The sequence below is a fragment of the Pseudomonas sp. MWU12-3088 genome, from assembly GCF_023242405.1.
Classification (GTDB): Bacteria; Pseudomonadota; Gammaproteobacteria; order Pseudomonadales; family Pseudomonadaceae; genus Aquipseudomonas; species Aquipseudomonas kribbensis.
This window is the reverse complement of the sequence record NZ_JALJEA010000005.1, coordinates 1-56045: the sequence shown is the minus strand read 5'-3', so window position 1 is coordinate 56045 and position 56045 is coordinate 1. Positions and strand designations below refer to the sequence as shown.

Sequence of the window (56045 nt, the reverse complement as noted above, 5' to 3'; positions counted from 1 at the left end):
TCAGCGGTGTCACGACAATTCTGCAACCGCTGATCACCAATCTGGTCAGCCCATTGCTCGACCCGCTGCTGAATAACTTGCTCAACGGGTTGGGAATCAATTTGATGGACGTGGACGTCGGCGCCAACATGACCTGTGGCCAGACCGGCAAGGCGTATCTCGTCATCTAGTCATCGGGGGCGATCGGCAGTTCGATGCAGAACCGTGCGCCTTCCGCCGAATTGCGCACACTCAGATGGCCGCCCATGTTCTCGATGATTCCGTAACTTACCGACAACCCCAGACCGGTGCCGACGCCCACCGGTTTGGTGGTGAAGAACGGTTCGAAAATCCGCTCCAGCAGACGCGGATCAATGCCGCCGCCGTTGTCCTCGACCCACAGCCGCACCTTTTCTTCATCCCGTTCGGCGTAAATCGAAATCCACGGTTTGAAGCCTGACTCGGACTCGCGCTTGCCCAGCAACGCATCCCGGGCATTGACCATCAGGTTGATCAGCACCTGCTCCAGTTGATCGACGTAACCGCGCACCTGGACGACAAAAGCCGTCTCGCTGATGCGCAAGTCGACGCCTTTGCCGCGCATGCCTTCAGCCAGCAACGACAGCGTGCCTTCGATGGCGCTCGCCGGGTTGAACAGTTGCTGTTCGATTTCCGAACGGCGGCCGAACACCCGCATGTGATCCACCACTTTCGCGGCGCGCTGGACCTGGGCGTCGATGCGGTTGAGTTTGTCGGTCAGGTAGTCGATCTGCACATCGCCGTTGCTCAGGCGCTTCTGCACGTTGACGATGGCCATGCGCATGACGTTCAGCGGCTGGTTGATTTCATGGGCCAGGCCTGTGGCCATTTCGCCGAGGGTGGCCATTTTCGCGCTCTGGGTAAGCTGCTGCTGGGAGCGGCGCACTTCGGTGTTGTCGCGGCCAACGGCTTGCACTTCGATCAGTGTCCCGCGCTCATCGAACACGCCGCGATCCGACCACACCCACCACGCATGCTCACGACCCGGCAATTGCAGATTGATTTCGGCGGTGCTGACGGGGGACTCCGGGGTCAACAACGCCAGACGCTCGACGAAGTCTGCGCGTTGTACGTCCGACATCCAGCTGCCCAGATTGACCCCGGGTAAATCTTCGGGCGCGCATTCCAGATACTTCGCCAGCGGCTGGTTGCCGAAGGTCAGGATCAGGTCCGGGCGATAACGGCAGATCATCGCCGGCGAGTCTTCCACCAGAATCCGGTAGCGCTCTTCACTCTGTCTGACCTGTTCGGCGGCCAGCGTCGCTTCAGTGACATCCAGCCACAAGCCGACGGCCTCCACCGGCAGCCCGAGGTCGTTGCGCAGGAGCCGGGCTTCGTCGAGCAGCCAGTGGTAATCGCCGCGACTGTCGCGCAGGCGATAGCGGGCGCGTACCGAACCTTCGCGCAACAACTGCCGGGTGCGTTCGAAATACAGCGCCCGGTCATCCGGGTGGATCCGCTCCACCAACGCACCGGCATCGCAGTCTTCCAGGCTCCAGCCCAGCAACGGCTGCAGACTGGCGCTGAAAAACGCCGGCAGCAATGCGCCTTCGACGTAGTGCTGGACATAGATGACCGCCGGCGAGCTGGCGATCAGGTTGTCCAGTCGCGCATGGGCCGCAGCGGCCAGTTGCTGCTGGTTCTTGATGTCGCTGATGTCCAGCATGAAGCCCGCCAGCCGACGGTGATCGCCGGTGCCGCTGACCTGCCCCTGAAGGCGATACCACGCCGGCGACTGACTGGCGTCGCGAGGATGCAGGCGTACGCACAGATCGAGGATTTCGCCATGCATCTGCAAGGCTTGCAGGCGGCTGCGCACTTCTTCGCGGTCAGCGGGGTGGATCAGGTTCAGCCAGTGTTCCAGGGTCAGCGTCGAGCTGTCCTGTTGCAGGGTGACGGCCAGCGTCGGCGCCAGCTGAATGTGTTCGCCACTGCTGCCGATTTCCCACCAGCCGGTGCCCAGCAATGTCTGCAACGACTCGAGGCGCTCCAGTTGCAGCTGATGCTGCTGCTCACGCAAACGCCCGAGCAACGGCCCCGCCAGTGCGCCGGCCAGCATCAGCCAGTCACGGTCGGTCAGATAGGGCGCGGTCTTGTCGACGGCGTAAAAGCCGCAGAGCAACCACGCCATGACGCCTCGATCGTCGCTGTAGGGCACGGCGAAACCCTCGGCGTTGCCGAACAGCCCCTGCACCCGTGAATGTTCATACTGGCCGTAATGCGCGCCGAGGCGTTGCGGACCGGTGCCATTGAGGCTGTCCAGCGGCGTGCCGAGGCGTTGGCCGTCGTGCCACAGCGCGGGTGCGTCGTGGGCGTGGAACTGGCAGTGAACCTGCCACACCTGTTCCTGCTCATTGAGCAAGGCGAGCGCCACACAGGGGATCTGCCAGCGTTGGGCGATGATCTGCAGTTGATCGCTGACGACCATCGGCAGTCGTCCCAGGCTGCAACTGCGCAACTGCTTGCTGATCTGCCCGGCAATCCCTTGGCACGCCTCGCGCTGATGGGCTTGCTGGCGTTCGGACAAGAGGTCGGCAATGTCGATCAGTTGCAGCAGCCAGCCGTTGCCCAGAGGCTGGGCCCAGCCGCGCAGGTGCAGGGTCTGTTCGCCCAGGCCGGGGAAATCCAGGTCCAGCAGCAGCCCCTGCCATTCCTGTGGCCGGCCTTCGATCGCCAGGGTGCTGTGGGGTAGCAGTAAATCTTGCAGCGGCAACGGTTTGTCATGGGGCATCTGCTGTGCCAGCAACAGACGCAAGGGGCCGGCCATCTGCAACACGGCGCCGTCGCCATCGAGGTACAGGTGCAGGCCCGTCGCGGGGGAACCGAGCACGTCCGGCAGGTCGCCGGCCAGCGGCGCGCGCTTGAGCAGGCGGCCGAACAGATTGTCCCCGGACGTCAAAATTTCAGGCTCGAGCTGGCGGTCAGGTTGGTGGGCAGGCTGGGGACGGCGCCGACGCCCGGCAACACCAGAAACGGAATGACCTGATTGAGTTTGCTGACGGGGTAATTGACGCTGACGGTGAGCGTACCTTGCGTCGTGTCATAGATCGCTGAAGTGTCCACGCCGACCACCACGTTCAGGGCGCTGGGCAGGCCTGAAAACTGCTGGGTCAGGGCGGCGTTGGCGGTGTTGACGACAACTGTCGAGTAGTTGGGTGTCGTGGGATCGACCGCCACGCTGCGACGAACCGCTTCAGCGGTGGCCTGATTGAACGTCTGCATCAGCACGAACGGCAGGGCATAGCTGACCAGGCCGTAAAACACCGCGAAAAAGATCACGAACACCAGGGCGAATTCGATCGCCACCGCGCCTTTTTGCGCCTTCCGAGAGCCGGTTTTCATCCGTGCGTCTACCCTGACAGTCACTGCGTAGTATCAGCATAGAATCATTCAGCCAAAACGGACGGTTTTTACCGGATGCAAAGCCTTGTTCTTCTGATCTGGTTGACCTTGTGTGCGGCCCAGGATGCCCGGCAACGAAGGATCGCCAACGTCATGACGTTGGGCGTTGGCGCCCTGGCACTGGTTTATCTGCTGTATTTCGGAACGACCTGGACGGGGGCTGCAGCGGAGCAGGGCGGCTGGGCCTGTCTGGTGGCGCTGGCGTTCACCCTGCCGGGGTATTTCATGGGACGAATGGGGGCCGGCGATGTGAAATTAATGACAGCCCTCGGTCTTGCGACGGACGGTCTGTCGTTGCTCGGGATTTTTATCGGCGCCGGCGTCGCAAGCGTCGTCTGGATCCTGCTGGCGCCAAGAGTCTGGCTGCATATGAGTCAAAGGCTTAGACATCGTCTTCGATATATGGCGCCATCCATGTCAAAAAAGCTGCCATTTGCGCCGTTCGTGCTGATCGGTTTCCTGCTTGTACTACCTTGGATCCATTAGTCGCCAAACGCCACTAGTCTTATGTACATAGTCGGAAAGTGCGTCTACTTTCAAAGGTACTGGTTATACGGCCAACGGCTGACAGTACAGGAATGGTCAGTTTTGGCCCGGGCATGGAGTGGCACGTGAACAAGCTTACATCTGCGGTAAAAGTCCTCGTTGTCGATGATCAGGCGCTGATCGTCGAGGAACTCTGTGAGTTCCTCGAGAGCAACGGCTATCGCTGTGTCCCCTGCGGGTCCGGCAAAGAGGCCGTCGAGCGTTTTGCCGAGGATCCGGCGATCGGTCTGGTGCTGTGCGATCTGCACATGCCGGACCTCGACGGCATTCAGTTGGTGCAGGAACTGCAGCGACAGGCCGGCAAGGCGCGGGTGTTCGAAGCGATCATGCTCACCGGCCGCGCCGACAAGCAGGATGTGATCAAGGCGTTGCGCGCCGGGATTGCCGACTACTACCAGAAACCGGTCAACCTCGACGAACTGCTCGAAGGCCTGCAGCGTCAGGAGACGGTGCTCCAGGAGCGGCAGAAAACCCTGCAACTGGGGCACTTGAATCAGAAGCTGCAGGACCTGTCGTCGTCCATCGATGATCTGTATCAGGATCTGGACAAGGTGCGCCGCGGGCCGGCTCCCGTCAGTGAGCAGGCATCCGGTGACACCGACGCGCTGGAGATCCCGGCCATCTTCAATCAGTTGTCACCGCGGCAACTGGACGTGGCGCGTCTGGTGGGCAAGGGGCAGACCAATTACCAGATCGCCTGCGAGTTGGGCATCACTGAAAACACCGTCAAGCTTTACGTCTCGCAGGTGCTGCGCCTGACCCACATGCACAACCGCACTCAACTCGCGCTGGCGCTTTCGCCAAGTGCTGCGGCGTTGCGGCAGCGGGTGACCGCGCACTAGTCCGTTGTGCCTGGCCGCCATCGCGCGGCCAGGGACGTCAGTTCTTCCTCTCGATCTTGCCCCCGGCATCGGGGTCATAGAAATCGGGGATGTCATATTTGTATTTCTTCAGCCAGCGCTGCATGGCCAGTTCACGCTCGGTGGCCGTGGCCGCCTGCGGATCGGGAGAGGCGGCCTTGTTGCGGCTTTGCAGCAACAGCCAGCCTTCGGTTTCCTGCTGCTGGGCCGAGGCGGGGCCGGCGTCGATGGCCTGCGCACTCAAGGGCAGGCTCAACAGACCCAGACAGCACAATTTCTTGAAGCGGTTCATGGCGCCTCCTTGAAGGTCACTTGATCGTCGCCGGTTGCGGGTCAGTCGCCACCGCGACCTGATTGCCGGTGGCAGGTTTTGCCTTGATCGGGGACTTGAGTTTTTCCGCCCGCTCCTGAGCGTCGGTGAACTGTTCCGGGGTCAGGTGCGCGCGACTGACGATTTCGGCGGCCTGCTGCCAGTTGTTCTGGTAGATCAGCAAGGTGATCAGGTTCAGCGTCGCCAATTGATTGTTCTGCTTGAGCTCGATGGCCGTGAGGAACTCGAAGCGCGCGTCTTCGAGCCGCAACTGGTTGAGGTACACCACGCCCAGATCGTTGTGGATGTTTTCATTGGTCGGCGCCAGTCGAACGGCCCGTTGCAGATGAGCCTGGGCCTGACCGTTATCGCCACGGGCGGCGTACAGCTGACCCAGACCGTGTTCGGCGTCGGCGCTCAGGCAAGTGCCGAGCAGGCCGCGATACAGGGGTTCGGCTTCGCTGCGCCCCAGCAGACGATAGACCTTGGCCTTGCGCAGACGTACCTCCACGAGGTTGTCGGGCAGGCCCTGCAGGTTGGCCAGGCTGGCGTGCAGCTTGCCGTCATTGGCCAGATCGTCCACCAGATTCAGCGACAGCTCCTGCTCGGCGCTCAGCTTGCTGCAACTGGTGGGCGCCAGCATGGCGGTCCACGGCGCCTGACCATCGGTTGCGCAACCGCCCAGCAGCAACAGGCTTGCCACCACCATCAGTGCTTTCATCAAACGCTCTCCATGTCAGGACGCAAACGCCCGGGTGATTGCGGTAAATCCGGGGCCTGCCAGTACGATCAGCAAGGCCGGAAACAGGAACAGCATCATGACCACCGACATCTTCGCCGACATCTTCGAGATGTATTCCTGCAAGCGCGTCAGGCGTCGGTCATCCAGCAGCTGTTTGAGCGCCAGCAGCGATTTCATCGCGCCGCCGCCCTGTTGAATCAGTTGTTGCAGGATCACGCAGGTGTCGGTGAACTCATCCACCGCCAGCATCACTGCCGCCTTGTTCAGTTCCTGCCCGAGCTCCAGCCCCGAGTCGACGCGGGCGAGGATCAGGCGCAATTCGCTGGTCAGTTCCGGCAGCAGTTTCTGCCCCTCGATGCTCAACACGCGCAGTGCCTGTTCGACCGCCATGCCGGACTCGAACAGGATGCGCAGCAGAGGAATGAACGTCGAAACTTCCACCGAAATGATTTTTTGCCGCCGGGCGGCGGCATACGCCAACAAGCGCTTGGGCAGCAGGTAACCGGTGCCGGTGGCGAACATCGGCACCAGCCAGCCCTTGGGCGCCTGGGGAAAGAACACTTCCTGCAGAAACAAACCGATGCCCAGTGCCAGTAACGGCGTGCCGATCTGGCACGCGGCGAACAGCGAGCGCTCACTGGCGCGGCGCCAGCCGAGACGGTTGAGCAGGGTCTGGGTTTCGCTGTCCATGCTCACCGAACGCTGGCCGAACCGGCTGTTGCCCAGCGCTCGCAACAAAGTGCGCAATTGGTTCTCGCGCACCAGATGGCCCTGCAGGCGCTGGTTGACCTGACGCACCCGGCGACGCTCGGTCAGCAAATGGTTGCCGACCAGCAACAGTGCCCCGAGCAGCATGAGACTGGCCAGGATCACCATCTCAGACACTCCTCAACATGCGCCACAGCGCCAGGCTGCCGATGACCTGCAACACCACCGCGATGATCAGCATGGTCTGGCCGCCGGGGTCTTTCCACATGCCGAGCATGTAACCGGGATTGGTCAGCATGAAGTAGCTGACGATGATCACCGGCAGCGATCCCAGCACCCACGCGGTCAGACGGGTTTCGCCGGTCAGGGCGCGCAGCTGGCGGGCGCCCTGATCGCGTTCGCGGATCAGCTTGATCAGGTTTTCCAGCAGCTCGCTGGCATTGCCGCCGTAGCGGTGATTGACCTTCAGGCCCAGGGCGAACATGCGCAGTTCGTCCTGTTCGTAGAGCTCGGCGAAGTCGCTCACCGCATCTGGCAGGTTCACCCCCAGTTGCACGTTGCGCTGCACGCGGCCCATCGCGGTCTTCAGCGGATCCTCGCTGGAGTCGATGCCACCCAGCACGGCATCGTTCAGGGTGCGCCCGGATTTGAGGCTGCGCACTGTGTGGTCCAGCAACTGCGGCAGTTGCTCGATCATGCGGTTGAGCCGGCGGCGATACAGCCACGCGATGTACAGGCGCAACACCAGGGGTGGCGCCAGCATCATGATCAGCAGGCCGATCCACTCGGCGGTCAGGTAACCCAGCATCATCGCGATGGCCCATAACGCCAGCCACAGTCCCAGACGCTCGCCGGGACGGCCCAGGCCGGCCCGCAGGAACATGCGTTCAAGCCCCGTCCACGTAGTTTTGCCGGGCGCTGTCTGCGGTTGCCCGGCAGCCAGTCGCGTGAGCACCCGTTCGTTGGCGGTCTTGCGCACGCCATGCAGGAACAGGCGAATCGACAGCCCCAGCAGCATCAGGCAAATGACGATGAGAATCACCGGCCCGATCATGACGAAAGCTCCATGCGCTCAGCCCAGGCTCGACTCGTGCCGCAACTTGTCGCCGGCCGGATTGACCGCTTCGCGCAGGAAGCCGAACCCGGTGCGTCGATCGAGGCGGAACAAAGTGTTGGTGACGTAGATGTCTTCGCGCACGCCGACCACTTCCACCACCTCGCTCACGCAGCGGCGGCCGTCGGGCATGCGGGTCAACTGGATGATCATGTCGAGTGCGGCACAGATCATTTGCCGCAACGTGCGCTCGGCCACCGTGCGACCGGTCAGGCCGACCAGGGTTTCCAGACGCAGCAACGCATCCTGGGCATTGTTGGCGTGGACCGTGCTCATCGAACCGTCGTGGCCGGTGTTCATCGCCGTGAGCACGTCGAGCACTTCGACGCCACGGATCTCGCCGAGGATGATCCGGTCCGGGCGCATCCGCAGGGCGTTGCGGATCAGATCGCTGGCCTTGACCTCGCCATGGCCCTCGGCGTTCGGCGGCCGGGTTTCCAGGCGCACCACGTGCGGGTGGCCGAGTTGCAGTTCGGCGACGTCCTCGATGGTCACCAGCCGTTCATGGGGGTTGATCAACTGACTGAGAATGTTCAGCAACGTAGTCTTGCCGGTACCGGTGCCGCCGCTGATCAGGATGTTGCAGCGTTTGCCCACGGCCTCCTGGAAGCAATCGAAGATCGCCAGGTCGATGGTCTGCATGGCGATCAGGTCGCTGCTCTTGAGCATGTCCTTGCGGAATTTCCGGATCGACAGACACGGCCCGTCGAGGGCAATCGGCGGGATGATTGCGTTGACCCGGCTGCCGTCGGGCAGGCGCGCATCGACCATCGGCGAAGACTCGTCGAGCCTTCGCCCGAGCGGCGCGAGAATGCGCTGCATGACCCGTTCGACGTGATGGGCATCGATGAAGCGCAGGTCGCTCTGGTGCAGCACGCCGTCACGCTCGATGAACACCCGGTGCGGGCCGTTGACCAGGATCTCGGTCACGGCGCTGTCGCGCAGCAACACTTCCAGGGGGCCGAAACCGGTCAGCTCATCGACGATTTCTTCCGCCAGCCGCTCCATCTCGTAACGGGAAATCGCCAGGTGCAGACGGGCGATGTATTCGGCGACCTTGTCGGTGACGAATTGCGCCAGCAACTGCCGCGAACCTTCCAGCAGGTTTTTCCCCGACTCTTCGATGGCATCGATGATGTAGCGATGCAGGACCAGTTTCAGGCCTTCGTGGTCGGTGTTGCCCGACTGACCGCGAGCCGGGGCGCCGAAGAGTTTTTCCGGGCTCATGAGCTGCCCCGCAACCGGTCGAACCAGGTGACCTTGGGTTTGGCCAGGCCTTCGGAGCGTTTGGCCAGTCGTTCGCCAAGCGCCCGCAGGCTCTGGGTGAGTTTTTCCCGGGGGGCCAGTTCGAACAGGCTGACGCCCTGGTTCTTGGCATTCAGGCGCAGCTCCGGGCTCAGTGCCAGCACGGCGATCACTTCCAGATTGAAGGTCTTGCCGAGGGTGTCCGCATCCGGCGCGACGTTGCTCAGATAGCGGTCGACCAACAGCCGTCCGTGATCGAGCTTCATGCCTTTTTCCCGCCACAGGTTGAACATTGCCAGATTGCGCCGGCAATTGAGGACGTTCTGGTCGGTGTACCAGATCAGCTTGTCGCAATGGCTGACAAAGGTGCGCAGGGCTTCGCTGTCAGGCTGGCCGGTGAGGTTCACGACAATGTGCTGGAAGTGCTGGCGCAAGGCACTGAGCAACATGTACAGCTCGGCAGCGCTGGTGCTTTCCAGCGGCTCGTCATTGTCGGCGTACGCGAGAATCCGCAGCCCGGATTCGGCGCTGGTGAAGGCGCTGTCGATCAACGTCGCATCGAGCCTGCGCAAGTGGCGCAAGGCATCGCCGAAGTGGAACGAGCTCTCCAGCCCCAGCAGCGCCAGACTGTCGCCACGGGGCAGGCCAAGGTCCAGCAGCAGCGTCTGTTGCCCGCTCTTTTGCACCACCAGCGCCATATGGTTGGACAACAGCGCGCCGTCGGAACTGCTCTGCACGCCGTACAGGACCGTCAGGCCACCCAGTTGCGTGTTGTGGGTCACCGGCGGCATGCGTTTGCTCAGGCGGCGCACCAGCCCCGCGACTTCGCTGGAGCGCGAACCGTAGGCGACAAAATCCCGTGCCCCGGCGCGCATGGCGTTGAGTACCAACTGATTGTCCATGCCGTCGCCGAGGGCGACGATTGCCAGCATCGGCTTGGCCTCCAGCGCGCCTTCGATCAGCGCGCTCTGGGCTACTACGTGTTCTCGGTCGAGGCCGACGAACACCAGGCTGGCGAAGGTGACATCCACCAGCGCGAGCAATTCATCGAGGCTGCCGGTACCGGCGCTGACCACTTGCCCCAGCGGCGCGAGCGCGCTTTGCAGCCACTCCAGATCGGTGCTGTTGCGGGTGATGGCGAGAAAGGTCTGGCTCAGGCTCTGGCTCATTGGGACAACCCGCTGCGCTTGTCGAAGTTGCCGTTTTCCATAAAGAACATGCGATAGAAGTTCGGGTCGTAGTTGCGCAGTTTTTCTCCCGGCAGCGACGGCAGTTGCGCTTCCGCCGACAGTGGACGCACCAGATGCGGGGTGACGATCATCAACAGTTCACGCTCTTCGCGCTTGATCTGCGAGCTTTTGAAAAACGCCCCGAGCACCGGGATATCGCCCAGCCCCGGAAACTTGTCGACCTGGGAGCTGTTGGTGGTGCTGATCAAGCCGCTGATGACAAAGCTCTCGCCATCGGCCAGGGAGATGCTGGTGTCGGTGCGGCGGATGGTCAGGGCCGGCACCGTGGTGCCGGCGATCTGCACCGCATTGCTGAAGTCCAGCTCGCTGACTTCCGGCGCGACCTTCAGGGCGATGCGGTCGTGGCTGATGATGGTCGGCGTCAGGGTCAGGCGGATGCCGAACTCCTTGTATTCGATGGACACGCTGTCGCTGCCGGAGCTGGGGACCGGAATCGGGATCTGGCCACCGGCAAGGAAACTTGCGCTCTGCCCGTTCAGCGCCACCAGGCTGGGCCGCGCCAGGGTGTAGGCGAAGCCGCTGCCTTCAAGGGCGTTGATGATCGCCATGGTGTTGCCGCCGATCCACGAGAAGTTGAACAGCGAGTTGTCCACCGGCAGTCGCGGCTGCGGCACGCCATCGATGGGCGGCAGCGTCCCGGGGGAGCCGAACAGGAAGTTGCCGCGGGTGCCGATCAGCTTGGCCGAGGCCTGCTTGAGTTTGGTGCGGCTGACTTCAACGAAACGAATGTCGGTCTGTACCTGCGAAGGCAGCTGCGCGTCATCTGAAGGCAACGGGCCGGCGCCGGTGAGAGCGTTCGTGGCAGCACCCTGGACAAATACCATGCTCTGGCGCGGCTCGCTGGAGCAGCCGGTCCAGACCATCAGACTGGTGGCGCCGGGGGCTACGCCCGTGAGCAGGAACGACGAGTTGCCGGTGGCGTGCACGTCGGCGATTTTCGGATCGCCGATAGCCAGACGGGTGATTGCCACCGGCGATTGCAGATCCTTTTGCCAGCCTTCATTGACTTCGATTACCGGCGGCAAACGGCTCAGGGCCGAGCAGTTGCCGGTGGCCGCCTGGGCGGCATTGATCGACAGTCCCGTCAACAGCAAGGCCCGGAGCAGGGGATTGAAGGTCGGCCAGAAACGACTCTGCATGCACTTGGATCCTTGCTCTGTCATGGGTTCTGTTGGGTGATCTGATTGCCGCGAATCACTTCCACCGCCGGACGCGTTGCACCGCTGTGCTCGCCGCTGGACGGGACTTTCGGCGCAGCGCCCAGCGCAAGCTGGGTGAACTGGAAGAGTTGGCTGTTGGCGGCCACCAGTTTGTCCGGTGCCTGGTTTTCGCCGGCCCAGTATTTGGCCAGGCGCTGTTCCTCACTGCTGCGCACGGCCAGGCGCAAGGTGCCGACCTGGGTGGCGAGCATCATCCGGCTCAGCAGTTGTTCCGGCACCGCCAGCACCACGGTGCGCGCGGTGATCCGGCGTTGATCCTGTTTGAGCTTGTCGTCGGCGCTCAGCGCAGGCGTGGCCGGCTGACCGTCGTTGGTCAGACCGTATTGTTCGCCGACGCCGAGTACGCGCATCGCCGGCACCACAATCTGCGCCGACTGTTGCGGGTTGCTGGCGTCCTGGCGCAGGTAGAGCAACACATCGACGTAATCGCCGGGCATCAGTTGCCCGGCGGCACCGATGACTTCATCCACCGACACCGCCAGTGCGCGCTCGTCGCTGTGGATCATGCGCGCCAGCGCGCCGCCGGCTTCGAAGCTTTCAGCGTTGAGCCAGGTGCCGGCACTCAGGTGACGCCACGGTGTGCGGCCCACGGCCTGGTCAATTTCACTCAGGCTGCCGGCGGGGGCGCTGCGCAGTTTTTCGATGGCCAGGTCGGCGGCGGTGAGGGGGGTGAATGGCGGGGCATCATGCACCAGCACCACCACAGGCTGGCGGGTCTGGTCTTCGGCGGCGGCGACGGTCTTTTCCACTGTGACCACTGCCGGCGCGGGTGCCTCGGCAACCGGCGCCGGTTGCCGGCTGAGCACCAGGCCCCAGTAGCCGACAACGATGGCCCCCAGCAGAAGCACGGCGGCAAGACCCATGGTGACACGACTGTTCATGACGGCTCTCCCTTTCCTGCTGCACTACCAGCCCGCACTTCCAACCAAGGGAACATCGCAATCAGGCAGCTATGAACATCCAACTATTTCGCTATTTCCACGCTAGCTGAAACAAGCCAAAACGCCATTACTGGCCGGCAAATAACCTACGAAAGTATGAGTGTTGGCCAATTAGCAGTCGAAATCCGGGGAACGACGAAGCGGTTAATCCTTTGTGATTAATCCGTTCTTACAGTTGTTGACGGGGGCTTTGTTGACAATGCTCAGATAGCACGGTGGAAGCTTTGCCGCTGTCGCGACATCGGCGCCATGGGCGCAAAGGAGTGGACGTATGATTCTCGATTATCTGTTGGCCAGGGCCCGTTTGTTTTTCAAGAGTGAGGAAGGGGCTTCGGCTATCGAGTACGCGATCGTGGTGGCGATGGTGGCGGTGGTGGTCGTGGTGTTCGTGACGCCAATGGGCACCAAGGTCTTCAATATTTTCAGCGCGATCCTGACCTCGCTCGGCGGCACTGCCCCGACCAAGCCCGGCATTCCTTGACCGGACGCTCTCTCCCTCTGTCGATGCCTGTCTGCTTCCGAGCAGGAGCGTTCAGGCATTGCCCCGATCATTGGCTTTCCGGTGCCCGGAAAATCCCGGGCATGAAGGAGAATGTCCATGCTCTTCGAATACCTGATGATGCGTGCCCGGTCGCTCCTGGCAAGCACTGAAGCCGCGTCGGCCATCGAGTACGCAATTGTGGTGGCAATGGTTGCCATTGTGGTTGTGGTGTTCGTGACGCCGGTAGGCGCCAAGGTGCTGGCGATCTTCAACAACATCCTCGTGGCCCTTGGCGGTACGGCACAGACTGCGCCGACGCAGTTGCCCTGACTCGATGGGTGGCAAATCTCGCACTACACTCGGTTCCACCTTCAGCTTCTCAGGGATTGACCAATGACTGCTTCTTCACTGCCCCGCCAACAGTTGCTTCTGGTTGACGATGAAGAGGACGCATTGCTGGAGTTGGCGGAGTTGCTGGAGGGCGAGGGCTTCGTCTGTCATACCGCGACCTCGGTGAAGCTCGCCCTGCATCATCTGACCCGCCATCCCGACATCGCCCTGGTGATCACCGACCTGCGCATGCCCGAAGAGAGCGGCATGTCGCTGATCAAACGCCTGCGCGAACACACCTCGCGCCAGCACCTGCCGGTGATCGTGACGTCGGGGCATGCGGACATGGAAGACGTCAGCGACATGCTGCGCCTGCAGGTGCTCGACCTGTTCCGCAAGCCGATCTATCACGTGCGGCTGCTGGAAACCCTGGACAATCTTTTCCCCAAGCCGAAGGCCAACGTTTCCTGAGCGTTGTCCTGGCTCGTTCCAGTGCCAGACTTATGACGCCGTTCATTTGACATTTTGATGGTGTCTAAATGATGGCTCGTGTACATTCGCCGCGCCCAGACCAGACGCCCTGGTGGGTTCGGTAGGGATGCCTGAATGAATGTATGAACCCTGCTGAAACTGTTTTTCATGTTTTGGAAGGGAATCTCGTTTGAATACTGCTCGCTTGCGCCACTCGCTCCTGGCGCTTTCCATCACTACAGCCACGCTGCACACCTCCGTTGTTACCGCCGCCGGCGCCAGTCTGAACTACGACCTGAGCGGCGGGCCGTTGAACAGCAACCTGCAGAACTACGGGCTGGTCGATTTGAACGGCAACGGGACCATCGCCCCCGGTTCGCCGTCGACCTTGACCTATGGTGCACAGTTCACGGGACTGGCGGCCGACCAGTTGCGCAATAACGGCACTATCCGCATAGACGGGGCCAATCATGGCATGGGCATCTCGCTGTCCACTGCCGGGGCAGTGCCGAGCAAAATCAAGTACAGCCTGATCAACCAGGGTTCGATCATCGTCAACGGGCTACCGGGGTCAGGGAGCTCCGTCGGTATTTCCGATATTGGCAGTACGCTGGGTGAAAGCCTGGTCAACTCCGGCAGTATCGACGTTTCCGGCGCGAGTGCCAGTGGCGTGATGATGGTGCACACCGCCATGGGCGGACTGAGCAACAGTGGCACAATCAGTGCCAGTGGCACTGATGCCTTGGGGATTCTGCTGGACGGGGCGAGTCTGAGTGGCTCCGTCAGCAACACCGGCACCATTCGCGCCAGTGGTTCCGATGCCGAAGCACTGGTGTTCGAAGGGGCGACCTCCAGCGGTCCTGCCGGCAGCTTCAATCTGGTGAACTACGGCACGATCGTCGGTGAGTCCACGGGTGTTCACATCAGCGGTCAGGCTGTCGGCGTTCCATTGACGATCTATCAGGGGAACGGGTTGATTGAAGGGGGCCGCGCGGCGATTCAGGTCGACGACGGAGTCACGTACTTCAAGTTCTATGGCGGTGCAGTCAAAGGTGACTTGCTGGGACTGGCGGGTGTCAGCATCGACGGTGATGCAACCTTCGACGGCTCGACCATCAAGTCCGGCTACGTCACCATCGAGGAAGGCACGCTGACCCTGATGAAGCCGCACACCACGATCATCGGCGACTTCGACATGGAAGAACCCAACTCGGTGCTGGAGATGTATCTGGGCAACGACACCAACCCGGCGTTGCCGGTGCTGAAAGTCACCGGTACCACCGATATCGCACCAGGCGCGACATTGCGTCTGCTGGCGCGCTCCAGTGATTTCCGCGTGACCCCGGGCGGCACGAAATACACCCTGATCAGCTCGGGCAATCTGATCGGCGGCAACAACCTGACCGTGACCTCCACCTCCGCGTTGCTGGACGTGAAAAGTTTCGGCGTCGTGGGCAACGACATCACGTCGGTGGTGACGAACAAGTCCGAAGAGGTGTTGGCGCAAAACACCCTCGTGGCAGGCGGCAGTCGCAACGCGGCCACGGCAGTGGGCCGGGTGTCGGGTCTGCTGTCCCGGCTCGACGAGCAGGATCCGGTGTTCCAGGCATTCGCCAACGCCAGTAGCGACGCACAACTGGCGCGGCTGTCCGAAACCCTCAGTCCCGATGTCAGCCGTGGGGTGATTCATGCCGCCACCAACAGCCAGACGCTGGTTTCAGGTGTGATCAACGAGCGCTCCAGTCGCGCCCGCGATACGGCAGCTTCGATGGAAAAAGGCGTCTGGCTGCAAGCGTTGAACAGCGACGCCAGCCAGGATCAGCGTCGCGGTGTCAGCGGTTATGACGCCGACAGCCATGGTATCGCCGTCGGCGCCGATGGCCAGTTGAATGCCGACATGGCGGTCGGTCTGGCGTACAGCTACCTCGACACCGACGTGAAATCCGATCGCGGCAACAAGACCAGGGTCACCGGGCATGCCCTGACCCTGTACGGCAACTGGACCCACGACAACTGGTTCGCCGATACGTCGCTGATGTACGGCTGGAATGACAACGAATCAAAGCGCTACATCGCCGGTACCCGGGCCAAGGGTGACTACGACAGCAATGTGTTCGGTGTCGGCGCGCTGGCCGGTTACACCGTGCGCCTGATGCCGGACGTGGTGCTTGAGCCGCAGGTCGGCGCGCGTTACGCCAATGTGAGCATGGACAGCTATCGCGAGAAGGGCAGTTCGGCCTCGCTGAATGTCGGCAGCCAACGCTACGAAGTGGGTGAAGTCGGTGCCGGCGCGCGCCTGGCCGCAGCGTTCGCCATGGGCTCGGGCAGCCTCGAACCGGAAGCGAAACTCATGGCCTGGCATGACGTCATTGGTGACAGGACCGCGACCACTTCCTCGTTCGTGCTGGGCGGTGATTCCTTCACCAGCCGGGGCACGACACCGGTTCGCGACAGCTATGAGCTGGGTCTGGGCGCCAACTATCGCATGGGCCCGTGGAGTGTCGGCGGGTCGTACAACTACGTGACCGCCAGCGGGTTCAACGCTGACGGTTTCACCGCAAAAGTGCGTTACGCCTTCTGACCGCACAGCCGGCCGGGCTACAGCTGATAGCTGAAACTGATGCTGTAGCGCGGCCGGCGGTTGTAGGTATCCAGCGCTTCATCCGACATGGGTTTGGCCGCTTCCAGGGCGATGTTGTAGTACTTGGCGTCGCCAAATCTGAGGCCCACGGCTGCCGATGACAGGCTGTTGGCCTGCACCGGCAACTGGTTGAACCAGCTGCGGGAGCGGTCGAGCACAACGTAGGGTTGCAGGATGCGCACCCAGTTGCCGTCACGATTGAAGCTGTAGTTGACCTCGTAAGCCACGCCCCAGCCCTTGTCGCCGGACGCCTGATCGTCCGGGTAGCCACGGCCGAAGTTCTGCCCGCCGAACACCGCGCGTTCGCTGTCGGGCAGGGTGTCGTCGGTCCAGTACAGCGCGCCGGACAGCACGCCTTGCCAGTTATCGAAGAACTTGTCGCTCTGCACCCCGGAAAGACGCAGGCGCAGGAAGTTCAGATCGATGGCGCTGTTGTTGGTGTGCGCCCCCATGCTGTCCAGCCCTTGATAGATGCCGCCGCTGAGAATCCGCAACTGGCGGGCGTCGGCCTTGCGCCAGTCGCTTTCGAAGGCGAGGGCGCGGATGTCGGTACGCTCCTCGACACTCAACGGATAGCCGATCACGTTATAGCGGGTCTTGTCGTTGACCGCGTACAGGCGCGCTCCGGCAGTCAGCAGTTCGTTCGAGGCGGCAATCAGCGGCAGGCTGAAGCCGACCGAGTACCGGTCGTTCTCGCGGTGGGGCTTGAGTTCCAGGCCATTGTCCAGCGCGACGTTGGTGCCGGGGTCGGCACGGTAGCGCGAGGCGGACAGATTCAGTTGCGTGCCTTCGGCGTCGAGGAACTGGCTGTAGTCCAGACGGTAGTAATGCTCGTGATCCTTTCCCGGTGGAAACAGCCCGCTGAGCGTCAGCTGTTCGCCCATCGACGTCTGTGAGTTGCTGCTCACACCGAGCAGGGCCTGAGTACCCTTGCGGTTGTCTTCGGTGGTACTCAGGGAACTGGTGAAGGGTTTGCGGCTGGCCTGGGCGACCAGCGTGGTCGCGCCATCGGTGGTCCCCGGCGGCGGCACCTGGGCCTGGATCGTGACGCCGGGAATGCGCGTCATCAGTGTGGTGTAGCGTTCGAAGGTCTTGCGGGTCAGAGGACGTTCAGCCTGGATTTTCGCCGCCAGTCTGTCGAGCAGTCCCTTGACCCGGCCCACATCGCCCTGCACCTGCACATCCCGCACATAGCCTTCCACCAGCACCACGCGCGCCACACCGTTATCGAAATTCTGTTTCGGCAGGAAGGCGTAGGACAGCAGATAGCCGTCATTCTGGTAGCGTCGGGTGATATTGCGGGTGGCTTCGATCAGGTCGGCCAGGCTGGACTCATGGCCGATCAGCGGTTTGTAGATCTCTGCCAGCTCGTTCAGCGGGTAGATCGTGCCGCCTTCGATCTGCACGGTTTTCAGGTTGATCTTCGTGCCCATCATCAACGGCTCGGCAGCCGCGGCACCTGGCTCCGGGACCTGCAGCGGCGCCGCGCTCGGCCGGTAGGCGTCGGCAGGCAGGTTCGGCACCGGCAGGTTGCGGATGGTTTCGTTACTGTTGAGAAAGCTGGGAAGGGTGTCGGCGAGGGCGGTGGAACTGAGACTGAGCAACAGCAGGGATGCCATTACGCGCATAGGACACTCCATGTTCAAACCGCAGCACCGGGCAGGGTTTTCCTGAGAAAAAAAGCGGAAGACTCACGGGAATCTTCCGCCTTCAACCAAGCGTAGGCGCTGTAGGTGCGGCCGTCGAATCGGCCAGGTGCAATTCAGCGTTTGTTGCCGCCCAGCGCGCCGGTCAGGCCACCGAGCACACCGCCCAGACCGCCACCGACGCCAGTGCCGGTACCCCCGGTGGATGCGCCACCGTTGACCAGCCCGCCGACCGCCGCCACGGTACCGCCCACGTTGCTGACCAGGCCACCGACGGCGGTGGTGACCGGGTTGTTGGTGGCGGCGATCGCGCCACCGAGATTACCCACCGCACCGCCGACCTGGCTGGTGATGCCGGCGACCGGAGCACCGAGACCGGTGGCGCTGCCGACGTTCTGGGTCAGGTTGGTGACGGCGCCGGTGACTGGCGCGAGGGCGCCACCGACGCCGCTGCCCAGACTGGCCAGCGGTGCGGTAGGACTGGTGATCGGCGAGCCAGAGCCGCCGAGCACGGTGTTGAGCGAAGCCACGGTGTTGCCGGCCGAGGCCAGCACGCCGCCCGGTGCGCCGAGGGTGCCATTGCCGGCACTCAGGCCGGAACCGACGTTGACTACGGCGCCGCCGACGGTTTGCAGCAGGCCATTGTTGCCAAGGCCGCCACCGAGCCCGCCACCCACACCGGTGCCCGATCCGGTGCCGTTGTCAATCAGCCCGCCGGCCTTGCCGACGGCAGTGCCGACGTTGCTCAATGCGCCGCCGACGGTGTTGGTCAGTGCGTTGCCATTGCCGGCTGCGGTGACGTTGTCGCCCACGCCGTCGACGGTGCTGCCGACTTTCTGCAGCAGGCCGTTCACGGGATTACCCAGGCCGGTCGCGCTGCCCAGTTTGTCGGTGGTGCTTTCGACCATGGCGATCACCGGTACGAGGCCGTTGCCGACGTCTTTGGTCACCGAGCCGAGTGGGCCGGTGGTTGTGGCCGTGCTCAGGGTGTCGCCGAGCATGGTGACTTTTTCACCTACCCCGTTGAGCAACGGCGCAACTTTGGTGACCACACCGCCGACCACGGGAACGCTGCCGGTGGCGGTGGCCAGTTTGCCGCTCAGGTCCGATACGCCGTTGCCGACATCCTGCACCACGCCGCCGACCGCCGAGGCGGTGACGCCCAGGCCGTTGTCGGTGGTGCCGAGTTTGCCGAGGCCGTTGGCCACGCCGTCGCCCAATGTGGTGACCACGTTGCCGGCAGTCCTGGCGGCGCTTTGCACGACACCGCCGACGACTGGCACGCTACTGAGGGAATCACCGACCTGACCGACGCCGCTGCCGACGCCGGCAACGGTGGTGCCGACGTCCTGCACCAGGGTCGAGGTGACCAGTGGCGTCGGAGTGCTCGGGTTGGTGGGGTTGGTCGGATCCGTCGGGTTGGTTGGATTCGTTGGATTAGTCGGATTGGTCGGGTCCGTGGTGCCGGTGCCACCTGTTCCACCCGTTCCGCCCGTTCCGGCAGTACCGCCGGTCCCGGTCGTACCGCCGCTGCCGCTGGTTCCGCCAGTGCCGGCGGTGGAGCTGTCCGGAGTCGAGCTGCTGGAGCTGCTGTGATGACCGCCACCGCCGCTGCTGCAACCGGCCAGGCCGAGGGAGAGAATCAATGCCAGTGCTGTTGCCGATTTGCACCACACTTGGGTTTTCATGATGGTAATTCCTTGCACCTGTCACAACGTTCGTTGTCTTCGATGGCCCGCCGATTCTGTCGTCGGCAATGCCTTCGCCCGTTGTGCCCATATCAATCGCAAGGCTGAATCCACACCATTCTCGACTTGGTATTAACGCCTTTATATAGATCGGTGAACCTGCTGCTTAACGACTAATGCCGAGGATATAAACGCGCAAAAAAAAGCCTTGAGAATCAAGGCTTGATGTTTGACTTGCGGGCGGGTGGCGGGGGTAAAAACTTAAGTTATATACACACAATTAATCATGTTCCGCCGCTGTGGTCCGCCTCCCGCCAGGGACGGGAGAGCGGCCGATGCGGCGTATCTCAGGCAACCGGTTGCCAGTTGCCGACCATGTGTTCCAGATCCCCGGCACCGATCAGGCGCAGTTCACCACTGGAACCCGCCGCACTGGCGAACAGCGATACTTCGCTCGGCAGGCGCACCGGCTTGCGAAAATGCACGGTGACTTCCAGATTGGCCCGGGGCAGATGATCCGCCAGCGCCGCCAACGTACGGGCCTTGTTCCACAGGCCATGGGCAATGGCGGTGGGGAACCCGAACAGCTTTGCACTGGCCGCGCTCAGGTGGATCGGGTTGTAGTCGCCGGAGACTTTGGCGTACTGCCGGCCGATGTCTGCCGGGGCTTTCCATTGCGCCACCTGCATCAGTGGCAGCGCAGGTTCCCACGCCTGTTCGAGCGCTTCGCCCTCAAGCTTCACGCCGCGACAGAGCATCCGGCTTTCGGCTTCCCATAGCGGGCCGAGCTGATCGTCGAGGGTGGTGAGCAGGTCGAACGTCGCGCCTTTCGGATGGGGTTGCAGGTTGTGCACCCGAACGCTGACCTGTGCGCGACTGATCCCGCCCATCGGCCGCAGTACGCGAATGCGGTTGCTCAGATGGATCAATCCCAGCAACGGAAACGGAAAGTCCTTCGCCGTGAGCAATTGCATCTGCAGCGCAAACGCCAGGACGTGTGGATACGTCGGCGGCAGCAGTCCGTCATCGGCGAAACCGCAGACCTTGCGATAGGCCGCCAGGCGTTTGCCGTCGACGTCGACCCAGCAGCGCAAACCGCTCTCGGGCAAGGTGATGCCGGTGATTTTGCGCCGGGTCGCCGCCCGGACATACAACCCCGGTAGACTCGGCTCCCGGTGCAGCGTGTGCCATTCGATGCTCATGCCTAAGCCCCCAGAACACTTTGTCCACAGACCCGCAGCGCCTGCCCGGTGAACGCGCCGGTGCCCGGTTGCGCCAGCCACGCTACCGCTTCGGCAACGTCTTGCGGCAGGCCGCCCTGGCCCAGCGAACTCATGCGCCGGCCGGCCTCACGCAGGCCGAAGGGAATGTGCGCGGTCATCTGGGTTTCAATGAAGCCTGGCGCCACGGCGTTGATGCTGATGCCACGTTCCAGCAGTGTTGGAGCCCAGGCCTGGGCCAGCCCGATCAGCCCGGCCTTGCTCGCGGCGTAATTGGTCTGCCCGCGATTGCCGGCGATGCCGCTGATGGAGGCCAGCAGAATCACTCGTGCGTTATCACGCAAAGTGCCGCTGTCGAGCAGGGCTTTGGTCAGTACCTGCGGTGCGTTGAGATTGACCGCCAGCACCGCGTCCCAGAACTCGGGCGTCATGTTGGCCAGGGTCTTGTCGCGGGTGATGCCGGCGTTGTGCACCAGAATGTCGAGGCCGTCCGGCAACTGTTCGATCAGTTGCGCGGCAGCGTCTTCGGCGCAGATGTCGAGGGTGATGGCGCGGCCGCCGAGGCGCGCGGCCAGGGCTTCGAGATCGGTTTTCGCTGGTGGTACGTCAAGCAGGATCACCTCGGCGCCGTCACGGGCCAGGGTTTCGGCGATAGAGGCACCGATGCCCCGCGCCGCGCCGGTGACTAGCGCCTTGCGCCCGGCCAGCGGGCGCGTCCAGTCGGTCACTGGTGTGGCGCAAGGGTTCAGACGAATCACTTGCCCGGAGACGAACGCGCTTTTCGGCGAGAGGAAAAACCGCAGCGGCCCTTCGAGCTGATCCTCGGCGCCTTCGCCCACGTAGATCAATTGCAGCGTGCCGCCGCTGCGCAATTCCTTGGCCAGCGAGCGGGAAAAACCCTCAAGTGCGCGCTGTGCGCTGGCGGCAAACGGTTCGCGCAGGGTTTCCGGGGCGCGGCCGAGGATCACCAGATGTGCGCTGTTGTCGAGGTTCTTCATCAACGGCTGGAAGAACTCGCGCAGCTGTTTGAGCTGGTCGGTGTGCTGCAGATCGCTGGCGTCGAACACCACAGCCTTGAGTTTCGGACCATGGCCGGGAATCCACTGCGTGGCGGACGCAGGCTGGTCGCCGTAGCGATAAATGGCATCGGTCAGCCGGTTGGCGAAGGCGCTGACCCGTTCGGCCAGCGGCCCGCCGCCGATCAGCAGCGCGCCCTCCACCGGCCGCAGGCGCCCGGCCTGCCAGCGTTCCAGACGCACCGGCGACGGCAGGCCCAGGGCCCCGACCAGACGGTGGCCGATGGACGAGTTGGCGAAGTCGATATAGCGGTCAGACATGGAACGCTCTCCAGAAGATGGGGTTCAAAGTGTGGACTGCGAAGGGCAATCAATCGTTCGATCCACACATTTAGGCCTACGCTAGAACAGCAGAGTAGTTTGCCCCCGGTGTTTTTGGGGCTCGGCGGGATTTTCAGTGCCCGATTTTCAGACTGGATATTTCACAAGGAGTTTTTCATGAGTCAGCTGCGCCGCGTCGCGATCATTGGTGGCAACCGCATTCCGTTCGCCCGTTCCAACGGCCCGTACGCCACCGCGAGCAATCAGGTGATGCTCACCGCTGCCCTGGAAGGCCTGATCGAACGCTACAACCTGCACGGCCAGCGCATGGGCGAAGTGGTCGCGGGGGCGGTGCTGAAATTGTCACGGGATATGAACCTGACCCGCGAATGCGTGCTGGGCTCGCGCTTGTCGCCTGCTACACCTGCCTATGACATCCAGCAGGCCTGCGGCACCGGCCTGGAAGCGGCGCTGCTGGTGGCGAACAAGATCGCCCTCGGGCAGATCGATTGCGGCATTGCCGGCGGTGTCGACACCACGTCGGATGCGCCGATCAGCGTCAGCGAAGGCCTGCGCAAGATCCTTCTGCAAGCCAACCGCGCCAAGACCACCGGCGAAAAGCTCAAGACCTTCCTGCAATTGCGTCCGAAACACCTGATCCCCGAATTCCCGCGCAACGGCGAACCGCGTACCGGCCTGTCGATGGGCCAGCACTGCGAGCTGATGGCGCAGACCTGGAACATCCCTCGCGAAGAGCAGGATCAACTGGCACTCGAAAGCCACCACAAACTCGCCGCGTCCTACAGCGAGGGCTGGCACAACGACCTGATGACACCGTTCCTCGGCCTGACCCGCGACAACAACCTGCGCCCGGACCTGACCCTGGAAAAACTCGCGACCCTGAAACCGGCCTTCGAGAAAAGCGCCAATGGCACGCTGACCGCCGGCAACTCCACGCCACTGACCGATGGCGCGTCGGTGGTGTTGCTCGGTAGCGAAGAATGGGCAAAGGAGCGTGGTTTGCCGATCCTCGCGTATCTGCGGGATGGCGAAGCGGCGGCGGTGGATTTCGTCAACGGGGCGGAAGGGCTGCTGATGGCTCCGGTGTATGCGGTGCCACGCTTGCTGGCGCGCAATGGGCTGACCTTGCAGGACTTCGACTACTACGAAATCCACGAGGCATTTGCCGCGCAAGTGTTGTGCACGCTGAAGGCCTGGGAAGATCCGGAATACTGCAAGACCCGGCTGGGGCTGGACGCGCCGCTTGGCTCGATTGATCGCAGCCGCTTGAACGTCAAGGGCAGCTCGCTGGCGGCAGGGCACCCGTTTGCCGCTACGGGCGGGCGGATTGTGGCCAACATGGCGAAGTTGCTGGATGCGGCGGGGCGGGGGCGGGGGTTAATTTCGATTTGTGCGGCTGGCGGACAGGGTGTGACGGCGATCATCGAGCGCTGAAAGAACAGGAATTTCCTCTCCCAAAGGGAGAGGAAATTCCAAAGGTTACTCAGGTACGGAACCGTCGCACCAACCCATCCAGCTCATTCGACAACCCCGCCAGACTCTGAGAATCCAGCCGCGCCGAATTCGCCAGTTCGGCCACCAGTTGCGCATCACCATGAATCTGGCTGATATGCCGATTGATGTCCTCGGCCACCTGATGCTGCTCTTCGGCCGCCGTAGCAATCTGGGTGTTCATGTCGCGAATCACATCCACCGATTCACGGATCTGGCCAAAGCTTTCCCGCGCCTCACCGATGCGCGCCACTGATTGCTGCGACACATCGAGGCTGGCACGCATCTGCTGGGTCACGGCGCTGGTGCGCTTGGCGAGGTTGCCCAGCAGCCCGTCGATTTCCGCCGTCGAATCCGCCGTGCGTTTGGCCAGCGCACGAACCTCATCGGCTACCACCGCAAAACCACGCCCTTGCTCACCGGCCCGCGCCGCCTCGATGGCGGCGTTGAGCGCCAGCAGGTTGGTCTGTTCGGCGATGGAGCGGATGGTGCCGAGGATCGATTGGATATCGTTGCTGTCGCGTTCCAGTTGCTGCATCGATTGCGCCGACTGTTCCAGCTCCTGGCTCAGTTGATCGACGCTGTGCACCGCCGCATCGATCTGCTGCTGACCTTCGCGGGCCTGGCGCTGGCCGCTGTCGGCCGACTCCGCTGCCTGGCTGCACGAACGGGCGACTTCGTTGGCGGTGGCGACCATTTCGTGGAACGCGGTCGAGACCATGTCCACGGCTTCGCGCTGGCGACCGGCGGCTTCGGCCATGTCGCCGGAAACCCGGGTCGAACTCTGCGACGTGGCGAGGATTTTCCCGGCGGCGCCGCCGATGTGCTGGATCAGGCTGCGGATCGCGGTGAGGAACTGGTTGAACCAGCTCGCCAGCTGCGCGGTTTCGTCGCTGCCACGGATGTCGAGGTTCTTGGTCAGGTCGCCTTCACCCTGGGCGATGCCTTCCAGACCGCTGGCTACGCTGCGGATCGGCCGCACGATCAGGCTGGCGAAACTGGCGCCGACCACGGCGAAGATCACCGCCAGCACGGCAGCGATGATTGCGATCAACCAGGTCAACTGGGTGGCCGAGCTCATCACGTCGTTCTGTTTGATCAGGCCGATAAAGGTCCAGCCCAGTTGCTCCGACGGCCAGACGTTGGCCATGTAGCGCTCGCCGTTGAGCTCGACTTCCACCAGCCCTTTGCCGGCCTTGGCCAGTTGCGCGTAGCCCTCACCGAGGCTGTCGAGGCGTTTGAAGTTGTGCTCGGGCTGTTTCGGATCGACCAGTACCGTGCCGCTGTTTTCCATCAGCATCAGGTAGCCGGTTTCGCCCAGTTTGATCTGTTTGACGATTTCGGTGAGCTGCTTGAGCGAAACGTCGATGTTGACCACGCCGCCCTGGGCGCCCAACTGGTTGGCCACCGCGCGCACGGTACTGACCAGCACCGCATCGTCGCCGGCCCAGTAGTAGGCTTCGGTGCGCAGGGTCTTGCCCGGGTTGGCCATGGCGGTCTTGTACCACGGGCGCGTGCGCGGATCGTAGTTGGACATTTTCGGGTCGCCCGGCCAGAACGCGTAGCCGCCGCTGTTCAGGCCATAGGAGACATAGGAATAGGCCGGATGGGATTTGGCCAGGCTTTCGAACAGGGCAAACAGCTGCTTGTCGATTTCACCGTCGCGGGTGTCGTCGGCGTTGGCGCTCATGCGGCTTCTTACGCTGCCATCGGCGCTCTGGACCAGCGGTTGCGCCGCCAGGTAATCGACGTTCTGGCTGATGCCGTCGAAGAACAGCTGCATGGCATTGCTGACCTGACGGATCTCGCGCCCGCTGCTGTCGACAAATCCTTCCCGGGCATCGCTGCGCAGGTTCAGTACCACCAGGGTGGCGACCAGCACCACGGGCAAGCAGGCGATGATTGCAAACGCCCAGGTCAACTTCTGTTTGATGTTCATCCGCGCTCCAGATTTTCTTGTAGGCCCACGCAGTGCAGATGACTCGCGGTTTTTTGGCAGCCGAAAAACGTTGTTTTCTACTCCACTCCTTGAGTGCGACATCGAAGTTTTTTGGAACGATTGTCGGACAAATTCCTCTGTCTCTGAGGACTTCGGCTGCCGAAGAGGGAAATTGAGGCTGTAAGAGAAAATTCTTACGAAAGGAACGAAGCTGGATGTCAGATTCTGTCGCAAATGCCCTCAAGTCCTTGCGCCAACAAGTTCGACAGGCTCGGCTATGATTCGCAGCGGTCGATACAAGAGCGGTGGATTGACGTATTTGATCCGGCACAGTGTGTGCATCCACAGGTTCACAGGTCGGCAACCCTTCCCCGTGATGCGGGGATTGCCGTATAACGAGTGACATTCGCGTGTTTGGCAATAAAGGACCCACAATAAAAGCTGATGAAGACTCCAAAACGCATTGAACCCCTGATCGAGGACGGTCTGGTCGACGAAGTGCTGCGTCCACTGATGAGTGGCAAAGAAGCAGCTGTTTATGTGGTGCGCTGCGGCAATCAGTTACGTTGCGCAAAGGTCTACAAGGAGGCGAACAAACGCAGTTTCCGCCAGGCGGCCGAGTATCAGGAAGGCCGCAAGGTTCGCAACAGCCGGCAGGCCCGGGCGATGGCCAAGGGGTCCAAGTTCGGGCGCAAGGAAGCCGAAGACGCCTGGCAGAACGCCGAAGTCGCGGCGCTGTTCCGCCTGGCCAACGCCGGGGTGCGGGTGCCCAAGCCGTACGACTTCCTCGAAGGCGTGCTGCTGATGGAACTGGTGGCCGATGAATACGGCGATGCCGCGCCGCGTCTGAACGACGTGGTGCTGGAGCCGGATCAGGCCCGCGAATACCACGCGTTCCTGATTTCGCAGATCGTGCTGATGTTGTGTACCGGTCTGGTGCACGGTGACCTCTCGGAGTTCAACGTGCTGCTGACGCCGACCGGCCCGGTCATCATCGACCTGCCGCAAGCGGTGGACGCCGCCGGCAACAACCACGCGTTCAGCATGCTCGAACGTGATGTCGGCAACATGGCGTCGTACTTCGGCCGCTTCGCCCCGGAGTTGAAGAAGACCCGGTACGCCAAGGAAATGTGGGCGTTGTACGAAGCGGGTACGTTGCACCCGGCCAGCGTGCTGACCGGCGAGTTCGACGATCCCGAGGACCTGGCCGATGTCGGCGGGGTGCTGCGCGAGATCGAAGCGGCGCGTCTGGACGAGGAGCGCAAGCAAGCGATCCGGGCGGCAGAGGATGCGCCGAAAGGCAAGTCCGACGAACCGCCTCCGCCACCGTGGATGCAGTGAGCATCTGAAAAACAAAACCCGGCTCCGGCCGGGTTTTACACATTCAAGGATTGATTGTGACCGCCACCTCCCGCAATGCCCGGCTGATCATCACGGCGCGGCTGATTTCCGATTTCGGCGCTTTCCTGAACATGGTGGCGCTGGCCACTTATGTCTACCTGCTGAGCAACAGCGCCATGAGCGTCGGGATCTTCCTGGCCAGTCGCGTGGGCGGCGGGATTTTCGCCAGCCTGATCGGCACCGCGTTCTATCGCCGATGCAGCGGTCGTTTGCCATTGATTGCCTTCGATCTGCTGCGCGCCGTTGTGCTCGGGTTGTTGCTGATCGTGCCGGTCAGCCAACAGGCGCTGTTGCTGCCGCTGATCGCGTTCGGTCTGGGTTTCGGCAACTCGATGTTCGCCATCGGCCTCAACAGCCAGTTGCCGCGATTGATCGAACCGGCGCAGTTGCTCAAGACCAATGCGTGGATCACGTCCGCCTCTTCCATGGCAATGGTTGGCGGCAGTCTGGTGTCCGGGCTGCTGGTCGCGGGGTTTGGCTTTGAAACGGTGTTCGGGCTGAACGCGCTGACCTATCTGCTGGCGGCAGTGTTGATTGCGCCGCTGCGATTCAGCGCAGCGGAGCCGGTGGCCGAATCCAGCGCTAAACAGGGTGAATGGTCGGCGTTGCTGCAAGGCCTGCGCAGCGCCCCGGTGGTGGCCGCAATGCTGGCGGTGACCATGGCCGACACCCTCGGCAGCGCTGCGCACAACGTAGGTTTTCCGATCATTTCCAAACTGCTTACGCCGGATTCTGCGAGCACCACGCTGGGCCTGATGCTCGCGGTGTGGGCCAGCGGCAAATTGCTGGGCGCGCGAATTGCCAGTCGCTTGAATGGCTCTGAAAACATCCATCTTGAGCGCAGGTACTTTGGCGGGGTGTTGTTGATGTCCTGCGGTTTCATTCTGATGTTCCAGCAGCACAGCATCATCGGGCTGTTGCTGTTTTCGCTGCCGGCCGGACTGGGTGACGGATTCTCGGAAGTGGGTCTGATGTCACGGCTGCAACGGGAACCGGAGCCCCTGCGCCTGCCGATCTTCAGCTTCCTGACGCTGTTGCAGATGACCGGGTTCGGCGTCGGCATGCTGATCGCCGCACCGTTCTACAACTGGTGGACGCCGGGTGCCGTGGTACTGCTGTTCCACGGCATTCCCCTCGCCACTGTGCTGTCGATGAAGATTCTGTTGCTCAGGCGCGGGCGGGTTGCGCGCAGCAGCCCGACGCCAGCTCCTTGAGGATCGGGCAGTCCGGGCGGTGGTCGCCGTTGCAGTGTTCCACCAGGTCCTGCAGGGTGTCGCGCAGCTCGCCGAGTTCGCGGATCTTCTGATTCAGCTCGTCGATGTGCTGGCGGGCCAGGGCCTTCACATCGGCGCTGGCGCGCTGGCGGTCCTGCCAGAGAGTCAGCAGTTTGCCGACTTCCTCCAGCGAAAAACCCAGGTCCCGGGAGCGCTTGATGAACGCCAGGGTATGCAGGTCATCGTCGCCGTAAACGCGATAGCCGCTGTCGGTGCGATGGGCGGCCTTGAGCAGGCCGATCGACTCGTAATAACGGATCATCTTCGCGCTCAGGCCACTGTGGCGGGCCGCTTGGCCGATGTTCATCGGTTGTCCTCCAGATCCTCGGGTTTCCAGGTTTTCAACAGTAGCGCATTGCTCACCACACTGACGCTCGACAGGGCCATCGCCGCGCCGGCCAGTACCGGATTGAGCAAGCCGAACGCCGCCAACGGAATGCCGATCAGGTTGTAGACGAAGGCCCAGAACAGGTTCTGGCGGATCTTCGCGTAAGTCTTGCGGCTGATCTCCAGCGCTGCCGGCACCAGTCGCGGATCGCCGCGCATCAGGGTGATACCGGCGGCGTGCATGGCCACGTCGGTGCCGCCACCCATGGCGATGCCGATGTCCGCTGCGGCCAGCGCGGGGGCGTCGTTGATGCCGTCGCCGACCATGGCCACGACCCCGGTTTTCTTCAGTTCGGCGACGGTGGCGGCCTTGTCCGCGGGCAGCACTTCGGCGTGGACGCTTTCGATGCCCAGCGCTTCGGCCACCACCCGGGCACTGCCTCGGTTGTCGCCGGTCAGCAGGTGACTGTGGATATGTCGCGCAGCCAGTTGTTGCACCGCATGCAGCGCGCCGGGCTTGAGGGTGTCGCCGAAGGCGAACAGGCCGAGCACTCGGGGTTCGGGGCTTTGTTCGATCAGCCAGGACAGTGTGCGACCTTCTGTTTCCCAGGCCTTGGCGGACTCCGCCAACGTGCCGGCGTCCAGACCGGTTTCTTCCAGCAGCCGACGATTGCCCAGCGCCAGGCGTCGACCGTCGAGATGGCCGGCGATGCCACGACCGGTCAGGGACTGGCTGTCGCTGACATCCGGCACCGCCAGATTGCGCTCGGCGCAGGCATCCAACACCGCTTTGGCCAGCGGGTGCTCGCTGCCGCGTTGCAGTGCGCCAGCCGCTGTCAGCAGGGCGTTCTCATCACTGTCGATCGCACTGAAATGCGCGATGCGCGGGGTGCCGGAGGTCAGGGTGCCGGTCTTGTCGAACACCACGGCGCTGACTTCGTGGGCACGCTCCAGTGCTTCGGCATCCTTGATCAGAATCCCGTGACGAGCGGCGACGCCGGTGCCGGCCATGATCGCGGTCGGTGTCGCCAGACCAAGAGCGCAGGGGCAGGCGATCACCAGCACCGCGACGGCGTTGATCAACGCGGTTTCCAGCGGCGCGCCATACAGCCACCAGCCGATCAGCGTGGCCAGGGCCAGCAGCAGAACCGTCGGCACGAACACCTGACTGACTTTATCCACCAGTTTCTGGATCGGCGCCTTCGCGGCCTGAGCGTCTTCGACCAGGCGGATGATCCGCGCCAGTACGCTTTCCGCACCGAGCGCCGTGGTACGCACGAGCAGGCGGCCTTCACCGTTGATCGCGCCACCGGTGACCTTGTCGCCTGGTTGCTTGGGCACCGGCAGGCTTTCGCCGCTGATCAGTGCTTCGTCGGCGTGGCTCTGGCCTTCCAGCACCTCGCCGTCCACCGGAAAGCGTTCACCGGGTTTGACCAATACGAGATCGCCGAGGCGCAGGGCGCTGATGGCGACGTCCTGTTCACGGCCATCGATGACCTGAATCGCCCGCTCCGGCCGCAGCGCTTCCAGTGCGCGGATGGCGCTGGCGGTCTGGCGTTTGGCGCGGCTTTCCAGGTACTTGCCGAGCAGCACCAGCGCGATGACCACCGCCGAGGCTTCGAAATACAGATGCGGCATGCCCTCGGTGGTCGTGGCCCATTCATAGAGACTCAAGCCGTAACCGGCGCTGGTGCCGAGGGCCACCAGCAAATCCATGTTGCCGGCCCCGGCGCGCACGGCCTTCCACGCGGCCACATAAAAACGTGCACCGAAGATGAATTGCACCGGGGTGGCGAGGGCGAATTGCGCCCAGGCCGGGAGCATCCAGTGAATACCGAACGGTTGCAGCAGCATCGGCAGCACCAGCGGCAAGGCGAGGGCGATGGCGCAGATCAGCGCCCAGCGCTCGTGGTTCAGGCGTTGCTGGCGATTGTCGGTTTGCGGGTGCTCCAGTTCGAAGAGGCTGGCCGAATAACCGGCCTTGCTTACGGCTGCGATCAGGGTTTGCGGGTCGACTGCGCCGAGCAGCTCGAGGTGAGCGCGTTCGTTGGCGAGGTTGACGCTGACGCTTTTCACTCCCGGAACCTTGTTCAGGGCACGCTCAACGCGGCCGACGCAGGAGGCGCAGGTCATGCCGTCGATGTTCAATTCCACGGTTTGCTGCGGCACGCTGTAACCGGCGCGCTCAACCGCTTCCATCAGCGCCGGCAGGCTGTCGCCGGGGGCCTGCACCCGGGCCTGTTCGGTGGCGAGGTTGACGCTGACGGCACTGGCGCCACTGACTTTGCTCAAGGCGCGCTCGACGCGGCCGGCGCAACTGGCGCAGGTCATGCCGCTGATGGGCAGATCGAACGTGATGGAATCGGACATCGGTCGTACTCCCTGTAGTGGATGCCTACAGGATCAACCTTGCCATGCTGGCAAGGTCAAGGCCAAAAAAAGGGGGAGTCGGCAGGCTCCCCCTTTTCGGGCCCTGGCTCAGTATTCGAGCGCGGCTGGCCGCAGGTACAGTCCCCTTTGATCGTTGGACGCGATCCGGTACTTCACCACACTGCCGGCCTTGAGCGTGATTTCCTGCGCCGGCGGTGCCAGCATCCCCGGCTTGCAGCCCGGCATCTGGCTTGGCTCCAGTTTCAGACGAATGGAAACTTTGCCGTAGGGCAGATTGAACGATGTGGTCTGTTCCTGAAGCAGCCGCCCGGCCAATTGGTCCTGGATGTACACGCCGATCTCGCAGGAGGTCGGCACTTCCAGACGCTCGCGGGAGATGATCAGAACGGCGTAATCCTCGCCGGTTGCGTTGGCCTGGGGCAGGCAGGCAAAGAAGCTGAGTAGGCCAAACAGGCTGAAAGCTGACCAGCGCATGGCTGAATCTCCTGAATTGATGTCATGGATGCACGCAGCTTGGCCGAGCGCGGCGCCGATTGCCAGCCCGGCAGTTATTTACAGAACTTGACCTTGCCATCGTGGCAAGCTCGACACTGCGGGCAACCTCACTCAAAGGAGTCATTCCATGCAAGTGTTCAGTGTTGAAGGCATGTCCTGCGGTCACTGCGTCAAGGCCGTTACCCAGGCGGTGCAGAGCAAGGATCCGGCGGCCAGCGTGCGGGTCGATCTGGCGGCGAAGGAAGTCGGTGTCGAAAGTGCGTTGAGCGCCGAACAAGTGATCGAGGCGATCAGCGAAGAAGGCTACGCCATCAGACTCGCCTGAACTTTTTAATAGTTAGCGAGCTACCGGATTGTTCAAGGCGCCCTCGCGCGGCTAGACTGTCGGGCTGCACTCTTTACCAAAGTGCCCGCCCAACTGTCTGCCAAACCTGGACGCCTGATGAACTTCCGTACCATTCTGATTCTCGGTGCCTTGACCGCTTTCGGTCCGCTGGCGATCGACTTCTATCTCCCCGCATTTCCCTCCATGGCGCTGGCGTTCGGCACCGATGAGAAACACGTCCAGCTGACTTTGTCGGCTTACTTCTTTGGATTGTCCATCGGTCAACTGGCCTACGGGCCGGTGGCGGACCGTTTCGGACGGCGGATTCCATTGCTCACCGGCCTGGTGCTGTTCACCCTGGCGTCATTGGCCTGCGCTTATGCGCCGAATCTGGAATGGCTGATCGGTGCGCGATTCGTTCAGGCACTGGGCGGTTGTGCGGGGATGGTGATTGGCCGGGCGGTGGTCGCCGACAAATGCGATGCCGTGGGATCGGCGAAGGTCTTTTCGCAACTGATGCTGGTGATGGGTCTGGCACCGATCCTGGCGCCGATGCTCGGCGGTCTGCTGGTCAACACCACGGGTTGGCAGTCGATCTTCCTGGTGCTGACCGGCTTCAGTGCCATGGCCGGTCTGGCGGTTGCCCTCGGCCTGCCGGAAAGTCTGCCGGCCCATGTTCCGCGTCAGCCACTGTCCGGTGCACTGCGGCAGTACGGTCGCCTGCTGACCGACCCGATCTACATGGGCCATGCCCTGACCGGTGGCATCGCCATCGCCGGGATGTTTGCCTACATTGCCGGCTCCCCCTTCATTTTCATCAAGCTGTACGGCGTTCCGCCCGAGCATTTCGGCTGGCTGTTCGGCACCAACGCGGCGGGCTTCATTCTGGTGGCGCAGATCAATGCGCGACTGTTGGCCAAGCGCGGCCCGGCGTTTCTGTTGTCGCGGGCGGTCTGGGTCTACTTCGGTGCCGGGCTGACATTGCTCGCGGTCAGTACCCTGCACACCGAGGCCCTGTGGCCGCTGCTGATTCCATTGTTCATTTGCGTGGCGAGTCTTGGCTGCATCAGCCCCAATGCGGCGGCGAGTGCGATGAACGGCCAGGGCGCTCGTGCCGGCAGTGCTTCGGCATTGCTCGGGTGCATGCAATTCAGCGTCGCCGCCGGTGCCTCGGCGCTGGTGGGAGTCTTGCACGACGGCACCGCCGTGCCGATGGCCATGGTCATCAGCCTGTGCGGTCTGTTGGTGGTCAGCGCGGCGATGCTCACCCGGCGCATGCAGAATGCCCGGGCGCTGGCAAAGGCGCAGGCCGAAGTCTGAACGGAAGAAACTCAGCCGACAGCGCGTTGCTGGGTAATGTCGGGAATCTGATGGGGCGCGTGCAGACGCGCTTCGAGGGTGCGGGTGAAGGCCCGGGCTTCGGCTTCACTGCGGAATGTCACGGCGTGCTGGTCAAGGCGAACTTGCCATTGGGACTTTGCCACTTCTTTTATCAGGATCTTCATTGCTGACCTCCCGTACGTAAAAGATTGCATCGCAGAGGTTTCGATTGTAGACCCGAATACGATCGCAATTGTGACAAGGGTCAAGCATCTGACTGACGGCAAAAAGTGACCGCAGCCCCCGAGTCAGCCACTTCTGGCGCTGACGAAGACTGCGGCCTCCGGAGTTTTAGAAACTTTCTAAAACAATTTTCCCCTTGGCCTTGCCGCTTTCCAGCAATTCATGGGCCCGACGCAGGTTGCTCGCGTTGATCTTGCCGAAGTGTTCACCCACCGTGGTCTTCAACGTCCCGGCATCGATCAGCTCGGCCACCCGGTTGAGCAGTTTGTGCTGCTCGATCATGTCCGGCGTTTCGAACAGCGAGCGGGTGTACATGAACTCCCAGTGCAGCGACAGGCTCTTGCGCTTGAGCTTGGTCACGTCCAGCGACTTCGGGTCATCGATCAGCGCCAGTTTGCCTTGCGGCGCCAGGGCCTCGACCAGTTGGTCCAGATGCTGATCGGTCTGGGTCAGGCTGGCGACGTGGGTCACGTGGTCGATGCCGGCGCGCTTCAGTTCTTCGCTCAACGGCTGGCTGTGATCGATCACCAGGTCGGCGCCCAGTTCGCTCACCCAATCGCGGGTTTGCGGACGGGAGGCGGTGCCGATCACTTTGAGCCCGGTCAACTGGCTGGCCAGTTGGGTCAGGATCGAACCCACACCGCCAGCCGCGCCGACGATCAACAGGCTCTGTCCTTCGTCAGTGTTACCTTCGCGAATCTGCAGACGTTCGAACAACAGCTCCCACGCGGTGATGGCGGTCAGCGGCAGGGCGGCGGCTTCGGCAAAACCGAGGGTTTTCGGCATATGGCCGACGATCCGCTCATCGACAACGTGCAGTTCGCTGTTGCCTCCGGCCCGGGCGATGGAACCGGCGTAGAACACCTTGTCGCCGGCCTTGAACAGCGTCACTTCACTGCCGACCGACTTGACCACACCGGCCACGTCCCAGCCCAGCACTTTGGCGGCACCGCCTTCCGGCGCGACGTTCTGGCGGACCTTGGTGTCGACCGGGTTGACCGAAATCGCTTTGACTTCCACCAGCAGGTCGCGGGGGCCGGCCACCGGCTCCGGCAGTTCGATGTCTTGCAGGGATTTTTCGTCGCTGATGGGCAGAGATGCGTAATAGGCGATGGCTTTCATGGATGACTCCGAAAAGTGCTTGAAGGAAGGATTCAGGCGATGGCGCGCAGACGCTTGAGCTCGAAGTGTTCGAGGAACGCCTCGGCCTTGCTGCGGAAATGCTGGATATGCGCACTGTCGTCGTGGGCCTGCAGGGCTTCGTCGCTGGCCCACTGTTCGATCATGTAGAAGGCCAGCGGGTTGGCCAGGTCCTGGTGCAGATCGTATTGACCGCAACCGGCTTCGGCGCGGGTCGGTTCGATCAATGCACGCAGGTGCTGTTCGAGGGCGTTTTGCTGGCCAGGTTTGGCGATCAGGGTGGCGATAGCGGTGAAGGGCTGAGACATGGTCGACTCCGGAACGGGATGAATTCGATGGAAGGCATGATTGGCTATTTCTACGCGAGATAAAACCGGCTAAAAGAGCAGTCTCTTTCAATATTTTTTTGATAATCGAGGCTGGAATGCTGCGTTTCGATGACTTGCAGTTGTTTGTCCGGGCGGCGGATCTGGGCAGTCTGTCGGCGGCGGCCCGGGTGATGGACATGTCCGCCGCCGTGGCCAGCGCGGCACTCAAGCGTATCGAGCAACAGCTCGGCGCACGGCTTCTGGCGCGTTCCACCCGCAGTCTGCGGCTGACGTCCGAGGGCGAAGGCTTCCTCGAATACGCCCGGGCGGCGCTGAGCAATCTGGATGAAGGGCGTCGTCTGCTGGCCAGCGGTCAGGATCAGGTCAGCGGGATTCTGCAGTTGTCGGCGCCCTCGGATTTCGGACGCAACCTGCTGCTGCCGTGGCTCGATGAGTTTCAGCGCGAACACCCGAAACTGACCGTGCGTCTGCTGCTGGGCGACCGCATTGCCGACCTGTTTCGCCAACCGGTGGACATCGCCTTGCGCTACGGCGAACCGGAAGACTCCAGTCTGGTCGCGTTGCCGATCGCCGCGCAAAACCGGCGGGTGCTGTGCGCCTCTCCCGGCTATCTGGCGAAACATGGCGAGCCGACGCAACTGGAGCAGCTCGCGCAGCACAATTGCCTGTTGTACATGCTGGGCAGTCGGGTGCACGACCACTGGAGCTTTCATGACGGCAAACGCGAAGTCGGCCTGACCGTCAGTGGCGACCGCTTCAGTGATGACGCCGATGTGGTGCGTTTATGGGCCGTCGCAGGGGCGGGCATCGCTTACAAATCCTGGCTGGATGTGGCCGGGGATGTTCTTGCGGGGCGATTGAAAGTGCTGCTGCCGGGGCTGCTCTGCGAGCGGGCTCCGCTGAATCTGCTGTGCGCCCATCGCGCACAATTGAGTAAGCCGGTGAACCTGTTGAGGGAGATGCTCGCCAGCCGTTGCGCGGAATTGAGTAGCCGATTTCCCGCTTTTCCGCAGATTGACCATTAGTCGCAGGCAAAAAGCGAAATTTCTGTCAGGAACAATCACCAGATGGACCTGCTCCGGCGCAGGACGCTGCGGGCAACCCGCTTATACTAGCGCTCGCCTGAAGCCTGCACCCGCACGAAGGCACAGGCATGATCGGACTGACACCGGCCGGGTAGCGGTGACGGTCGTGTCGAGTACTGCGAATACCGGGTGGCAGTGTGTTGCCTTGCCTCGGATCAAGGCGTTTTTGCGCGGCTTGGCCGACGACTGATTACTGGTCAAGATGTCTCTGAGCAGTAGACGATACGATTCAACAGGGAGTGAATACATGGAACATGCACCTTGCATCAGCCAGATCGCCACGTTGCTGGCCGATCCCAAACGCAGCGCGATGATGTGGGCACTGATGGATGGTTCGGCCCGGCAGACCGAGGAACTGGCGCTGCTGGCGGGGCTGTCGCCCTCATCGGCCAGTGCGCATCTGGGGCGCTTGTCCGCTGGTGGTCTGTTGAAGGTCGAGGCTCGCGGGCGCAAGCGCTTCTTTCGCCTGGCGGCTCCGGAAATCGGCGCGGCCATCGAGGCTTTGGCCAGCGCTACGCTCGCCAGTGCCCCGCGGGAAATTCCCGATGTCTTCAAACGCGCCACACCCATCGCCAGACCCCAGTCCGCACCCTCTTCCCTGCTGCGTGCGCGTTTTTGCGACGACCATCTGGGCGGTACGCTGGCGGCCGACCTGTACCAGCGCCTGCTCGATGCCGGCTGGATCGAACAGCTCGAACATCGGGTGGTGGTCACCCACAAAGGAGCGACACAATTGGCCAGTCGCGGGGTCTTCATCCAGGCGCTGGCCCACCGTAACGCACAGGTCGCCTGTGCGTGCCCGGACTGGAGCGAGCGGCGCCCGCACATGGGCGGCTCGCTGGGCGCGGCGTTGTTGCAGCTGTTCATGCAGTCCGGCTGGTTGACGCTGCCCAACGACTCCCGCGCCCTGCAACTGACGGCGGCGGGACAGCGGGAAATTCATCGATTCGCACGGGAGACCGAGCTGGAAATGGCATTGTAGAGCGCTTTGCTCCATTGGCCGGATGACTGGCGTCGTCTACGGCTGCGAACAGGTCGCATCTGGCACAAAGGCTGAACGGCTATCGCGCACACTCGATCCGCAGACATTTCGGATGGAGGAGGTGGCATGGACACGGGAAGCTTCAGCGCGGCGGATCGACTGGAACGCCTGCCGGTCAGCGGTTATCACCGGATCATTTTCATCATCATCGCCCTGGCGTTTTTCTTCGACTCCATGGATCTGGCGATGATGACCTTCCTGCTCGGCTCGATCAAAACCGAATTCGGCCTGAGCAGCGCCGAAGCCGGTCTGCTGGCCAGTTCGAGTTTTTTCGGCATGGTGCTGGGGGCGTCGCTTTCCGGGCTGCTGGCCGATCGTTTCGGTCGCAAACCGGTGTTTCAGTGGAGCATCGTGTTGTGGGGGCTGGCCAGTTACCTGTGTTCCACCGCACAAACGGTCGAGAGTCTGACGCTGTTTCGCATCCTGCTGGGGATCGGCATGGGCATGGAGTTTCCGATTGCCCAGTCGATGCTGTCGGAGCTGATACCGGCCAAGCGTCGCGGGCGTTACATTGCCTTGATGGACGGTTTCTGGCCGTTGGGGTTTGTCGCCGCCGGGGTGCTGTCGTATTTCCTGCTGCCGCTGATTGGCTGGCGCGACATTTTTCTGGTGCTGGCGGTGCCCGCGGTGTTTGTGCTGGCGATCCGCTTTTTCATTCCCGAATCGCCGCGCTGGCTGGAGCAGGCGGGCAAGCATGAAGCGGCGGACAAGGTGTTGTGCGGGATCGAGGATCGGGTGCGGAAGTCGCTCGGCGGGGCCGCGTTGCCGGAGCCGGTTCGCCTGCCTCGGGTGATCACGCCACCGGGCAATTTCCTGTCGGCCCTCGGCCAGATCTGGTCGCCGCTGTACCGCCAGCGCACGATGATGATCTGGAGCCTGTGGTTCTTTGCGCTGCTCGGATTCTACGGCCTGACCTCCTGGCTCAGCGCGTTGCTGCAACAGTCGGGGTTTGCGGTGACTCAGTCGGTGTATTACACGGTGCTGATTTCCCTCGGCGGGATTCCCGGGTTTCTGATGGCGGCGTGGCTGGTGGAGCGCTGGGGGCGCAAACCGGTGTGCATCATCACGCTGCTCGGCGGCGGGGTGATGGCGTTTCTGTATGGCCAGAGTGCGGTGTTCGGCGGCAATGTCGGGTTGCTGATCGGCACGGGCCTGTTGATGCAGTTTTTCCTGTTCGGCATGTGGGCGGTGCTCTACACCTACACGCCTGAGTTGTACCCGACGTCGGCACGGGCGACGGGCTCGGGGTTCGCCTCGGCCATCGGGCGCGTGGGCTCGCTGCTCGGGCCGTTGGTCACCGGGCTGGTGTTTCCGATTACCGGGCAGGGCGGGGTGTTTGCACTGGGGGCGTTGTGCTTTGCGGTGGCGGCGGGGGTGGTGTGGCTGTTCGGGATGGAGACGCGGGGTAAAACTTTGGAGGAACTGACCGAAGCAGAAGTTATTGGCTGAACCCTAAACCAACTGTGGGAGCGAGCTTGCTCGCGAAAGTGGTGTATCAAACAACATCTTCGTTGAATGACGGACCCTATTCGCGAGCAAGCTCGCTCCCACATTGGTTATGCGCTGTTGCTTATGGTTTTACCAACCGTGCATCCAGGCTGTTCTGCGCCAGGCGCTTGGCCTGATCCTGGGTCATGCCCAGATGTTCGTGCAGCGCATGGAAGTTCTCGGTGACATAACCGCCGAAGTACGCCGGGTCATCGGAGTTCACCGTGACCTTCACGCCGCGCTCGAGCATGTCGAGGATGTTGTGCTGCGACATGTGATCGAACACACAGAGCTTGGTGTTCGACAGCGGGCACACGGTCAGCGGGATCTGCTCGTCGATGATCCGCTGCATCAGGCGCTCGTCTTCGATGGCGCGCACACCATGGTCGATACGCTGGATTTTCAGCAGGTCGATGGCTTCCCAGATGTACTCCGGCGGGCCTTCTTCACCGGCGTGGGCGACGGTCAGGAAGCCCTCGTGACGGGCACGGTCGAACACACGCTGGAACTTGCTCGGCGGGTGACCCATCTCGGAGCTGTCCAGACCCACGGCGACAAACGCATCACGAAACGGCAGCGCCTGGTCGAGGGTTTTCTGCGCTTCGTCTTCGCTCAGGTGGCGCAGGAAGCTCAGGATCAAACCACTGGTGATGCCCAGTTGCTGCTCGCCATCCTTCAGGGCGGCGGCGATGCCGTTGAGCACCACTTCGAACGGGATGCCACGGTCGGTGTGGGTCTGCGGATCGAAGAACGGCTCGGTGTGGATCACGTTCTGTTCTTTGCAGCGCAGCAGGTAAGCCCAGGTCAGGTCATAGAAATCCTGGGAGGTGCGCAGCACGTCGGCGCCCTGGTAATACAGGTCGAGGAATTCCTGCAGGTTGTTGAAGGCGTAAGCCTTGCGCAGGGTTTCGACGTCGCTCCACGGCAGGGCGATCTTGTTGCGTTCGGCCAGGGCGAACAGCAGCTCGGGCTCCAGCGAGCCTTCGAGGTGCAGGTGCAGTTCGGCCTTGGGCAGGGCGTTGAGCCAGTCGTACATATTCTTTTCTCATCAGGTGCAATGACGGCATTCTACAGATGCGCGCCGAAACAATTGGCAAAACCTGACCAACCGATCCATCACACCGCTTCCTGCTCCCGTCGATAGGCGTAGGTATCGGCGAAGCGCGACAGCAGGAATTCGGCGCAGGTGGTGGTCGGATATTTCGCCGGATGCCGGTCGTCCTGGCAACCGGGCAGGCATTCGATACGCGTGTCCGGATGCGGCTCGGCGAAGAACGGCATCGAATAGCGATCCACGCCGAGCGGGCTGATCACCCGATGCGGGGTCGAGCGATAACGGTCGTTGCTCCAGCGCGCCATCATGTCGCCGAGGTTGACCACGAACGTGCCTTCAATCGGCGGTGCGTCGATCCACTGGCCTTTGACGTTTTTCACCTGCAAACCGCCGGCGGCATCCTGATACAACAGCGTGATGCAGCCGTAATCGGTGTGTGCACCGGCACCTTGCTGTTCGGCGGAACTGGCGGTGTGGCGCGGCGGGTAGTGGATCATTCGCAGCACGCTGACCGGCTCGTTGAAGCGTGTATCGAAGAAATCACGTTCGATGCCGAGTGCCAATGTCATGGCCCGCAGCAGGGTTTGTGCCAGGGCCTGCATGTCGCGGTAGTGCTGCTCCATCAGCGTTTCCCAGCCGGCAATGGCCGGGTGACGGTTGGGGCCGCGCAAGGGTTTTTTCGCCAGCACGTCGGGATGATCGGCCGGCAGGTGCAGGCCCATGTCGAAGGTTTCCTTGAGGTCGCTGGGCTTGTCCGGGTCCAGTTGTTCGGTGGCGATGGCGCCGTAGCCGCGATGGTGGACGGTCCGGGTGATGTCGATCTTGAGTTTTTCCGCTGTTGGCAGCGCGAAGAAGTGCCGGGCGTGATCGAGCAGGGATTTGATGCGCTGCGCAGAAATCGGATGACCCTTGATATAGAAGAAGCCCCATTCGCGGCAGGCGTGGTCGATCTGTTCGGCGACGGCGGGCCAGGCGTTGTGGTCTTTGGAGTAAAGCGGGCTGATGTCGATGATTGGAAGCTGATCCATACACAATCCTTGAATACGCAGAAATCCAACTGTGGGAGCAAGCCCGCTCCCACAGGGAAGTGGTGGTGGAACCAGGATTACTTCGGCATCTCGGCCTTCATGCCTTCGACGTAATAGTTCATCGACGCCAGTTCCACGTTGGTCGCGCTCTTGCCCGCCGGGATTTTCTCGACCCCGGCCTGATCCTTGATCGGCCCGGTGAACGGCTGCAGGGTGCCGCTCTTGATGTCGGCGATGATCTGCTCGGCTTCGGCCTTCACCGGTGCCGGCACCAGATCGCTGATCGGCAGTTCGACCGTGCCTTCCTTCAACCCGCCCCAGTAGTCCTGGGATTTCCAGTTGTGGTCGATCACGCTCTGGGTCGCCTGAATGTAGTGCGGCGCCCAGTCGTTGACGATCGAGGTCAGCACCGCTTTTGGCCCGAAGTGCGCCATGTCCGAAGCGTAGCCCACGGCGTACACGCCACGCCGTTCGGCGGCCTGGATCGGTGCCGGGCTGTCGGTGTGCTGGAACACCACGTCCACGCCCTGGTCGATCAACGCGTTGGCGGCGTCGGCTTCCTTGCCCGGGTCGAACCACGAGTTGACCCACACCACTTTGATCTCGGTGCCGGGGTTGTACTTGTTCAGGGCCAGCTGGATGGCGTTGATGTCACGGATCACTTCCGGGATCGGGAACGAAGCGACGTAGCCGATCTTCTTGGTTTTGGTCATTTTCGCCGCGAGGAAACCGCCGACATATCGACCTTCGTAGGTGCGCGCCAGATAGGTGCCGAGGTTCTTGTCCTGCTTGTAGCCGGTGGCGTGTTCGAAGGTCACCTTGGGGAACTGTTTGGCGACTTTTACCGTCGGGTTCATGTAGCCGAAGGAGGTGGTGAAGATCAGGTCGTAGTTGTCCTTGGCCATGTTGCGGATCACCCGCTCGGCGTCGGCGCCCTCGGCGACGTTTTCCACGTAGTTGGTGGTGATCTGCGTGCCGAGTTTTTCCGCCAGCGCCTTGCGCCCCTGTTCATGCTGATACGTCCAGCCGTGGTCGCCGATGGGGCCGATGTAGACGAAACCGACTTTCAGTGGATCGGCGGCACTGGCGCCCAGGCTGAGGCCGAGGCCCATGGCGATGCACAGCAGTTTCTGCAATGGACGTTTTTGCATGAACGCGAACTCCCTTTTGTTGTGTGTGGGGAGGGCAATGCAAAAGGCTGACCAAGCGGACAACAATCCGGCTCGAACCCGAGGCGCGCCCATCGCGGGCAAGCCCGCTCCCACAAAAACGCCGCGATCCCTGTGGGAGCGAGCTTGCTCGCGATGAGGCCGGCCGGGCCGAAAAAGTGCATGTCTGTAAAGAGACGCTATCCACTGGTGCGCTAAGGTGTAACGAACCATCAGCGCCGCTTCGCAGTCAGTAACTCATTCGCCCCCGGCAACCGAAGGCCCGCCATGCTCACGATCCTCAAGCAAGAAAGCTTTCTGCTGCTGGCCCTGATCGCGGCCGTCGTTGCGTATCCGCTGGAGCACTGGTTGCTGCACAGCGGCCAGGTCGTCGCCCTGACGGCCGGGCTGGTGCTGATCGCGTTCATCGTCGCTGCCTCGATGCGCGTCGCCCATCAAGCCGAACTGCTCGCGGAAAAAGTCGGCGACCCGTACGGCACAATGATCCTGACCCTCGCTGCCGTGCTGGTGGAAGTGGTGATCCTGGCGATCATGATGAGCAACGAAGCCTCCGCCACGCTGGTGCGCGACACGATCTATTCGGCGGTGATGCTCGACATCAACGGCATCCTCGGCCTCGCGGCATTGATGGGCGGGATCAAGCATGGCGAGCAGTCCTACAACGACGATTCTGCCCGCAGTTACAGCGTGATGATCCTCACCGCGATGGGCGTGTCGATGGTGGTGCCGGAGTTCATTCCCGAGGCCAACTGGAAAATCTATTCGGCGTTCACCATCGGCGCGATGGTAGTGCTTTACGCGTTGTTCCTGCGGATGCAGGTCGGGCCGCACAGTTATTTTTTCAGCTACAGCTACCCGGATAAACGCCGCAAGAAACAGCCGCCGGAGGAGGAGCCGGAAAAGGTCAATCTGCCGCTGTCGATCGCCATTCTGGTGTTCGGTGTGGTGGTGATCGGTGCACTGGCCGAGGTGATGTCCAAGACCCTCGATCTGGGCCTGGAAGGGACGGGCGCACCGCCGGTGATCACGGCGATTCTGGTGGCGGCGATCTCGGCAGCGCCGGAGATTCTGACCGCGTTGCGCGCAGCGTTGGCCAACCGTATGCAGTCGGTGGTCAACATTGCGATGGGCGCGTCGTTGTCGACGGTGATCCTGACCGTGCCGGTGATGGAGGCGATGGCGCTCTATACGGGGCAGCCGTTTCAGATGGCGATGACGCCGGTGCAGACGGTGATGATCTTCATCACGCTGATCGTCAGCGCGATCAACCTTAATGACGGGGAAACCAATGCCATCGAGGGCATGACCCACTTTGTGTTGTTTGCGACGTTCATCATGTTGTCGCTGCTCGGACTTTGAGCCCACCAGAAACCACTGTGGGAGCTAGCCTGCTAGCGATTACGGTACATCAGCCAACATCTCTGTTTACTGACAGATCGCTATCGCTAGCAGGCTAGCTCCCACAGGTTTAACCAACGGGGGGATCAGGAACCGGCGATCAACTGCCTAGCCGCCTGACTGTGATCGGCAATCAGGCCTTTGAGGTCCAGTCCTTCAACCTGCCCGTCAACCACACGCCACTTGCCGCCGACCATCACCCGATCCGCACGGTCCGCGCCGCACAACAGCAATGCCGAAATCGGATCATGACTGCCGGAGAAGCGCAGTTCATCCAGCTTGAACAACGCCAGATCCGCCTGCTTGCCCACCGCCAGCTCACCGATATCGGTACGACCCAGCAGACTCGCCGAGCCCTTGGTCGCCCAGCCCAGCACACGCTCCGGGGTGATCTTCTCGGCACCATAACGCAGGCGCTGGATGTACAGGGCCTGGCGGGCTTCGAGGATCATGTTCGACGCATCGTTGGACGCCGAACCATCCACACCGATACCGAACAATGCGCCGGCATCGGTCAGTTCGATGCTCGGGCAGATGCCGGAGGCCAGGCGCATGTTCGAGCTCGGGCAATGGCAGATACCGGTGCCGGCCGCGCCGAGGCGGGCGATTTCGTCCGGGTTGAAATGAATGCCATGGGCCAGCCAGGTGCGCGGGCCGAGCCAGCCGACGCTGTCCAGATAATCCACGGTGCGCAGGCCAAAACGTTGCAGGCAGAAATCTTCTTCGTCGAGGGTTTCGGCAAGGTGAGTGTGCAGACGCACATCGAGTTTGTTCGCCAGTTCGGCGCTGGCGGACATGATTTCCGGGGTCACCGAGAACGGCGAGCACGGCGCCAGGGCGATCTGGATTTGCGCGCCGTCGCCACGTTCGTGGTACTCGTGAATCAGCCGCTGGCTGTCGTCGAGAATCACCTGACCTTCCTGTACGGTCTGCTGCGGAGGCAGGCCGCCGTCCTTCTCGCCGAGGCTCATCGAACCGCGGGTGAGCATGGCGCGCATGCCCAGTTCGCGCACGGTTTCGACTTGCACGTCGATGGCGTTTTCCAGGCCATCCGGGAACAGGTAGTGATGGTCGGCGGCGGTGGTGCAGCCCGACAACAGCAACTCGGCCAACGCGACTTTGGTGGCGAGGGCGAGTTTTTCAGGCGTCAGGCGCGCCCAGACCGGGTACAGGGTTTTCAGCCACGGGAACAACGGCTGATTGACCACCGGCGCCCAGGCGCGGGTCAGGGTCTGATAGAAGTGGTGATGGGTGTTGATCAGGCCCGGCAGGATCACGTGTTCACGGGCGTCGAACACTTCATTGCATGGGGCGGAAGGTTGCTGGCCGGCGCCGAGCACTTCGGTGATCACACCGTCTTGCAGCACCAGACCGCCACGGGCATCGAGACCGTTGGCCGTGAAAATGGCGAGGGGATTTTTTAACCAGATACGGGTCGCAGGCATTGTGGCCGGCTCCTCTGAAAGTTGGGTTCAGGGTTGCCAGCTCAGTGTTGCCCTGTCTGCTGATCCAGGGTCGCCGCGAAGGACGAGGTGCGGAGTTTCGAACAAAATGTTGCGACGGGCAAGCACAACCCGACCAGACACCGGGATAACCCTGTGGGAGCAGGCTCCCACAGGGGCCAGTGCTTACCAGGGAATGGTTTCACCCTTGTAGTTCACGAAGTGATGGCCACCCTTGCCGGCAAATGCGTCCACCTGATCCACCAGGCCACGGGTGCTGGTTTCCACGTCGATGTCGGCGCCTTCGCCGCCCATGTCGGTTTTCACCCAGCCCGGATGCAGCGACAGCACGGTGAGTTTCTGCTCGCCCAACTGGGTGACAAAGCTGTTGGTCATCGAGTTCAGCGCCGCTTTACTGGCCTTGTACAGCGCCAGTTCCGGCGCGTCGGGCATGGTCACGCTGCCGAGCACCGAACTCATGAACGCCAGCACGCCGCTGCCGTCACGGATCTGCCCGACGAAGCGTTGGGCCAGATTGATCGGCGCCACGGCGTTGGTGAAGAACAGCTGGCCGACTTCCGCCAGCGTCGCGCCGCCCGGCGTCTGCACGTCAGGGCCTTTGACCCCGGCGTTGACGAACAGCAGGTCGAAGGTCTCGCCCTTGAGCTGCTGGCTCAGGGCGATCACCGCTTGCTGGTCGTCCATGTCGAGTTTTTCGATCTGCACGTTGCCCAGTGCTTTCAGCGCTTCGGCGTTCGCAGGGTTGCGAACCGTGGCGGTGACTTGCCAGCCATCGGCCAGCAGGGTTTTCACCAGTCCCAGGCCCAGGCCCCGGGAGGCGCCGATGATCAGTGCGTGCTTGGCAGGATTAAGTGCGGACATGATTGGCTTTCCTTGAAAGTTGAAAGATCACGGGTTCAATGGACAGCGTTGACCGAGCCGTTGCTGCAATTCGTGGCGCAGCTCGCCGAGTTCGGCCATGCGGGTTTCGATCAGCTTGAGCTTGTCTTGCAGCAATTGCGTGACGGCGGTGTCCGGATCCGGCGATTGCCACAGCGCGCCAACGCTGCTGCCAATCTCGCCGAGAGTAAAGCCCAGACGCTGCGCCGTCTTGATGTACAGTACCAGTTGCACCATCTCCGGCGGATAGTCGCGATAGCCGTTGGCGCTGCGTTGTGCCGCGATCAATCCGCGCTCCTCGTAGAAACGCAGCGTGTCACGGCTGACATCGCAGCTCCGGGCCAATTCACCGATGCGCATCAAGGACATCTCGAAAGTGTTTGACCCTGGAGCATACTCCAGGCTTTACCGTGGTTGCTCCCTGAATTTTCGGAGCAAGGACGATGTGGACTTCAACGCAGTATCGCAACGTGGTGCGTGGCAGTGCCTGGTATGACTTGATCGTGACGGCGGCGTTTGCCACGCCGTGGAGTTTTGCCGCGCTGCATGGGGTTTTGACGGCGCTGAGTCAGGCGCTGAACCTGCCCGGTGAGCTGCCGCCGTTCGAACCTGTGCACCTGTTGATGGCGAACCTGCTGGGCTCGGTGGTTTGCGTGTGGGCGGTGCTGCGGATTCGTGATCCGCAGCAGGTTTATGGACGCTATGACGCGGTGGCGCGGTTTCTGTTCGCCGCATGGCAGGCGTATGCCCTGGCCCACGGCGCCAGTTCGTTGCTGGCGGGTTTCCTGGTCTTCGAACTGGCGTGGGGTATTGCACAAGTGTTGCCTGTTAAAAGCCCCTCAGTATCCGGCCTGCCACGGCTGGCCCAGTGACACCGGCGCATACAACCGCGTACGCACTGCATCCCGCGACAACAACACCAGCACCAGGATGGTCGCGACGTACGGCAGTATTGCCAGCAGACTCGATGGAATCGCCAGCCCCAACCCCTGCGCCACCAGGTGCAGGATGCTGGCGAGGCCGAACAGATAGGCCCCGAGCAACAACCGCCACACCCGCCAACTGGCGAACACCACCAGCGCGAGGGCGATCCAACCGCGTCCGGCGGTCATGTTCTCGGCCCACATCGGCGTGTACGCCAGTGAAAGATAAGCCCCGGCCAGTCCGGCCATCGCGCCGCCGAACAATACGGCCAGCGTACGCACGGTCAGCACGGGCAGGCCCATGGCACTGGCTGCATCGGGATTCTCGCCGACCGCTTGAATGATCAGCCCGACACGGCTTTTCACGATCACCCAGGCCACCAGCGCAAACAGCGCGAACGACAGGTATACCAGCAGATCCTGGGCAAACAGCATGCGGCCGATCAGCGGGATGTCACTCAAGAATGGAATCGCCAGCGGCTCGAATCCCGCCAGCGGTTTGCCGACCCATGCCGCGCCGACAAAGGTCGACAGACCCACGCCAAAAATTGTCAGTGCCAGCCCGGTCGCCACCTGATTGGCGTTGAACACCAGTGCCACCAGCGCAAACAGCGATGACAGCAACATCCCGGCGAGCATCGACATAACCACGCCGAGCCACAGGTTGCCGCTGTTGAACGCGACGATGAAACCGATCACCGCACCAAACAGCATCATCCCTTCCTGTCCGAGGTTGAGCACGCCGCTCTTCTCGCAAATCAATTCACCCAGCGCCACCAGCAACAGCGGTGTGCCGCAACGCACCATGGCGTAGAAAACATTGCTCAGCAGATCGATATCCATCACAGCGCTCCGGCGGTTACGGCGGTGGTTGAAGTGCGCCGGGCCCAGCGCAGGTTCAGGCGTGGCCGGTAGAGGATCAGCACGTCACAGGCCAGCAGGAAAAACAGCATCATTCCCTGGAACAACTGGGTGATCGCCTGCGGCAGGTTCAGCGTCATCTGCGCGCTTTCGCCACCGATGTACAGCAGTGCCATCAACAGGCTGGAAAACAGAATCCCGACGGGATTGAGCCGCCCGAGAAACGCCACGGTGATCGCCGCATAGCCGTAGCCCGGCGAGACCTGCGGCACCAGTTGCCCGATCGGCCCGGTGACTTCGCAAACACCGGCAAGTCCCGCCAATCCTCCGCTGATCAGCAGCGCGAGCCAGATCAGACGCTTCTCGCGAAACCCGGCAAATCCTGCCGCGCGTTTATCCAGCCCGAGCACTTTGATCTGAAAGCCGACGAAGCTTTTCTGCAACAACACCCACACCGCCACCAGCGCGAGCAGGGCGAAATACACCCCGGCGTGAACCCGACCATCCTGCATCAACAACGGCAGGCGGCTGGCGTCGCCGAACATTGCCGACTCGGGAAAGTTGTACCCGGCCGGGTCCTTCAACGGCCCGTGGACGCAGAACAGCAACAGGTTCAGCGCGATGTAATTGAGCATGATGCTGGTGAGGATTTCATTGGCGTTGAAGCGCGTGCGCAGCCAGGCGGTGAGCCCGGCCCACGCGGCGCCGGCGAGGGTGCCGGTGAGCAGGATCAGCACCAGTGCCCAGCGGCTTTGCATGTCGATGATGTTCACCGCCAGCGCACTGCCGGCCAATGCACCGAGCAACAACTGGCCTTCGGCGCCGATGTTCCAGATCCGTGCCTGATAGGCCACCGCCAGACCCAGCGCGCAGAGCAGGATCGGCAACGCCTTGACCAATAATTCGGAGACGCCATACAAATCGCTGACGGGCGCGATCAGCAAGGTGTGCAAGGTTTGCTGGGGGTCATGACCGAGGGCGATGAACAGCAACGAGCCACAGCCGAGGGTCAGCACCGCGGCCAACAACGGCGAGCACCACAACATCAGGCGCGATTGCCGGCCACGGGGTTCGAGGGAAAGCAGCATGAAAAACTCCGTTAAACCGCAGCGGGTTGAGGTTGAGGGCTGTGGAACTGGCCGGCCATCCAGCCACCGACATCGCTGATCCGTGTTTGCGCCGTGTCTTGCAGCGCCGAAATCCGCCCGCCGCATAGCGCACCGAGGCGATCACTGATCTGGAACAGCTCATCGAGGTCTTCGGAAATCACCAGGATCGCCGCGCCGGCATCGCGCAGGGCGATCAGGGCGCGATGAATCACCGCCGCCGCGCCGACATCCACGCCCCAGGTCGGGTGCGCGGCGATCAGCAGTTTCGGCTGCTGGAGGATTTCCCGGCCGAGGATGAATTTCTGCAGGTTGCCGCCGGACAAACTGCGAGCGGCAGTTTGGGTGTCCGGGGTTTTTACTCCGAAGCGCTGGATGATCGCCTGGGCGAGTGATTCGACTTTGTTGCGCTCGATCAAACCGTGGCTGACCAGCCCTTGCTGAAAGGCTGTGAGCAGGGCGTTGTCCGCCAGGCTCAACTCCGGGACCGCGCCGTGACCGAGACGCTCGGCGGGGACGAAAGCCAGGCCGAGTTTGCGGCGTGCATCCGGGCGCAGATCGGCGACGGGGCGTTCTTGGAAGCAGATGGTTTGCGCTGCGTCGCGGAGCAGCGTCTGTTCGCCGCTGAGCAAGGCCAGTAACTCATCCTGACCATTGCCGGCCACGCCGGCGATGCCGACGATTTCACCGCTGCGCACCTGCAAGTCGATGTCGGTCAACGAACAGCCGAACGGATCGGGGTTATGCCAGTTCAATCCGCTGACCTGCAAAAATGTCGCGCCGCCACTGGCTTTCGGGTACTCACCGATCAGCGCCGCCGACTCGCCGACCATCAGTTGCGCCAGTTGCTGGTCGGAGCATTGCGCCGGTACGCAATGCCCTGCCACCCGACCGCCGCGCAGAACCGTGGCGCTGTGGCACAAGGCGCGCACCTCGCCAAGTTTGTGGCTGATGAAAAGAATGCTGCAGCCCTCGGCCGCCAGTCGACGCAGGGTGATGAACAGATCATCGGCTTCCTGCGGCGTGAGCACCGAGGTGGGTTCGTCGAGGATCAGCAGGCGAATCTCCTGCATCAGGCACCGCACGATCTCTACCCGCTGGCGCTCGCCGATCGACAGGCTGTGGACAAGTCGTTCCGGTTCCAGCGCCATGCCATAACGACGGGACACTTCGCGGATTTTCGGTTCAAGCTGTTTCGGCGTCCCGGCGGCGGTGCCCATCGCCAGCGCAATGTTCTGCGCCACGGTCAGGGTTTCGAACAGCGAGAAATGCTGAAACACCATGCCGATTCCCAACTGCCGGGCCTGCGCCGGGTTGCGCATGTTCACCGGTTGCCCTTGCCAGAGCATTTCGCCCGCGTCGGCCTGGGTGGCGCCGTAGATGATCTTCATCAGCGTGCTTTTGCCCGCGCCGTTTTCACCAAGCAGCGCGTGGATTTCACCGGGGGCGATGCTCAGGTCGATGGCATCGTTGGCCAGACAGTTGGGGTAGCGTTTGCTGATGCGGCGCAGCTGCAGGCGCGGCGTAGGCGTAGCGTTGGGCATGACAGGCTCGGCTTGCTTGGAGTTGTGCCTGTGGATAAAGCAATTTCCTGGCCATTGAGTCAGGAACCCTTCAAGCGTTTGCCCGGCGCCCCTTCAGGTAGAGCCATGAAGGCAGAACTGCTCCGATTCGCAGCACCAATTCAGCGCAAAGCCTTTGATCAGGCTCCAGTTTTGTTCGTGAAATTCTGGTTAAAAAACGAGCAATCCCGCCGGAGCCAAGCTGCACCTGCGGCTACGTGAGTCATGAACGGGTTATCCACAGGTTGCTCCACAGTATTTGTGCGCAATCGGACAACCTTGGCATAAGCGCACCGGTGCTATCTCCCAATGGAGATAAACAGATCTAACTGATTGTTTTTACTTGGAATTAAACTTTTTTTATGTGCTTTGGGCGAAAAGTGTACAAATCGCGCAAAGCCACGTGACAGAAGGGTTACAGCGGTGTGTGCTCAGGTTATCCACAGTCGGGTGCACAGGTGATGTGGGCAACTCTTTGGAATATGGGAATTTGCTCGTGCCCCGAAATATTGCAGGTATTCAGCGTTGAAGCAGGATGCGCCCACGGCTGAGATCGGCCAGCTGGTTTTGCAGCAATGGAATCTGCTCCTCACCCACTGCCAGCTGCAATTCGACGCCATTGGCGGTGAAGTTTTCTTCCACAACAAGACCGCCAAGATCCGCCACCCGCAATTTCACCAACGCCAACTCGGCAAACCCGCAGGCACAACGCAGGGGCACGCGGCTGATCAATTCGATTTTCGGCGCGGCTTGCAGGCACTTGTTGGCGCCGCCGCCATAGGCTCGGGCCAGGCCGCCGGTGCCCAGTTGAATGCCGCCGTACCAGCGGATCACCAGCACCGCGACCTGATCACAATCCTGCGCCTCGATGGCCGCGAGAATCGGCCGTCCGGCGGTGCCGCCCGGTTCACCGTCGTCGTTGCTGCGGTACTGGTCGCCAAGTTTCCAGGCCCAGCAATTGTGCGAAGCGTTCAAGTCGCTGTGCTGCTCGATGAAGGCTTGCGCCTCGGCAGGGCTGCCGATCGGCGCGGCGAAGGTGATGAAACGGCTTTTGCGAATCTCTTCGCGGAACTCGCAGAAGCCGCTGAGGGTAAATGGCATAAACGTCTTATAGAGAAGGAGTGAGGCCGCAGCCCTTGAGAATGATGCGGATCAGATTGTTGCCGGCGTCTTCCATGTCTTGTTTGGTCAACTTGCTGCGACCGCTGACCCGGCAGATCTGCGTGGCGAAGTCGGCGTAATGCTGGGTGCTGCCCCACAGCAGGAAGATCAGGTGTACCGGATCCACCGGATCCATCTTGCCGGCATCGATCCACGACTGGAATACGGCGGCCCGGCCCTGAAACCAGGCGCGGTAGTCCTGGTTGAAATACTCGGTGAGGCATTCGCCGCCGCTGATCACTTCCATCGCGAAGATTCGCGACGCTTGTGGCTGACGGCGGGAAAATTCCATTTTCGCGCGGATGTAGCGGGTCAGCGCTTCGGCCGGATCGTCCTCGGTCGTCAGGGTGTTGAAGGTGCTGTCCCACAGTTCGAGGATGTTGCTCAGTACCGCCACGTACAACCCGAGCTTGTTGGTGAAGTAGTAATGCAGATTCGCCTTGGGCAACCCGGCCTTGGTGGCGATGGTGTTCATGCTGGTGCCTTTGAACCCGTGACGGGCGAACTCGTCTTCGGCGGCTTTGATGATGGTCTCTTCGTTCTTCTGACGAATGCGGCTGGCAGGTTTGCCGCCGTGAGCGGGGACTTCAAAGGTCATAGGCACTTCCGGGTTTGTCTGTGGGGTGCAACCAGTTGCGTTGATAGCGCAACCATCGGCCTGCGACAAGCCCCGGGCAATAAAACGCCGGTCATCAGCGGGTCGCGGCGAGGCTTTCGAGAAAGCTTTCCAGCACCAGATGCGGACGCCGGCCCTTGCGGGTGACCGAGGCCAGGCTCAAATCATAGAACCGTGTGTTGGCCTTGAGCGCACGCAACCGCCCCTGTTGTACCCAGAGACTGGCGTAGTGATCCGGCAGATAACCGATGTAACGCCCGGTCAGAATCAGGAATGCCATGCCTTCGCGGTCGGAGGCGCTGGCGGTGCAATTGAGCGCCTGATAGTGCGCCTGGATCTCCGCCGGCAAACGGAAGGTCGGTGCGATGGCGTCCTGGCTGTTCAAGCGTTCGTCGTCCAGTTGTTTGTCATCCACATAAAACAGCGGATGGCCGACCGCGCAATAAAGCAGCGAGCGTTCGCTGTACAGCGGCTGATATTCCAGTCCCGACAGCGCACTGGCCTGCGGTACCACGCCGACGTGCAGGCGACCGTCGAGCACACCTTGTTCGACTTCGTTGGGGGCGATCATGCGGATCTGGATCTGCACGTCCGGCCCGCGCTCTTTCAACTGCGCGAGCGCGTGGGTGATGCGCATGTGGGGCAGGGTGACGAGGTTGTCGGTCAGGCCGATGATCAATTCGCCGCGCAAGTGCTGGTGCAGACCGTTGACCTCGGTGCGGAAACTTTCCAGTGCACTTAAAAGCTGCAACGCCGATTGATAGACCTCGCGACCTTCTTCGGTCAGGGAGAAACCGGCGCGCCCGCGCTGGCAAAGGCGCAGGCCGAGGCGTTGTTCCAGATCGCTCATCTGCTGGCTGATTGCCGAGCGCCCGATGCCAAGCACGGTTTCCGCCGCCGAGAAGCCACCGCAGTCCACAACGCTGCGAAAAATCCGCAGCAGGCGAATATCAAAGTCACTGACCTGTGCCAGCGGATCGGGGCGGCGGCTGCTCATCTTGTTGTTCTCATTGTTTAGCAAGGTTCTAACTGAAGGTTAGAAAAGTTGGATTTCACCGACTTTATCGGCGTGGCAACTTAGCTGCAACAACGACTTTTATCTCCCTGAAGCTTATTGCCCTGCGAGGTTTTGCCCGATGAACATGCCTGAAAACGCGTCGTCGCCACTGGCCAGCCAACTGAAGCTGGACGCGCACTGGATGCCGTACACCGCCAACCGCAACTTCCAGCGCGACCCGCGTCTGATCGTCGGTGCCGAGGGCAGTTGGCTGATCGACGACAAGGGCCGCAAGGTGTACGACTCGCTGTCCGGTCTGTGGACCTGCGGCGCCGGGCATACCCGCAAGGAAATCCAGGAAGCGGTGGCCAAGCAGTTGGGCACCCTCGATTACTCGCCGGGCTTCCAGTACGGTCACCCGCTGTCGTTCCAGCTGGCCGAGAAAATCACCGATCTGACCCCGGGCAACCTGAACCACGTGTTCTTCACTGACTCCGGCTCCGAGTGCGCCGATACCGCAGTGAAAATGGTCCGTGCCTACTGGCGCTTGAAAGGCCAGTCGACCAAAACCAAAATGATCGGCCGTGCCCGTGGCTACCACGGCGTGAACATCGCCGGCACCAGCCTCGGTGGTGTCAACGGCAACCGCAAGCTGTTCGGTCAGGCGATGATGGATGTCGATCACCTGCCGCACACTCTGCTGGCGAGCAATGCCTTCTCCCGTGGCATGCCGGAGCAGGGTGGTATCGCGCTGGCCGATGAGCTGCTGAAGCTGATCGAGTTGCACGACGCTTCGAACATCGCCGCGGTGTTCGTTGAGCCTCTGGCCGGTTCCGCTGGCGTGCTGGTTCCACCACAGGGTTATCTGAAGCGTCTGCGCGAGATCTGCGATCAACACAACATTCTGCTGGTGTTCGACGAAGTGATCACCGGTTTCGGCCGTACCGGCACCATGTTCGGCGCCACCACCTTCGGCGTGACCCCGGACCTGATGTGCATCGCCAAGCAAGTCACCAACGGCGCGATTCCGATGGGCGCGGTGATTGCCAGTTCCGAGATCTACCAGACGTTCATGAATCAGCCGACACCGGAATACGCCGTGGAATTCCCGCACGGTTACACCTATTCCGCGCACCCGGTGGCTTGCGCCGCAGGCCTGGCAGCACTCGACCTGCTGCAAAAGGAAAACCTGGTACAGAGCGTGGCCGAAGTCGCACCGCATTTCGAAAACGCCCTGCACGGCCTGAAAGGTGCGAAGAACGTCATCGACATTCGCAACTACGGCCTGGCCGGTGCGATCCAGATTGCGGGCCGTGACGGCGACGCTATCGTGCGTCCGTTCGAAGCCGGCATGGCGTTGTGGAAAGCCGGGTTCTACGTGCGCTTCGGCGGTGACACCCTGCAGTTCGGCCCAACCTTCAACAGCAAGCCGCAAGACCTTGATCGTCTGTTCGACGCGGTCGGCGAAGTGCTGAACAAGCTCGACTGATTTTTCCTTCTATATAGCTACGCAAATAGCAGGCGTCCCTTGCGGGCGTCTGCGCACAAGAATTCAGGAGTTTTCGATGAGCGTTATCCCGCATTTGATCAATGGCGAACTGGTGACCGAGAACGGTCGCGCGGTCGATGTGTTCAATCCGTCCACCGGTCAGGCTATCCACAAGCTGCCGCTGGCCAGTCAGGAAACCATCCAGAAAGCCATCGATGCCGCCAAGGCTGCGTTCCCGGCCTGGCGCAACACGCCACCGGCCAAACGTGCCCAGGTCATGTTCCGCTTCAAGCAACTGCTGGAGCAGAACGAAGCGCGCATCTCGCAATTGATCAGCGAAGAGCACGGCAAGACCCTGGAAGACGCTGCCGGTGAACTGAAGCGTGGTATCGAGAACGTCGAGTTCGCCTGTGCTGCGCCGGAAATCCTCAAGGGCGAGTACAGCCGCAACGTCGGCCCGAACATCGATGCCTGGTCGGACTTCCAGCCGCTGGGCGTAGTGGCCGGCATCACCCCGTTCAACTTCCCGGCCATGGTGCCGCTGTGGATGTATCCGCTGGCGATCGTCTGCGGTAACTGCTTCATCCTGAAGCCGTCCGAGCGTGATCCGAGTTCGACCCTGCTGATCGCGCAACTGCTGCTGGAAGCTGGCCTGCCGAAAGGCGTGCTGAGCGTAGTGCACGGTGACAAGACTGCGGTGGACGCGCTGATCGAAGCGCCGGAAGTCAAAGCGCTGAGTTTTGTAGGCTCGACGCCTATTGCCGAATACATCTATGCCGAAGGCACCAAGCGCGGCAAGCGCGTGCAGGCACTGGGTGGCGCGAAGAACCACGCGGTGCTGATGCCGGATGCGGATCTGGACAATGCGGTCAGCGCACTGATGGGCGCGGCTTACGGTTCCTGTGGCGAGCGCTGCATGGCGATTTCGGTAGCGGTGTGTGTGGGTGACCAGGTAGCCGATGCACTGGTGGCGAAACTGGTTCCACAGATCAAGGCGCTGAAAATCGGTGCCGGCACTTCTTGCGGTCTGGACATGGGGCCGCTGGTTACCGGTCAGGCTCGCGACAAGGTCAGCGGCTATGTCGAAGACGGCGTGGCGGCGGGCGCGACCCTGGTGGTCGATGGTCGTGGTTTGAGCGTTGCCGGTCATGAAGAAGGCTTCTTCCTCGGCGGCTGCCTGTTCGACAACGTCACCCCCGAGATGCGCATCTATAAAGAAGAGATCTTCGGGCCGGTACTGTGCATCGTTCGGGTGAACAGCCTGGAAGAGGCGATGCAACTGATCAACGATCACGAATACGGCAACGGCACCTGCATCTTTACTCGTGACGGTGAAGCGGCGCGTCTGTTCTGCGACGAGATCGAAGTCGGCATGGTCGGTGTCAACGTGCCGCTGCCGGTGCCGGTGGCTTACCACAGCTTCGGCGGCTGGAAGCGTTCGCTGTTCGGTGACCTGCATGCCTATGGTCCGGATGGTGTGCGCTTCTACACCCGTCGCAAGGCGATCACCCAGCGCTGGCCGCAACGTGCGAGTCATGAAGCCTCGCAATTCGCATTCCCTAGCTTGTAAGTAGAAGGGCACTGCAAAGAAGGCCGACCTTTTAAGGTCGGCCTTCTTGTTTTCGGGCTTTTTTGACCGATGTGACAGATTTATGAAAATAGGGGTTGACGGCAGATTCTGGAGGCCTATAATTCGCCCCACTTCCGGCGCAGTCGAAACGGAAAACTCCTTGAGATTCAATGAGTTATGTAGGTTTCGATAGCGGGTTGCTTCAGTTCATCGAAGCCTGGGAGGAGTTGAAAGAGTGGTGATGTTTGGCTCTTTTGACGTTTCGATCTTCTCGATCGAAAGCGGATA

General features: G+C 62.0%; 52 protein-coding genes and 1 pseudogene (1 of these 53 running past the window's edge). 19 read left to right on the top strand and 34 right to left on the bottom strand.

Going from position 1 to position 56045, the window contains the following annotated elements:
- Nucleotides 1-170, top strand: the 3' portion of a protein-coding gene (locus M5B98_RS14085) for a pilus assembly protein TadG-related protein (protein ID WP_248743011.1). It extends 1828 nt beyond the left edge of the window; the window shows 170 of its 1998 coding nt (coding positions 1829-1998); the start codon falls outside the window, past its left edge; the stop codon is at nt 168-170.
- Here the strand turns inward: M5B98_RS14085 and M5B98_RS14080 are convergent.
- Nucleotides 167-2917 carry an ATP-binding protein gene (locus M5B98_RS14080; RefSeq protein ID WP_248743010.1) on the bottom strand — a complete coding sequence of 917 codons (2751 nt, stop codon included), beginning with the start codon at nt 2915-2917 and terminating at the stop codon, nt 167-169. The two genes, M5B98_RS14085 and M5B98_RS14080, sit on opposite strands and share 4 nt — an antisense overlap.
- Nucleotides 2914-3360: a TadE/TadG family type IV pilus assembly protein gene (locus tag M5B98_RS14075; RefSeq protein ID WP_119429367.1), complete on the bottom strand. Its 447-nt coding sequence runs from the start codon at nt 3358-3360 to the stop codon at nt 2914-2916. Before M5B98_RS14075 ends, M5B98_RS14080 begins: the two co-directional genes overlap by 4 nt.
- A gap of 75 nt (nt 3361-3435) precedes the next feature.
- On the opposite strand from M5B98_RS14075, the gene M5B98_RS14070 reads away from it, so the two are divergent.
- Both M5B98_RS14070 and M5B98_RS14065 read left to right on the top strand, forming a co-directional pair.
- A complete protein-coding gene (locus M5B98_RS14070) occupies nt 3436-3906 on the top strand; it encodes a prepilin peptidase (protein ID WP_248743009.1) in 471 nt (156 codons plus the stop codon).
- Between the two features lie 125 nt (nt 3907-4031).
- Nucleotides 4032-4808, top strand: coding sequence for a response regulator transcription factor (locus tag M5B98_RS14065; protein WP_318654179.1), 777 nt, complete (start codon nt 4032-4034; stop codon nt 4806-4808).
- 37 nt (nt 4809-4845) lie between these two features.
- On the opposite strand, the gene M5B98_RS14060 is transcribed toward M5B98_RS14065, so the two are convergent.
- From M5B98_RS14060 to cpaB, 8 genes are read right to left on the bottom strand one after another with little or no spacing between them, the layout of a single operon-like run.
- Nucleotides 4846-5118, bottom strand: coding sequence for a DUF3613 domain-containing protein (locus M5B98_RS14060; RefSeq protein WP_248743007.1), 273 nt, complete (start codon nt 5116-5118; stop codon nt 4846-4848).
- 16 nt (nt 5119-5134) lie between these two features.
- Nucleotides 5135-5857 carry a tetratricopeptide repeat protein gene (locus M5B98_RS14055; RefSeq protein WP_114881292.1) on the bottom strand — a complete coding sequence of 241 codons (723 nt, stop codon included), beginning with the start codon at nt 5855-5857 and terminating at the stop codon, nt 5135-5137.
- 15 nt (nt 5858-5872) lie between these two features.
- Nucleotides 5873-6754, bottom strand: a complete 882-nt coding sequence (locus M5B98_RS14050; RefSeq protein WP_248743006.1) for a type II secretion system F family protein — start codon at nt 6752-6754, stop codon at nt 5873-5875.
- Nucleotide 6755: 1 nt separating this feature from the next.
- Complete coding sequence (locus M5B98_RS14045; RefSeq protein ID WP_248743005.1) at nt 6756-7640, bottom strand: type II secretion system F family protein; 885 nt, start codon at nt 7638-7640, stop codon at nt 6756-6758.
- Between the two features lie 18 nt (nt 7641-7658).
- Nucleotides 7659-8927 carry a CpaF family protein gene (locus M5B98_RS14040; RefSeq protein WP_085711253.1) on the bottom strand — a complete coding sequence of 423 codons (1269 nt, stop codon included), beginning with the start codon at nt 8925-8927 and terminating at the stop codon, nt 7659-7661.
- On the bottom strand, nt 8924-10114 hold the full coding sequence (locus M5B98_RS14035) for an AAA family ATPase (RefSeq protein ID WP_114881295.1): 1191 nt from the start codon (nt 10112-10114) through the stop codon (nt 8924-8926). The genes M5B98_RS14040 and M5B98_RS14035 overlap by 4 nt, the downstream gene beginning before the upstream one ends.
- On the bottom strand, nt 10111-11334 hold the full coding sequence (locus M5B98_RS14030; RefSeq protein ID WP_114881296.1) for a type II and III secretion system protein family protein: 1224 nt from the start codon (nt 11332-11334) through the stop codon (nt 10111-10113). The genes M5B98_RS14035 and M5B98_RS14030 overlap by 4 nt, the downstream gene beginning before the upstream one ends.
- A 20-nt stretch (nt 11335-11354) precedes the next feature.
- Nucleotides 11355-12296: a Flp pilus assembly protein CpaB gene (gene cpaB / locus M5B98_RS14025; protein WP_248743004.1), complete on the bottom strand. Its 942-nt coding sequence runs from the start codon at nt 12294-12296 to the stop codon at nt 11355-11357.
- A gap of 331 nt (nt 12297-12627) precedes the next feature.
- On the opposite strand from cpaB, the gene M5B98_RS14020 reads away from it, so the two are divergent.
- From M5B98_RS14020 to M5B98_RS14005, 4 genes are all read left to right on the top strand, one after another.
- Complete coding sequence (locus M5B98_RS14020) at nt 12628-12837, top strand: Flp family type IVb pilin (RefSeq protein WP_085711257.1); 210 nt, start codon at nt 12628-12630, stop codon at nt 12835-12837.
- Between the two features lie 117 nt (nt 12838-12954).
- Nucleotides 12955-13167 carry a Flp family type IVb pilin gene (locus M5B98_RS14015; RefSeq protein ID WP_248743003.1) on the top strand — a complete coding sequence of 71 codons (213 nt, stop codon included), beginning with the start codon at nt 12955-12957 and terminating at the stop codon, nt 13165-13167.
- A 63-nt stretch (nt 13168-13230) separates the two neighbouring features.
- Nucleotides 13231-13638: a response regulator gene (locus tag M5B98_RS14010; protein ID WP_248738445.1), complete on the top strand. Its 408-nt coding sequence runs from the start codon at nt 13231-13233 to the stop codon at nt 13636-13638.
- Between the two features lie 190 nt (nt 13639-13828).
- Nucleotides 13829-16219: an autotransporter outer membrane beta-barrel domain-containing protein gene (locus M5B98_RS14005; protein ID WP_248743002.1), complete on the top strand. Its 2391-nt coding sequence runs from the start codon at nt 13829-13831 to the stop codon at nt 16217-16219.
- Between the two features lie 17 nt (nt 16220-16236).
- Here the strand turns inward: M5B98_RS14005 and M5B98_RS14000 are convergent, their stop codons facing one another.
- The 4 genes from M5B98_RS14000 to M5B98_RS13985 form a co-directional block, all read right to left on the bottom strand.
- Complete coding sequence (locus tag M5B98_RS14000) at nt 16237-17907, bottom strand: ShlB/FhaC/HecB family hemolysin secretion/activation protein (RefSeq protein ID WP_248743001.1); 1671 nt, start codon at nt 17905-17907, stop codon at nt 16237-16239.
- A gap of 134 nt (nt 17908-18041) precedes the next feature.
- A complete protein-coding gene (locus M5B98_RS13995; RefSeq protein ID WP_248743000.1) occupies nt 18042-19613 on the bottom strand; it encodes a collagen-like triple helix repeat-containing protein in 1572 nt (523 codons plus the stop codon).
- Nucleotides 19614-19960: 347 nt separating this feature from the next.
- The gene (locus M5B98_RS13990) at nt 19961-20815 is read right to left on the bottom strand and encodes a MaoC family dehydratase (RefSeq protein WP_248742999.1); all 855 of its coding nucleotides are present in this window, start codon (nt 20813-20815) and stop codon (nt 19961-19963) included.
- 2 nt (nt 20816-20817) lie between these two features.
- Nucleotides 20818-22170: a 3-oxoacyl-ACP reductase gene (locus M5B98_RS13985; protein ID WP_248742998.1), complete on the bottom strand. Its 1353-nt coding sequence runs from the start codon at nt 22168-22170 to the stop codon at nt 20818-20820.
- 177 nt (nt 22171-22347) lie between these two features.
- On the opposite strand from M5B98_RS13985, the gene M5B98_RS13980 reads away from it, so the two are divergent.
- Nucleotides 22348-23625, top strand: coding sequence for an acetyl-CoA C-acetyltransferase (locus tag M5B98_RS13980; protein WP_248742997.1), 1278 nt, complete (start codon nt 22348-22350; stop codon nt 23623-23625).
- Between the two features lie 49 nt (nt 23626-23674).
- Here the strand turns inward: M5B98_RS13980 and M5B98_RS28850 are convergent, their stop codons facing one another.
- Both M5B98_RS28850 and M5B98_RS28845 read right to left on the bottom strand, forming a co-directional pair.
- On the bottom strand, nt 23675-24403 hold the full coding sequence (locus tag M5B98_RS28850) for a methyl-accepting chemotaxis protein (RefSeq protein ID WP_371320909.1): 729 nt from the start codon (nt 24401-24403) through the stop codon (nt 23675-23677).
- 129 nt (nt 24404-24532) lie between these two features.
- Nucleotides 24533-25465 (bottom strand): annotated as a pseudogene (locus M5B98_RS28845) (sensor histidine kinase); the annotation flags it as partial.
- A gap of 600 nt (nt 25466-26065) precedes the next feature.
- Here M5B98_RS28845 and M5B98_RS13970 point away from each other — a divergent pair.
- Both M5B98_RS13970 and M5B98_RS13965 read left to right on the top strand, forming a co-directional pair.
- A complete protein-coding gene (locus M5B98_RS13970; protein ID WP_085711266.1) occupies nt 26066-26962 on the top strand; it encodes a PA4780 family RIO1-like protein kinase in 897 nt (298 codons plus the stop codon).
- A 56-nt stretch (nt 26963-27018) separates the two neighbouring features.
- The gene (locus M5B98_RS13965; RefSeq protein WP_248742995.1) at nt 27019-28236 is read left to right on the top strand and encodes an MFS transporter; all 1218 of its coding nucleotides are present in this window, start codon (nt 27019-27021) and stop codon (nt 28234-28236) included.
- Here the strand turns inward: M5B98_RS13965 and cueR are convergent.
- The 3 genes from cueR to M5B98_RS13950 form a co-directional block, all read right to left on the bottom strand.
- Nucleotides 28190-28603, bottom strand: coding sequence for a Cu(I)-responsive transcriptional regulator (gene cueR / locus M5B98_RS13960; RefSeq protein ID WP_025111722.1), 414 nt, complete (start codon nt 28601-28603; stop codon nt 28190-28192). The genes M5B98_RS13965 and cueR overlap by 47 nt on opposite strands.
- Entirely contained in the window at nt 28600-30993 is a 2394-nt protein-coding gene (locus tag M5B98_RS13955; RefSeq protein ID WP_248742994.1) for a heavy metal translocating P-type ATPase, read from the bottom strand. Before M5B98_RS13955 ends, cueR begins: the two co-directional genes overlap by 4 nt.
- A 108-nt stretch (nt 30994-31101) precedes the next feature.
- Nucleotides 31102-31488 (bottom strand): hypothetical protein, encoded by a 387-nt coding sequence (locus M5B98_RS13950; RefSeq protein WP_114881306.1) that lies wholly within the window; start codon nt 31486-31488, stop codon nt 31102-31104.
- A gap of 148 nt (nt 31489-31636) precedes the next feature.
- Between M5B98_RS13950 and M5B98_RS13945 the strand changes: the two genes are divergently transcribed.
- Nucleotides 31637-31834, top strand: a complete 198-nt coding sequence (locus M5B98_RS13945; RefSeq protein WP_085711270.1) for a heavy-metal-associated domain-containing protein — start codon at nt 31637-31639, stop codon at nt 31832-31834.
- A 117-nt stretch (nt 31835-31951) separates the two neighbouring features.
- Nucleotides 31952-33154: a multidrug effflux MFS transporter gene (locus M5B98_RS13940; RefSeq protein WP_248738432.1), complete on the top strand. Its 1203-nt coding sequence runs from the start codon at nt 31952-31954 to the stop codon at nt 33152-33154.
- Nucleotides 33155-33165: 11 nt separating this feature from the next.
- On the opposite strand, the gene M5B98_RS13935 is transcribed toward M5B98_RS13940, so the two are convergent.
- The 3 genes from M5B98_RS13935 to M5B98_RS13925 all read right to left on the bottom strand — a co-directional run bounded on the left by M5B98_RS13935 (nt 33166) and on the right by M5B98_RS13925 (nt 34845).
- Nucleotides 33166-33339, bottom strand: a complete 174-nt coding sequence (locus M5B98_RS13935) for a hypothetical protein (protein WP_248742993.1) — start codon at nt 33337-33339, stop codon at nt 33166-33168.
- Between the two features lie 166 nt (nt 33340-33505).
- A complete protein-coding gene (locus M5B98_RS13930; protein WP_248742992.1) occupies nt 33506-34519 on the bottom strand; it encodes a zinc-binding alcohol dehydrogenase family protein in 1014 nt (337 codons plus the stop codon).
- Between the two features lie 32 nt (nt 34520-34551).
- Entirely contained in the window at nt 34552-34845 is a 294-nt protein-coding gene (locus M5B98_RS13925) for a putative quinol monooxygenase (RefSeq protein ID WP_248742991.1), read from the bottom strand.
- A 116-nt stretch (nt 34846-34961) separates the two neighbouring features.
- Between M5B98_RS13925 and M5B98_RS13920 the strand changes: the two genes are divergently transcribed.
- The 3 genes from M5B98_RS13920 (at nt 34962) to M5B98_RS13910 (ending at nt 38442) form a co-directional block, all read left to right on the top strand.
- Nucleotides 34962-35891, top strand: a complete 930-nt coding sequence (locus M5B98_RS13920) for a LysR family transcriptional regulator (RefSeq protein ID WP_248742990.1) — start codon at nt 34962-34964, stop codon at nt 35889-35891.
- Nucleotides 35892-36198: 307 nt separating this feature from the next.
- Nucleotides 36199-36933, top strand: a complete 735-nt coding sequence (locus M5B98_RS13915) for an ArsR/SmtB family transcription factor (protein ID WP_248738429.1) — start codon at nt 36199-36201, stop codon at nt 36931-36933.
- 126 nt (nt 36934-37059) lie between these two features.
- On the top strand, nt 37060-38442 hold the full coding sequence (locus M5B98_RS13910) for an MFS transporter (protein WP_248742989.1): 1383 nt from the start codon (nt 37060-37062) through the stop codon (nt 38440-38442).
- A 121-nt stretch (nt 38443-38563) separates the two neighbouring features.
- On the opposite strand, the gene M5B98_RS13905 is transcribed toward M5B98_RS13910, so the two are convergent.
- The 3 genes from M5B98_RS13905 to M5B98_RS13895 all read right to left on the bottom strand — a co-directional run bounded on the left by M5B98_RS13905 (nt 38564) and on the right by M5B98_RS13895 (nt 41714).
- Nucleotides 38564-39517, bottom strand: a complete 954-nt coding sequence (locus M5B98_RS13905; RefSeq protein WP_011332312.1) for an adenosine deaminase — start codon at nt 39515-39517, stop codon at nt 38564-38566.
- A gap of 80 nt (nt 39518-39597) precedes the next feature.
- A complete protein-coding gene (locus M5B98_RS13900) occupies nt 39598-40563 on the bottom strand; it encodes a 2-oxoglutarate and iron-dependent oxygenase domain-containing protein (RefSeq protein ID WP_248742988.1) in 966 nt (321 codons plus the stop codon).
- Between the two features lie 77 nt (nt 40564-40640).
- Entirely contained in the window at nt 40641-41714 is a 1074-nt protein-coding gene (locus M5B98_RS13895) for a BMP family ABC transporter substrate-binding protein (RefSeq protein WP_248742987.1), read from the bottom strand.
- 285 nt (nt 41715-41999) lie between these two features.
- Here M5B98_RS13895 and M5B98_RS13890 point away from each other — a divergent pair, with 285 nt between their 5' ends.
- On the top strand, nt 42000-43091 hold the full coding sequence (locus M5B98_RS13890) for a calcium:proton antiporter (protein ID WP_248742986.1): 1092 nt from the start codon (nt 42000-42002) through the stop codon (nt 43089-43091).
- Nucleotides 43092-43216: 125 nt separating this feature from the next.
- Here the strand turns inward: M5B98_RS13890 and M5B98_RS13885 are convergent, their stop codons facing one another.
- The 3 genes from M5B98_RS13885 to M5B98_RS13875 all read right to left on the bottom strand — a co-directional run bounded on the left by M5B98_RS13885 (nt 43217) and on the right by M5B98_RS13875 (nt 45832).
- Nucleotides 43217-44575 carry an 8-oxoguanine deaminase gene (locus M5B98_RS13885; RefSeq protein WP_248742985.1) on the bottom strand — a complete coding sequence of 453 codons (1359 nt, stop codon included), beginning with the start codon at nt 44573-44575 and terminating at the stop codon, nt 43217-43219.
- 183 nt (nt 44576-44758) lie between these two features.
- The gene (locus M5B98_RS13880) at nt 44759-45454 is read right to left on the bottom strand and encodes an SDR family oxidoreductase (RefSeq protein WP_119429996.1); all 696 of its coding nucleotides are present in this window, start codon (nt 45452-45454) and stop codon (nt 44759-44761) included.
- Nucleotides 45455-45481: 27 nt separating this feature from the next.
- Nucleotides 45482-45832: a MerR family transcriptional regulator gene (locus M5B98_RS13875; RefSeq protein ID WP_248742984.1), complete on the bottom strand. Its 351-nt coding sequence runs from the start codon at nt 45830-45832 to the stop codon at nt 45482-45484.
- 83 nt (nt 45833-45915) lie between these two features.
- Between M5B98_RS13875 and M5B98_RS13870 the strand changes: the two genes are divergently transcribed.
- Nucleotides 45916-46344: a hypothetical protein gene (locus M5B98_RS13870; RefSeq protein ID WP_248742983.1), complete on the top strand. Its 429-nt coding sequence runs from the start codon at nt 45916-45918 to the stop codon at nt 46342-46344.
- On the opposite strand, the gene M5B98_RS13865 is transcribed toward M5B98_RS13870, so the two are convergent.
- From M5B98_RS13865 to M5B98_RS13840, 6 genes are all read right to left on the bottom strand, one after another.
- The gene (locus tag M5B98_RS13865; protein ID WP_248742982.1) at nt 46312-47238 is read right to left on the bottom strand and encodes an ABC transporter permease; all 927 of its coding nucleotides are present in this window, start codon (nt 47236-47238) and stop codon (nt 46312-46314) included. The two genes, M5B98_RS13870 and M5B98_RS13865, sit on opposite strands and share 33 nt — an antisense overlap.
- Entirely contained in the window at nt 47238-48344 is a 1107-nt protein-coding gene (locus M5B98_RS13860; RefSeq protein ID WP_248742981.1) for an ABC transporter permease, read from the bottom strand. The genes M5B98_RS13865 and M5B98_RS13860 overlap by 1 nt, the downstream gene beginning before the upstream one ends.
- Nucleotides 48345-48355: 11 nt before the next feature.
- On the bottom strand, nt 48356-49906 hold the full coding sequence (locus M5B98_RS13855) for an ABC transporter ATP-binding protein (protein ID WP_248742980.1): 1551 nt from the start codon (nt 49904-49906) through the stop codon (nt 48356-48358).
- A gap of 537 nt (nt 49907-50443) precedes the next feature.
- Nucleotides 50444-51025 carry an IMPACT family protein gene (locus tag M5B98_RS13850; RefSeq protein WP_248742979.1) on the bottom strand — a complete coding sequence of 194 codons (582 nt, stop codon included), beginning with the start codon at nt 51023-51025 and terminating at the stop codon, nt 50444-50446.
- A gap of 7 nt (nt 51026-51032) precedes the next feature.
- Complete coding sequence (locus tag M5B98_RS13845) at nt 51033-51683, bottom strand: TetR/AcrR family transcriptional regulator (RefSeq protein ID WP_248742978.1); 651 nt, start codon at nt 51681-51683, stop codon at nt 51033-51035.
- A 94-nt stretch (nt 51684-51777) separates the two neighbouring features.
- Nucleotides 51778-52698, bottom strand: coding sequence for a LysR family transcriptional regulator (locus M5B98_RS13840; RefSeq protein ID WP_248742977.1), 921 nt, complete (start codon nt 52696-52698; stop codon nt 51778-51780).
- 139 nt (nt 52699-52837) lie between these two features.
- Here M5B98_RS13840 and M5B98_RS13835 point away from each other — a divergent pair, with 139 nt between their 5' ends.
- Both M5B98_RS13835 and M5B98_RS13830 read left to right on the top strand, forming a co-directional pair.
- Nucleotides 52838-54187, top strand: coding sequence for an aspartate aminotransferase family protein (locus M5B98_RS13835; protein ID WP_007958518.1), 1350 nt, complete (start codon nt 52838-52840; stop codon nt 54185-54187).
- Nucleotides 54188-54263: 76 nt separating this feature from the next.
- The gene (locus M5B98_RS13830) at nt 54264-55757 is read left to right on the top strand and encodes a CoA-acylating methylmalonate-semialdehyde dehydrogenase (RefSeq protein WP_085711290.1); all 1494 of its coding nucleotides are present in this window, start codon (nt 54264-54266) and stop codon (nt 55755-55757) included.
- The last annotated feature ends 288 nt before the right edge of the window (nt 55758-56045 follow it).

What these genes read in the sequence shown, in the direction of transcription:
- M5B98_RS13860 (WP_248742981.1), bottom strand. Translation starts at nt 48,344, where the DNA reads ATGCTGCTTTCCCTCGAACCCCGTGGCCGGCAATCGCGCCTGATGTTG.
- M5B98_RS14055 (WP_114881292.1), bottom strand. Translation starts at nt 5,857, where the DNA reads ATGAAAGCACTGATGGTGGTGGCAAGCCTGTTGCTGCTGGGCGGTTGC.
- M5B98_RS13890 (WP_248742986.1), top strand. Translation starts at nt 42,000, where the DNA reads ATGCTCACGATCCTCAAGCAAGAAAGCTTTCTGCTGCTGGCCCTGATC.
- M5B98_RS13865 (WP_248742982.1), bottom strand. Translation starts at nt 47,238, where the DNA reads ATGGATATCGATCTGCTGAGCAATGTTTTCTACGCCATGGTGCGTTGC.
- M5B98_RS13940 (WP_248738432.1), top strand. Translation starts at nt 31,952, where the DNA reads ATGAACTTCCGTACCATTCTGATTCTCGGTGCCTTGACCGCTTTCGGT.
- M5B98_RS14035 (WP_114881295.1), bottom strand. Translation starts at nt 10,114, where the DNA reads ATGAGCCAGAGCCTGAGCCAGACCTTTCTCGCCATCACCCGCAACAGC.
- M5B98_RS14070 (WP_248743009.1), top strand. Translation starts at nt 3,436, where the DNA reads ATGCAAAGCCTTGTTCTTCTGATCTGGTTGACCTTGTGTGCGGCCCAG.
- M5B98_RS13935 (WP_248742993.1), bottom strand. Translation starts at nt 33,339, where the DNA reads ATGAAGATCCTGATAAAAGAAGTGGCAAAGTCCCAATGGCAAGTTCGC.
- M5B98_RS13950 (WP_114881306.1), bottom strand. Translation starts at nt 31,488, where the DNA reads ATGCGCTGGTCAGCTTTCAGCCTGTTTGGCCTACTCAGCTTCTTTGCC.
- M5B98_RS14060 (WP_248743007.1), bottom strand. Translation starts at nt 5,118, where the DNA reads ATGAACCGCTTCAAGAAATTGTGCTGTCTGGGTCTGTTGAGCCTGCCC.
- M5B98_RS13910 (WP_248742989.1), top strand. Translation starts at nt 37,060, where the DNA reads ATGGACACGGGAAGCTTCAGCGCGGCGGATCGACTGGAACGCCTGCCG.
- M5B98_RS13885 (WP_248742985.1), bottom strand. Translation starts at nt 44,575, where the DNA reads ATGCCTGCGACCCGTATCTGGTTAAAAAATCCCCTCGCCATTTTCACG.
- M5B98_RS13915 (WP_248738429.1), top strand. Translation starts at nt 36,199, where the DNA reads ATGGAACATGCACCTTGCATCAGCCAGATCGCCACGTTGCTGGCCGAT.
- M5B98_RS13855 (WP_248742980.1), bottom strand. Translation starts at nt 49,906, where the DNA reads ATGCCCAACGCTACGCCTACGCCGCGCCTGCAGCTGCGCCGCATCAGC.
- M5B98_RS13930 (WP_248742992.1), bottom strand. Translation starts at nt 34,519, where the DNA reads ATGAAAGCCATCGCCTATTACGCATCTCTGCCCATCAGCGACGAAAAA.
- cueR (WP_025111722.1), bottom strand. Translation starts at nt 28,603, where the DNA reads ATGAACATCGGCCAAGCGGCCCGCCACAGTGGCCTGAGCGCGAAGATG.
- M5B98_RS14075 (WP_119429367.1), bottom strand. Translation starts at nt 3,360, where the DNA reads ATGAAAACCGGCTCTCGGAAGGCGCAAAAAGGCGCGGTGGCGATCGAA.
- M5B98_RS14045 (WP_248743005.1), bottom strand. Translation starts at nt 7,640, where the DNA reads ATGATCGGGCCGGTGATTCTCATCGTCATTTGCCTGATGCTGCTGGGG.
- M5B98_RS13920 (WP_248742990.1), top strand. Translation starts at nt 34,962, where the DNA reads ATGCTGCGTTTCGATGACTTGCAGTTGTTTGTCCGGGCGGCGGATCTG.
- M5B98_RS14000 (WP_248743001.1), bottom strand. Translation starts at nt 17,907, where the DNA reads ATGCGCGTAATGGCATCCCTGCTGTTGCTCAGTCTCAGTTCCACCGCC.
- M5B98_RS14015 (WP_248743003.1), top strand. Translation starts at nt 12,955, where the DNA reads ATGCTCTTCGAATACCTGATGATGCGTGCCCGGTCGCTCCTGGCAAGC.
- M5B98_RS13845 (WP_248742978.1), bottom strand. Translation starts at nt 51,683, where the DNA reads ATGACCTTTGAAGTCCCCGCTCACGGCGGCAAACCTGCCAGCCGCATT.
- M5B98_RS13955 (WP_248742994.1), bottom strand. Translation starts at nt 30,993, where the DNA reads ATGTCCGATTCCATCACGTTCGATCTGCCCATCAGCGGCATGACCTGC.
- M5B98_RS13995 (WP_248743000.1), bottom strand. Translation starts at nt 19,613, where the DNA reads ATGAAAACCCAAGTGTGGTGCAAATCGGCAACAGCACTGGCATTGATT.
- M5B98_RS14020 (WP_085711257.1), top strand. Translation starts at nt 12,628, where the DNA reads ATGATTCTCGATTATCTGTTGGCCAGGGCCCGTTTGTTTTTCAAGAGT.
- M5B98_RS28850 (WP_371320909.1), bottom strand. Translation starts at nt 24,403, where the DNA reads ATGGTCTCGACCGCGTTCCACGAAATGGTCGCCACCGCCAACGAAGTC.
- M5B98_RS14040 (WP_085711253.1), bottom strand. Translation starts at nt 8,927, where the DNA reads ATGAGCCCGGAAAAACTCTTCGGCGCCCCGGCTCGCGGTCAGTCGGGC.
- M5B98_RS13850 (WP_248742979.1), bottom strand. Translation starts at nt 51,025, where the DNA reads ATGCCATTTACCCTCAGCGGCTTCTGCGAGTTCCGCGAAGAGATTCGC.
- M5B98_RS13840 (WP_248742977.1), bottom strand. Translation starts at nt 52,698, where the DNA reads ATGAGCAGCCGCCGCCCCGATCCGCTGGCACAGGTCAGTGACTTTGAT.
- M5B98_RS13870 (WP_248742983.1), top strand. Translation starts at nt 45,916, where the DNA reads ATGTGGACTTCAACGCAGTATCGCAACGTGGTGCGTGGCAGTGCCTGG.
- cpaB (WP_248743004.1), bottom strand. Translation starts at nt 12,296, where the DNA reads ATGAACAGTCGTGTCACCATGGGTCTTGCCGCCGTGCTTCTGCTGGGG.
- M5B98_RS14010 (WP_248738445.1), top strand. Translation starts at nt 13,231, where the DNA reads ATGACTGCTTCTTCACTGCCCCGCCAACAGTTGCTTCTGGTTGACGAT.
- M5B98_RS13990 (WP_248742999.1), bottom strand. Translation starts at nt 20,815, where the DNA reads ATGAGCATCGAATGGCACACGCTGCACCGGGAGCCGAGTCTACCGGGG.
- M5B98_RS13945 (WP_085711270.1), top strand. Translation starts at nt 31,637, where the DNA reads ATGCAAGTGTTCAGTGTTGAAGGCATGTCCTGCGGTCACTGCGTCAAG.
- M5B98_RS14050 (WP_248743006.1), bottom strand. Translation starts at nt 6,754, where the DNA reads ATGGTGATCCTGGCCAGTCTCATGCTGCTCGGGGCACTGTTGCTGGTC.
- M5B98_RS14030 (WP_114881296.1), bottom strand. Translation starts at nt 11,334, where the DNA reads ATGCAGAGTCGTTTCTGGCCGACCTTCAATCCCCTGCTCCGGGCCTTG.
- M5B98_RS13970 (WP_085711266.1), top strand. Translation starts at nt 26,066, where the DNA reads ATGAAGACTCCAAAACGCATTGAACCCCTGATCGAGGACGGTCTGGTC.
- M5B98_RS13895 (WP_248742987.1), bottom strand. Translation starts at nt 41,714, where the DNA reads ATGCAAAAACGTCCATTGCAGAAACTGCTGTGCATCGCCATGGGCCTC.
- M5B98_RS13880 (WP_119429996.1), bottom strand. Translation starts at nt 45,454, where the DNA reads ATGTCCGCACTTAATCCTGCCAAGCACGCACTGATCATCGGCGCCTCC.
- M5B98_RS13835 (WP_007958518.1), top strand. Translation starts at nt 52,838, where the DNA reads ATGAACATGCCTGAAAACGCGTCGTCGCCACTGGCCAGCCAACTGAAG.
- M5B98_RS13900 (WP_248742988.1), bottom strand. Translation starts at nt 40,563, where the DNA reads ATGGATCAGCTTCCAATCATCGACATCAGCCCGCTTTACTCCAAAGAC.
- M5B98_RS13830 (WP_085711290.1), top strand. Translation starts at nt 54,264, where the DNA reads ATGAGCGTTATCCCGCATTTGATCAATGGCGAACTGGTGACCGAGAAC.
- M5B98_RS13905 (WP_011332312.1), bottom strand. Translation starts at nt 39,517, where the DNA reads ATGTACGACTGGCTCAACGCCCTGCCCAAGGCCGAACTGCACCTGCAC.
- M5B98_RS13875 (WP_248742984.1), bottom strand. Translation starts at nt 45,832, where the DNA reads ATGCGCATCGGTGAATTGGCCCGGAGCTGCGATGTCAGCCGTGACACG.
- M5B98_RS13925 (WP_248742991.1), bottom strand. Translation starts at nt 34,845, where the DNA reads ATGTCTCAGCCCTTCACCGCTATCGCCACCCTGATCGCCAAACCTGGC.
- M5B98_RS13985 (WP_248742998.1), bottom strand. Translation starts at nt 22,170, where the DNA reads ATGTCTGACCGCTATATCGACTTCGCCAACTCGTCCATCGGCCACCGT.
- M5B98_RS13980 (WP_248742997.1), top strand. Translation starts at nt 22,348, where the DNA reads ATGAGTCAGCTGCGCCGCGTCGCGATCATTGGTGGCAACCGCATTCCG.